Origin of the sequence: Maricaulis salignorans, from assembly GCF_900103475.1 — a bacterium.
Lineage (GTDB): Bacteria > Pseudomonadota > Alphaproteobacteria > Caulobacterales > Maricaulaceae > Maricaulis > Maricaulis salignorans.
Genome location: NZ_FNHG01000002.1, coordinates 165,516 through 222,054 on the forward strand (window position 1 = coordinate 165,516; position 56,539 = coordinate 222,054).

A 56,539-nucleotide genomic window follows, 5' to 3' on the forward strand; every position below is an offset into this window, starting at 1 on the left:
GAAATAGCGTCCCGAATGTTATTGCGAATGATTCTGACTTGCAATACCGAAACTGTCGCGGCACAAGAGACTCAGTTGCAAATCGTTCGCAGAAAGGCGCGTCATGAAATCCGCATTCCTCCTCGGTGCTGCCAGCATCGCCCTCGCCAGCCCCGCACTCGGACAAACGGTGGCCGGAGTGGCCAGTGCCGACGTCGAAGTGATCGTCGTTGAGGCGACACACACCAAGCTGAACGCCTTTGAATATCCGGGCATGACTTCGACGATCTCGGCTGAAACCCTGGATCTGAACCGGCCAGCTGATCTGGACGATTTGCTGCGCCAACTGCCCGGCATGGAGATCGCCGGCGGGCCACGGCGCACCGGGCAAAGCCCCTCGCTACGGGGTCAGGGCCGCGAGAACACGACCCTCCTGCTCGACGGCGCCCGGCAGAATTTCGGATCGGCCCATGATGGTGCCCTCTTCGTCGATCCATCCCTTCTGGTTGGCGTCGAAAGCGTGCGCGGCTCGGCCTCGGCGCTTTACGGCTCGGGCGCTTCAGGCGGCGTGATCTCCCTGAGCACGGCCAATGCCCGTGACCTTCTGGCCGATGATGAAAGCTGGGGCTTCAACCTCGGAGCCGGCACACGAACCGTCGATGAGGAAGTGCGCGGCTCGGCGAGTTTCTATACCCAATCCGACCGGTTCGACCTGCTCGCCTCAGTCTCACGCCGCCAGTCCGGCGATATCGCACTGGGATCCGGCGATGATCTGCCGGCCGATGACGCTGCGACCTCCGGCCTGGTCAAGTTCGGCATGGAAGCTGCCGACGGTGTCCGCCTTGAAATGAGTTGGCAGGGTTTCGACAGCAATGTCATCGAGCCCAACAATGCCCAGGGCATGGCCGGGGTGGATTCGCTCAATGCATTGGTCGAGAAGACTGTCTCCAGCGACAATCTGGCCTTCAATCTGAACGCCTCGCCGGCCGGACTGAGCTGGATGGACCTCGACCTGACCGTCTATCGCAATACCACCGGTGTTGATGAAGCCGAGCTCGTCTCGGGACGTTTTTTGCAACGCGACCTGGAAACCACGGGGATCCGCGCCGATCAGCGCTTTGCCTTCCAGCTCGGTCAGTTTGATGCCGGCCTGACGATCGGCGGCGAATATTACGAGGATACCCAGGACGGGTTCGACAGTGCCGAACCCGGCGGCATTCGCGGCGGTGCCCCGGACGCATCAAGCCAGTTCACAGCGGGCTATACCCAGCTGGAACTGGACGGCCCGGCCCCGTTCGGCCTCCCCGGCCGGATTATCCTGCTGCCCGGCATCCGCTATGATTCCTTCGAGACCAGCTCCAGCCTCGCGGCCGACACATCCTCCAATGCGACCTCCAGCCGGTTTGCCGCAACCTATGCCCCGTCGGAGACTTTCAATGTCTTCGCCAGCTGGGGCGAAGGCTTCCGGGCGCCATCCATCAATGAGCTCTACCTGGACGGCACGCATTTCTCGCTACCCCACATCATCCTGGGCGCGCCGGTCTTCATCTCCAACCGTTTCATTGCCAATCCCGACCTTCTGCCCGAGCAGACCGAAACGATTGAAGCCGGTTTCAGCCTCGACCTCGCCGACCGTTTCGCGGGCGTCGATCGGCTGGAAATACGCGCGGCCTGGTTTGAAACCAAGGCCACGGACCTGATCGATCTGAGTGTGGATTTTGCCTTCGACGCGACCTGTTTCGCACCGCCCTTCTTCCTGCCCTGTTCGGCAGGCACGACTCAGAGCAGCAATGTCAGCTCGGCGGAATTGTCGGGCTTTGAAGCCGAGCTCAAATTCCAGAGCGGTGCCTTCGCGCTCGATGCCAGCCTCTCGGACGTAGATGGCGAGGACACCGCCAGCGGCGAACCGATCGGCGCATCAACCCCGACCCGGCTGTATCTCGACGGGCGCTGGACGCTCGAGCCACAGCGCCTGACCCTCGGCGCGCGGGCCGAACTGGCTGGCGATTTCGATGAAGCGAGTGATCCGGCCGGCTTCCGCGACGGCTATAGCGTGCTCGACCTCTATACCCGCTGGCAGCCCTTCGCCGGGCGCGGACTGTCACTCAATGCCGGCGTCGAGAATCTATTCGACACCGATTATGAGCGCGTCTTCGCTGGCGTCAGCGAGCCGGGCCGTTCGCTGCGGCTCGATGTCACCTGGTCACAGAATTTCTGAACCGATCAGTTTGGCCGGCGGTGACGGATCTGGGCAATTTCGTCCAGTTCGTCCTGCTCGGCAGCGCGCAGGGCGCGTTCGATATGAGCCAGGCGGCGTTCTTCCAGAACTTCAAACTTCTTGAGTTCCTGGAAGGCGTCGCCGAGCCGGTCACGCAGCGCGTCCGCTTGGACCTCGACCTCATCAAGCGATGAGCGGATATTCTCTTTTCGCTTGATGACAGCCTGGGCGTAGGACCCATAGGCCAGATAGCCATCACGCGATTGCGTGGCGACCGCCTGCTCCTCCGGTACCGAAGCCTCGAGCCGCTCGATCTGGCTGATCAGCGCGCCCTTGGAACGATCCAGTTCGGCCATCTGCTTCTGCAATTCCTCGACTTTGAACCGGGCCAGCCGGATCAAGGGTTCGTGTGAGCGTGTCATGAGGGTATTCCTTCACCATCCAAAATCCCGGCCAGGGTCGCGAATGTCGACGGAATATCCGCCGCTTCGTCTTTTCCCTGGCCCAGGAATGCTTCCAACGGATCGTTGAGAGCAATTGCCCGGTCTAGCGCCGGGTTCGATCCGTGGGAGTAGGCCCCCAGGCGGATCAATTCTTCCATATCGGCATAGGCCGACAACATTTTGCGCGCCTCGGCGACCAAGGGCCGCTCGGCAGGTGCGAAGACTTCAGGTGCCGTCCGGCTGACCGATTTGAGAACATCGATCGCCGGGAAGCGGCCGCGTTCGGCAATCGCCCGGCTCATCACCACATGGCCATCGAGGATACCGCGCACGGCATCGGCGATCGGCTCATTATGATCATCACCATCGACCAGCACGGTGAACAGGCCGGAGATCGTGCCGGTCTTGCGCCCGTCGCGGCGCTCAACACCTGGGCCGGCGCGCTCGAGCAGGCGCGGCAATTCGGCGAAGACGGAAGGCGTATAGCCCCGTGTCGTCGGCGGTTCGCCGGCAGCCAGACCGATCTCACGCTGGGCGAGAGCAAAACGCGTCACACTATCCATCAGGCACAACACGTCCTTGCGCTGGTCGCGGAAATATTCCGCAACGGTCAGGGTCAGGTGCGCGGCCTGGCGGCGGGCCAGCGCCGGTGCGTCGGAGGTTTCAGTGATCACGACCGAGCGTGCGCGGCCTTCCGGCCCGAGCACATCGTCGACAAATTCGCGTGCCTCACGGCCCCGTTCGCCAATCAGGCCAATGACAATCACATCGGCATCGCAGGCGCGTGCCAGCATCGACATCAAGACCGATTTGCCCACGCCGGAACCGGCGAAGATACCGAGCCGCTGACCGCGGCGCATGGGTGCAAAGGCGTTAAGGACGCGCACGCCCATATCCATCCGTTCGCCAAGCCGGGCACGGCCATGCGCCATCGGTGGATCGCCCTTGAGCGGGTAGGCATGAGGGCCTTCGCTGAGCGCCGGCCCGCCGTCGAGCGGGCGGGCGAAACCGTCCACGACCCGGCCCAGCCAGCTCAGGCAAGGACGAACCCGCGCCGAATCCGGTTGCAGGACGACCTTGGCGCCAGGGCGGATGCCCTCAAGCGGCCCGAAGGGCATCATCAGGGCCGTCTGGCCCCGAAAGCCAACGATCTCGCATTCCGCTGTACCCCGGCCGGTGACGATGGTTGCATGTGCCCCCAGGCTGAGACCGGAAACGGGACCCTCGGCTTCCACCAACAGACCATTGAGCGCCGTGACGCGTCCTTCCAGGACACGCGCATCAAGCCCGTCAATTCGATCCGTCAGGGTCTGCATCATCGAAACGTCTTGCCTTTCAGGCGGGGCATATTTGCCGATTCGAACTCACTCTACGCCAACGCGGTTGCTTTCACGTAAACGCGGCAGTGCAAATGCGAGGCATGCTGTGTGGCGCGGTCAGGCAGGGCCGCGATGATTGGAGGACGTGCATCTTCCCCCCACCCCACGCCACCCCCGCGGATCACAAAAAAATCAATCAAACGCCGGGCGAGGCTTTTTTGGGGGCCTATGTCGGGCCAGACAGCGTAGATGCCGAGCGGGGGCAGAGTCCATTGCGGCAGAACGCGGACGAACTCGCCACCAGCGAGTTCAGCTTCGACCTCGCCGAGCGGCAGGTGTTGCACGCCGAGGCCAGCGAGGATGACGGATTTGGCGGCGGCGATGGTGTCAACTTCGATCCGCAAGTTTTCCGGCTCCAAACTCCTCGAACCGCCCTTGTGCTCCGGAATCACCGGCCACACCCCTCTGCACCCTCAAACGGGGTGCATGCCCGGGGACCACTGGGACAGACACGACTATCTCATCCGCCGAGGTCTGACGGCACTAATTTCAGCCCCAGTTTGAGGGATCAAGCTGGAACAGGCTTGCCAATTGCTGATAGACGCCGGCCTCCTCGCGCTGCAGCTCAGCTGGCCGTTCGAAGAAGGTCTCAACCGCTACCGCGAAGAATTCTTCCGGCCTGGTGGCGCCATACGGGTCAAAAACGGACCAGTGGCCGGCTTCGACCTTTCGGCAGTGGGTCTTGAACGCCGTGACGAAGACGCGCTCCCATTCGGCGAAGTCCTGGCCCTTGCCCAGGACGGGAATTCCGTCGGTGTGACCGGACAGGTCGTCGAGCTGGTGGGCGAATTCATGAAAGACGACATTGTGGCCATCCGTCTCGTCCAGCGCGCCCTGCCGGGCGTCAGCCCAGGAAAGGATCACCGGGCCGCGGGCCCAGCTTTCGCCCGTGCGCACGGTTTCGCGTTCCGTCACGACATAACCATTATGCTCCGCCCTTCGCGATTTGAAAGCGCCCGGATAGATGAGAACGGTGCGGAGGTTGACGTACCAGTTCGAGGTGTTGACGACGAGAAGGCAGGCCTGCGCCGCGATGGACAGTCTCATCTCCTCGGTCACGTCCAGCCCGTTGCACCCGATAAATTCGATCTGGTGCAGAAACAGGGCGATCTTGCCTTCAAGGGCCCGCCGCAAGCTCGCCGGGAGCTTTCGAATGAGCGGCACCGAAGCTTTGACGATGGCGCGTTGGTGAGCCGAGAGCTCGGACACCAGCAGCTTCTTGCGCAGGCGCCGCTTCGACCAGTGATGAGCACCAAGGGCAACGGCGCCGAGGAGCAAGAGTGAGAGAAGGATCGACATGGAGCCTTGCAATGCGGGTTGGTCGGGGCGGGAAAGTGGAGTGCTCGAACTACATGGTGGCATGCCCCGGCTTCCGCAAGCCAAGCATCGATAAGATCGATAGAATTCCCAATCCAGCCTGGCCGCAGGCGGAGATCGGTTTCAGCGCGGCGCCGCGCGGTGCCTGCCCGTCTCACAGGTCATCGAAGAGGGATGTGTATCTCTGATGCGCATCCCCGGGGCAAAGGGGGTGTCTTCTGTGGGGGCAGGCACCGGAGGCACCGGTCCTTCGCAGCTGCGAAGAAATGCGCAACCAGGCGAGCGGGCCGAATTTCGGTATTGGCCTGGCTTGCGGCCACACCCATGCCCGGTCCTTCCTCTTGCCCCTTCCTCCTGGCCCTTCCTCCTGGTGTGTCCGTTTGGTGTGCCCGTCGCGCGCCGCTGGGTGACAATTGCGCGTCTTCGGCCGTTTGCCCTGTCGATCCTGGTACCGGAGACAAGCCAGCTCCACTGGCTGGCGGACTCGAAACCGGGTTTCGCACCAGAGGGCAGTAAAAATCGTCTGTGGATAAGAATTTGGACCGGATTTCCCCTCTGCTGCGGGAATATTCTTAAGCCTGGCAGGGAAATCCGTCACGCAGCAGCGCATACTTTATGCGTGACAATAATCGCAGTAGTTCAATTTTTTCAGACTCATGGCCGCGTAGCGCCCGCGCTAACCCCCTATTCGTTAACGCTAATTGCGAATCAAGCTCAGCCCTGGGAGAATCGCCGAGCGGACGATTCTTGTACCCGGTCAAGCGGCAGTTAACTTTCGTTAAGGGTTTCCTCGTAGCGTCAGAATAAGGTTAATCAGACTACACACCGAACGGGATTGATTCGTTCGGGTACCAGACCGGAGGCGAACCATGCGGGTTCTTCTAATTGAGGACGACCGGGCGACCGCGCAGTCCATCGAATTGATGCTGAAGTCAGACGGCTTCAATATCTACACGACGGATCTTGGCGAGGAAGGGGTCGATCTCGGCAAGCTGTATGATTACGACATCATCCTGCTTGATCTGAATCTGCCGGACATGACGGGCTTTGATGTCCTCAAAACCCTTCGCGTCTCCAAGATCGATACACCGATCCTGATCCTGACCGGCAATGCCGACATCGACAACAAGGTCCGCGGCCTTGGATGCGGTGCCGATGACTATATGACGAAGCCTTTCCACAAGGATGAGATGATTGCGCGTATCCACGCCATCGTCCGCCGGTCGAAAGGGCATTCGCAATCGATCATCAAGACCGGTTCGATCGCCGTCAATCTCGACGCCAAGACCGTTGAAGTGGACAGCCAGCGCGTCCATCTGACCGGCAAGGAATACCAGATGCTCGAGCTGCTCTCGCTGCGCAAGGGCACGACGCTGACCAAGGAGATGTTCCTCAATCATCTCTATGGCGGCATGGACGAGCCTGAATTGAAGATCATCGACGTGTTCATCTGCAAACTTCGCAAGAAGCTGGCAGCCGCCACACAAGGCGAGCATCACATCGAGACCGTCTGGGGCCGTGGCTATGTGCTGCGTGATCCGATGGAAGAAAAAGTCGCCGTCTGATCTCACGGCCGATGCAGGATTGAAGAGCCCGGTCCCCGCGACCGGGCTTTTTCTTGTCTGCCTCCCCTGTTCAGGGGCTTTTCGCCGCTTGGCGCCCCGCTAGTCTGGCTGACCAACAGCGAGGCGCCCGATGAAACACCACCGATTGAGCCTGACCGCACTGGCAGTCGCAATTCTGACAGCCGGGCACGCCCTGGCACTCCAGAAAGCCTCCGGCGAGCCGGCATCGCCGCGCCCGCACATTGCGGAAATGGAGCGCTTCACAGCATCCGAGCTGATGGCAGAGCTCACCCGGCTTGCGGCTACAACGGACGGGCGCGTGGCATTCCGTGACCGCGACGGGCTGCTCGAGCGTATTCAAGGGAGGCTTGACCGGCTGACCACCCTCGCAGATGCGCAGGGCGGCCGGTGGGGGACGGGCTTCGACATATTTCTCTCGACCAATGACCCCGCCCCCCGTCCCTGCGACGATCATACCCCGGTCATGGTCATTTCCCGCCAGGGCACCGAATTGACGGGGACAGCTTGCCGCCTCCATACGATTCAGGACGGGGTCCCGATCGTGACCCTTGATCAGCTGCTGGACGCGCCTTTCGAGGGTCAGACCATCCATATTCACGTCGTCACCAACATGGCCGCCGAACGGGACAGCCTGCTCGCGTCAGGCAATGAAGTCCTGTCAGCGATGGCCACCGATATTTTGCGCGCCCTCGTCCTGGCGAATCCTCGCAGCAGCGGGGAAGACTGGTTGCTGTGGCGGGATGCCCTGCAGACCCTGACGGATCGCGCCGACGGCTTCATCCACTTCAACGCACCGGACACACTGGCCCAGGCGTTCGCGGCTGCGGTGACCGGCATTCTGGAGGCGACAGACGTGGAGGAGACCGACTGGGGCTTCACCTTCGGGGTCGATGGCGCGCAATCCTTCTCGGATGGCGGCCTGTTTGACACCGACAGGCTTGCCACTGCGAGCCGCCCGGAAACCGCCGCATGGTGCCTGCCCGACGTGAGTTTCATGGCAACCGGCCCGACCGGGATTGATCACACCTGGCATCAATGCGCCGGTACCCCGCCGGACGAGAATCCCGACACCCTCATCGTCCGTAAAATCTGGACCGAGGAGCGCTCAAGCCGTGTCTATCGCTGGCTCGAACTCACCCTGTTCGGCTCAACCGAGACGCCGGACGAACTCCCGTCGGTGGACAGGTTGACCCGCGAGTTACTGGCACTGATGGCGAACGACGTCATCATCGCGCCCCGCGCGCCGGCCGGCAGTGGTTAATAGGCGCACGGCGCCGCGCCATGCTGCACCCGAGAGAGCCCCGCCACCGACACCCGGGAGCTTCTTGTTTCCTCCCCTGTTCAGGGGCTTTTCGGCGGCTGCAGGGACCCTATGATCGCTCCAGAAACACGGAGAGACCGTATGAAACATCCCCGAATGATGCTCGCAGCACTCGCGTCGGCGATCCTGACGGCCGGACAGGCCGTGGCAGCCCAGGACGTGGCCTCGCCATCCCCGGACAGCGCGGTGGACTGGCCCGGCGTGCTTCAGGACCTCAGCGACCCCGAAGCCGGTCTGATCCGCATCGAGGCGCCGGACGCGCTGGCCCGCGAGCTGGAGACCCTGCACACAGACACGCTGGCAGTGGTGGACAATTTGCGCTGGGGAATCAGCATCGGCATTGATGGCGCCCAGGCCCTTTCGCGCAATGGTGCGTATGATTTCGACCGGATCGATGAGATCGCCCGCCCGGCAACGCCGGAGTGGTGCAGCCGCGATGCGCCCTATGTCGCGATTGATGCGGCCGGGGTCCGGCGGATCTGGCAACAATGCACCGGCGCGCCTGCCGGGGAGGATCCAGACACCATATCGGTGCGAAGATTCTGGATAGAGGACACCGTGGCCGGCGATTATCGCTGGCTGGAATTCGTCGCCGTCAGCGCCACCGATAGCGGGAACGAGCTGGCCACACTCGACGCTTTCTCCCGCGAAGCACTCGGCGCCATTGCCCGCAGCATCATTATCTTCCCGGCGCCCGCCGAGTAGGCAGGCCCCGGCCGCCATGAAAAACCCCGGACCAATCTGGTTCCGGGGTTCTTCATTATGATTGGCAGGCATAAACGCCGGTATCAGGCTGCGGCGGTCTTGAGCGCCGCATTGCCGACCTGGGTGTAAAGGCCACGACGGCCCTCCACCGGTACATAATCGCTCGACAGGCCGACCACCGTCTCGGCGGCACCCATCACAAGATAGCCATCCGAGGCGGTTTGCTGCGACAGGCGCGACAGGACTTTCTTCTTCGATTCCGCATCGAAATAGATCAGCACATTGCGGCAGAAGATGACGTCAAACTTGCCCATCGAGGCGAAATTCTCGAGCAGGTTCTGTTTTTGAAAGTTCACCATCTGGCGGATATTCGGCTTGATGCGCCATTGATCACCGGTCTGGTCGAAATGCGTCACCAGGCGCTGGATCGCGAGGCCACGCTGGACTTCAAACTGGCTGTAGAGACCGGCCTTGGCCTTTTCCAGCACCCGCGGTGCCATATCCGTTGCCACGATCTCGACGCGAAGGCCGCCGAGGCGGGCGCGCTCTTCTTCCAGCAACATGGCCAGCGAATAGGGTTCCTGGCCCGATGAACAGGCCGCACACCAGATCCGCAGCACGCCGGCATTGCCCCGGGCACGCGACAGGACGGGAAGGATGTCCTGCTTGAACAGGTCGAAGGGGGTGTTGTCGCGAAAGAAGAAGGTCTCGTGTGTCGCCAGCGCTTCAGTGATGGCCCAGAGGAGGCGATCGCTGCCTTCGCGCCGCGCCGCTGAAATCAGGGCTTCGATCGAGGCATAGCCTTCGGCACGCGCCAGCGGTGCGAGGCGGCTTTCCAGCAGATAGCCCTTGTCGGCCGACAGCACGAGGCCCGAGCGCTTGTACGCTTCGGCCGCCACGTAGAGAATTTCCTGTTTTTCCAGCATAGGCCTACATTCCACCCTTGGCGCGCCGGACGATGTCCGACCCGATTTCCGATAGCGGCAGTATCTGATCTGCCAGTCCGGCCTCGGCGACAGCGCCAGGCATGCCCCAGACGATGCTGCTCGCTTCGTCCTGGACGATTATGGTTCCACCCGTCGCGCGCAGGGCGCGCACACCTTCACGCCCGTCATGCCCCATCCCGGTGAGGATGACGCCAAGCGCACTCCCGCCCGTCGCTTCGGCGACAGAGGTGAAGAGCGGATCGACGGCAGGACGGCAGAAATTGATCGGCGGGCTCTGGTCAAGCGCGGCGTAATAGCCGCCGGCATCGCGCCGCACCGTAAAGTGAAAATCGCCGGGCGCGACATAGACATGTCCCGCCTGCAGCCGCTCGCCATGCTCGACCTCCTTGCAGGGCAGATTACTGGCCTTGGCCAGGTGCTCGGCGAGGATTTTGGTGAACAGGGCCGGCATGTGCTGGGCGATGACAATCGGGGCCGCAAGCCCGGCCGAGAATTTGCTGATCACAGTGCGCAGCGCTTCCGGACCACCGGTGCTGGACCCGATTGCAATAATCGAGGGCCGGCCGGTCGAACGCGGCGTTGTCCCGCGCGAAATCGGTGCGGAGGCTACGGGGCTGAAGGCGCGCTTGGCCAATGGCGGCGGCGCCGCACCGGGCGTGCTGCGCGCGGCTGGCGCTGCTGTACCGGGAGCCGGGCTCGCCGGTCGCGACACTTTGGGCCGCGGGGCCAGCGCCTTGAGCTTGGCAAGGAGATCACGGCGGAACTCCTCGGCCCCGGCCAGACGGCCTGCCTGGGGTTTCGGCGCGTAGTCTGCCGCTCCCATGGACAAGGCGCGGATCGTCACCTCACCGCCGCGGCGGGTCAGGGTCGAGGCCATCACGATGCGGCAATTGGGAACGGTCTTCAGCAGAATGGGCAAGGCCGCGAGGCCATCCATCTTGGGCATTTCGACGTCAAGAATGATGAGGTCGGGGCGCAGCTCTTCAGCTTTGCGGATTCCCTGCTCGCCATCCGTGGCCGAGCCCACGAGGACAAGATCGGGATCTTCCTCGATCCAGCGTGTCATGAGACCGCGGGCGACCGCGGAGTCGTCAATAACGAGGACACGTGCCATGCCGTGGTCAGCAGCCATTTTGGGGGCGAGCTCTGTCATCAGCCTCCCCTATGACGCTCGCAACAGGCCGGTTTGCTGGAATTTGGAGGCGATGATGTCGCCATCGAACGGCTTCATGACATACTCGTCGGCACCGGCGCGCAGTGCCTCGGTGATGTGAGCCATATCATTCTCGGTCGTGCAGAAGACCACGATCGGACGATCGCCCGTTTCCTCGCGGCGCAGCGCCTTGACGAAGTCCAGCCCGTTCATGATGGGCATATTCCAGTCCAGAAGGATCGCATCGGGCATTTGTTCCCGGCACTTTTCCAGTGCTTCCGCACCGTCGCCGGCTTCAACACACGCAAATTCAAGTTCTTCCAGAATTCGGCGGGCGACTTTCCGGATCACGCGCGAATCGTCGACGACGAGACAGGTCTTCATACGCTTGCCCTTCCCTAGGCGGCTTCGCTTTTGACCGTTGTGCCGATAACGGCCGACACATCGAGAACCGCGAGCAATTCTTTTTCGAGGCGGTGAACCCCCTTCACCATCGAACGCCAACGGGCGTCGACATGCGCGGGAACGGGCTCCAGTTCTGCACGCGGTCGCCGCAGAACTTCACCGACAGAATCCACAATAAGTCCAAAGATTTCGCTACCGCGTTCCACGCCAAGCGCCATCCCCGCATCATCGGCATCACGCGGCGGCAAACCGAGGCGACGGCGGGCGTCAATCGCGGTCACGATGCGGCCGCGCAGATTGAGCAGACCGGCCACTTCAAGCGGCGCCAGCGGTACGGCGGTGACCGATTGTGGCGCGAAGACCTCGCGGATTGAATTGACCGGCGCGCCAAACAGCTGGTCGCCAATGCGCACCGAGACGTATTCAATCATGGCGTCAGCAGCCAGTTCCGATGATTCGTCGTAATGGTCGGTCATGCCACCTTCTCCTCATGGGACGCTTCATCCAGCGCCGCAATCAACGCCCCCCGGTCCGAACGCGGCAGCACCATGGTGAGGCCTTCGGCTTTGGTATCTTCAGGCCAGTCGGTGACGGCGAGCGCCGGCAGATTGGCCCACATGCCCTGGGCCCGGATTTTCTCGAGCGCGGCGGGATCGCCGACCAGGGCGTCGAATTGTTCTCCGGCCTCCGCAATCGCGAGAACCTCATGCATGCCGCCCGTCGGAGTGACGTCATAACCGGCTGCGGCGAGCAGAGGTGCGATCATGCGGCGCGCAAAGGCGTCAGCGTCGACGAGCAGGACCCGGCGGCGGCGCTTCGAGCTGCGGCGCTGGATATTGCCGGCCTGGGCCTGTTCGAGATGCCAGGCGATGTCGACCACATCGGTCGCCTTGCCCTTGATAATGGCGGAACCGATGATGCCCGGCTTGTCGGAGCGCATTTGCAGATCGACACGTTCCTCGACGACATCGACAATCTGGTCGACGGCGAGACCGATGGCGCCATGGCCCTCAGAAAAGACCAGAACCGGCTGACGCTGACCCTGCATGGCGCCGATCTGGCCGCCCAGCGGCACGATCGGCATCAGGCGCCCGCGATATTGCACCACGAGCCGTCCATTGGTGGTCTCGATTGCATCCGGCTGGAATTCCTCGAGCCGGGTGACCAGTGCCAGCGGCACCGCCTTCGGCTCGGCGCCACCGGCGCGAACCAGCAGCAGGCGCTGCGTATTCTGTGTCTCGGCAGCGGCGGCCGCGCTGGCGTCGTAATGGGCTTCATCTTCCATGCTCGACACGATTTCTCCGGCCAGGCCGTTGGGATCGAGGATCATGATGACGGTGCCGTCGCCCAGAATTGTGGCGCCGGAATAGGCACCGACGCTGCGCAGCGAATCCGACAGGGGTTTGACGACGATTTCTTCGGTATCCAGCACATTGTCGACGATCAGGCCGACATTGCGACCGCCCGCATCGAGCACGACGACGAAGCCGGTATCAACCTTGCCTTCGGGCTTCGCCTCGCCGGCAGCCTGGCTGACACCGAGGACTTCCTGCAGGTCGACCAGCGGCATGAGCCGGTCGCGCAGGCGCATCACACGGGCGCCGCTGAGGGATTCGATGGCGTGTTCGGAACCGGCGCCGACACGGACCAGCTCACGAACGGCCAGTTGCGGGATGGCAAAGCGCTGTTTGTGGCTGCCGATGATCAGGGCCGAGACAATCGCCAGGGTCAGCGGGATCTTGATCTTGAAATGGCTGCCCTTGCCGGTGGTCGAAGTGACATCGACGACGCCGCCAATCTGTTCGATATTATTGCGGACCACATCCATGCCGACACCGCGGCCGGACAAATTGGTCACTTTCGCGGCCGTGGAGAATCCTGGCGCGAAGATGAAGCGATGGATCTGCTGCTCGGTCATCGCGGCGAGCTCTTCATGGGTGGTGAGACCCTTTTCGAGCGCCTTTTCACCAATGCGAGCCGTGTTCAGTCCCATGCCATCATCGGCGATGGAGATGATGATATGGCCACCTTCATGGAAGGCTTTAAGCGTAATGGTGCCCTTCTCCGACTTGCCGGCCTTGATCCGGTCAGCCGGCATTTCCAGGCCGTGATCAGCGGAATTGCGCACCATATGGGTGAGCGGATCCTTGATCAGTTCCAGCACCTGGCGGTCGAGCTCGGTATCGCTGCCATCCATCACCAGCTCGATCTTCTTGCCGAGATCAGTGGAGACGTCGCGAATAATACGCGGCAGTTTGCGCCAGGCATCGCCGATCGGCTGCATCCGGGTCTTCATGACCCCGTCCTGCAACTCGCCGGTGACGGCGGACAGGCGCTGTAGCGGCACTTTGAGGTCTTCGTCCTCAAGACCGCGAATGGTCTGCATCAACTGGTTCCGCGTCAGAACCAGTTCGGACACCGTCGTCATCAAGGCATCGAGGACATCGACGCCGACCCGCACGGTCTGTTGCATGCGCGGCGCGCCATCGCCGCCCATAATGTGATCATCAGCACCCTTGAGCTCTGCGACGGCGGTCTGCAGGGCTTCGGTCGTGCTCATATCCGGGGTAATCGCGGCCGGCGCCATGCCGGCTGCCGGCTCGGCGGAATTGAATGCGGCCTCAAGTTCGGCCACGGATACCTCGCCGGGGCGTAGTTCGCGGCCCAGTTCCGGATCGAAATCGCCAACGCCGAGATGCTCGGCAGCGGGCTCGTCATCAACTTGCGGGACGTCGACTTCAGCGTCGGTATTCAGAAAGGCCGCTTCGAGATCAGCAAGGGAGACTTCGCCCGGGCGCAATTCGCGGCCGAGATCGGCGTCCCAGCCCTCAGGCACGGTTTCGGCCGGCGCGTCAGGCTCGACGGCTTCGACGACACGGCCCTGGGAGGCGTCTTCAAGACGGCCGATCAGTTCGCTGTCTTCGCCAGCGGGTTCATTGCCCGTCTCTTCGATATTGTGAAGGATGACCTTGATCTGATCGATCGATTCCAGGACCAGGGTGACCATCGGCGGCGAAACAGCCAGATCGCCATCCCGGAATTTTCCGAGCAGGGTTTCACCGGCATGCGCGACAGCCTCAAGGCGCGGCAGACCGAGGAAGCCACACGTCCCCTTCACCGTGTGCAGGAGCCGGAAAATATTGTCGAGAATAGCCCGGTCTTCCGGATTGTTTTCGAAACGGACCAGCTCCGCATCAATGACATCAAGGCTTTCGCCAGTCTCCGTCAGGAATTCACTGATCAGATCGTCCATTGCCAACCTCTTGCCGTCGATATGCCTGTCAGGGCGTGATTTGACGGTAAGTTGACACGAGCTTGGTTAACGGACTGTTGGTACAGGTCCGTGGAAATCCAGTCTTCACTTCATAGCTTATTACCAGCTTTTACAGCTGGTCAGCCGAGCGTTGAGGGGTGCGGCTGGATCAGGGCGACGAACTCGACCCGTTCCTCGCTGGCATGGGCGCTGACACGTCCGCCGGCATTGCGCGCAATCAGGCCCGCAAAATAGGGCTGGATCGAGCGGCCATCATAGCCGGTTTCGGGGGCCTGTCCCTCGAGCGCCACGACAGCGTCGGCATTGAGCCGTGCCCGTGGGCCTTCCGCGACGATGCGGATGCGGGCACCGCCACCGGTTTCAGTGGCCTCGACGGTCACCTTGCCGCCGCGCGGTACAGATTCAACTGCGAGGATGCAGAGATTCATCAACAGGCGTGAGGGTGTCTTCTCGAGTCCTGGCGTTTCGACCTTCCAGACGATTTCCGGCTTGGACGCCGAAAACATCGCCTCTGTAAGGCGCTGCAGCTCGCGCGTGTCGAGTGTTGCCGGTGCCGAACCGCCCGCGCCATAGGCGAGGCGGGCAAATTCCAGCTTGGCCTGGGCCTGGCGCGAACTGTCGCGCACCAGGTCCATTGCATCTTCATGCATGTCGGCGGAGCTTTCATCGTCGAGCACGCTGAGTGCCGCGCCGAGTGCGGACACCGGGCTGACTAGATCATGACAAAGCCGCGCGCAGAGCAGTGCGGCTAATTGGTCGGCGGCCATTTCGGCGGGGCGTTGTTCTTGCATCGGGCAATCGATACACGATTCTCTCGCTCGCCGACCCGGTTTCGCAGCACAAATCCAATCGAGGCGTGGAAAGGACTTGGCAACCGAATGCGTCCAAGACATGATTCGGGCGGGTTATGGGGCCCGGGCGAGAAGTGCGGATGCACTTTGCACCGGTGCAAGACTTGCTTGAGATGACGCGTGATGGAACGAAGCTTCGGAGTGTCCACATAACCATGCCCGGATTTGATGTAACCCAAGCCGATGAACGCCGTGCCCGCGGCCTGGTCGTATGCGCCAGCCTGGTGCTCTCGGCCGGCCTGCTCGCCGCCCTGATGACGTCGAAGGACACGCGCAGCGACGCCGCCGGCCTGGCCGCGCCCGCCGCTGCTGTGGCTGTGCTGGACGTCAATGCCGCCGCCCTTGAAATCGACGCCGTGACGGACACAACCGTGCTGCGCGCCGACAGGACGACGCCGGCGGTGCCACTTCACCCGGCCCTGCTCGATACCAATGCCTTTACCTCCTGCACCCGCTGCCCGGTCCATCTCCAGGTCGAGCGCGTTGTGCCCCGTGGTGGCACACTGGCTGGCCTGCTCGACGATGCCGGGGTCGATCCCACTGACGCCGTCAAGGCAATCCGCGCGCTGAACCAGGTCTATGACCTGCGCTATCTGCGCGCTGGCCAGAGCCTCAACCTCTATCTCGAGACCGAACCGGATGCGGCGATCGAAGCCGATGAGGAGACCCAGAGCCGTCTGCGGCTGAGCGGCATCTCTTTCCGCCCGGATGTCGAACGCTCCATCACAGTGGCGCGTGTCAGCGGCGATGAATACCGCACACGTGAGACCATTGCCGAGTTTGAACGCCAGATCGTGCGCTCCTCCGGCTCCATCACCTCCTCGCTCTATGTCGACGCGCTCAATGCCGGTGCCACCGACCGCATCGTGGTCGAGCTGGCTGGCGTGCTCGCCTATGCGATCGACTTCCAGCGCTCGATCCAGCCCGGCGACGGTTTCGACATATTGTTCGAGCGCTTCGTCAATGAAGAGGGCCAGACCGCCCGCACCGGCGATATCCTCTATGCCCGCTATGAGGGCCGCGGCGACCCGAAGGAATTCTTCCGCTTCGAGACGTCCGATGGCGGCATTGGCTATTACAGTGCCGAAGGTGCGAGCGCCCAGCGCCTGCTGATGCTGACCCCGATCAATGGTGCCCGCCTCTCCTCCTCCTTCGGTCGCCGGCGTCACCCGATCCTGGGCTATACCCGCGCCCATAACGGCACCGATTTCGCCGCCCCGACCGGCACGCCGATCTTCGCCGCCGGCAATGGCGTCGTCGAACGCGCCAACCGCTTCGGCAGCTTTGGCAATTACGTCCGGATCCGCCACGCCAATGGCTTCGAAACCGCCTATGCCCATCTCAACGGCTTTGCCCGCGGCCTCCGCGCCGGCAGCCGGGTCACCCAGGGCCAGGTCATCGCCTATGTCGGCACCACGGGCCGCTCCACCGGGCCGCACCTGCATTACGAGGTTCATCAGAACGGCCGTCCGGTCAATCCGATGACGCTCGACCTGCCGACCGGCCGCCAGCTAACCGATGCTGACATGCCGGCCTTCATCGCCGAGCGCGACCGTATCATCGCGATCCGCAACGACGCCCGGCCGGCCAATGCAACTGAAACGCCCTTGATGGCGGATTCCAGTAGCGGCGCGCGCTAACCCGTCTCTTGACTTGATCCCCGTGGCGCGGCAAAAGCCGCGCCACGGGTCTGGAGATGCCCGCCGCTCGCAGGCGCAAGCCGTGGTGAAATCTCCGATATGACCTCATCCGTCGACCCAGTGTCATGCGATGTGATGGCAATGCGAGCCCCGTCCGAAATACGCATGCAGTCACTGAGACAGGCGACGACATGTCCATTATCCAGACCCTCCCCGCGCTTGAGGTCCTCAAGGCCCAGGCCAAACGCTTGCGCCAGAGCCTGACGGCCGAGGGCAATTTCATCTCCCACAGCGAAGCGCTCGAATTGCTGGCCCACCAGCATGGCTATCGCGACTGGAACACGCTCCACGCAGCCGCCGGCAATCGCCCGGCCAGCCCGCTGACGCTCGGGGCCCATATCACCGGCCGCTATCTCGGCCAGCCCTTCAAGGGCGAGATCATCGCCCTGGCCCAGCTCAATCACGGAAGCCATTACCGGCTCACCGTGGAGTTCGACGAACCGGTCGATGTGGTCACGTTCGACAGCTTCTCGGCTTTCCGAAAACGCGTGAATTGCACCGTGGGCGCCGATGGCCGCTCGCCGGCGCTGACTGGAGATGGCGAGCCGCAGATGGCGATTGCGGTTTAGGGGGGCCTTCCAAACCCACCACACACAAGCTTCCCCGGAGGCGCGCAGCGAATTCCGGGGAAGTAAATTATTGTATTTGCTGGATCATAGGCCCTGCGCGCGGCCACAGCCCCCACGCGCCATTGCCGCGAATTGACTCAATACCAACTAGTTGGTATGTTCGGCGAAACCGGAAAGGGCGAGATGTCAAAACCAGCGACAAAACAGGATGCCAGGGCGAAATTGCTTGATGCGGCGCTGTCGGTGATCCGGACCAGGGGCTATTCGGCGACCACGGTCGATGCACTCTGTGCGGCCGCCGGCGTCACCAAGGGCGCCTTCTTCCACCATTTCAAGAGCAAGGACGAACTCGCCATCGCGGCGGCGGAGCATTGGTCACAGATCACCGGCACCCTGTTTGCCGATGCGGCCTATCACGACCCTGCCGACCCGCTGGACCGCGTCCTCGCCTATCTCGAGTTTCGCAAGGCCCTCCTGCAAGGCGATCTGCCTGATTTCACCTGTCTGGTCGGCACCATGGTGCAGGAAACCTATCAGACCGCGCCCGCCATCCGCGAGGCCTGCGAGCGCAGCATCGCCGGCCACGCCGAGACACTGGAAGCCGATATCGAGGCGGCCAGAGTCGAGCGCGGCATGAAACCCGAATGGACAGCGAAATCGCTCGCCCTGCACACCCAGGCCGTCATCCAGGGCGGCTTCATCCTCGCAAAAGCCACTGGGGCAGCAGCGATCGCTGCCGACAGTATCGACCATCTGCGCCGCTACATCGAAATGCTGTTCAGCGCCCCAGCAAGGCAATCACCCCGGTAGCCGGGAAAGGAGACAGACTGTGAGACACATTAAAATCATCGAGCACATCTCGCTCGACGGCGTGATCCAGGCACCTGGTGGGCCGGGCGAAGATTACGAAGGCGGGTTCGAACATGGCGGCTGGGCCTTCCCGCATTTCGATCCGGCCATTGGCGAGGCGATCGACGCGGCGCAGGGCGGGGGCTTCGACCTTCTGCTCGGCCGGCGCACCTATGATATTTTCGCAAACTACTGGCCAAACCAGACCGGCCCGATGGCCGACACGCTCAATGGCGCCAGGAAGTTCGTCGCCACGCACAGGCCAGACAGCCTCGACTGGGGACCGGCCAAAGCGCTCGGCGCGGATATCATTGAAGGCATTGCACGCGTCAAGGCAGCGTCCGGCCCCGATCTGATCGTCTGGGGCAGTTCGACCCTGACACCGCTCCTGATCGAACAGGGGCTGGCGGACGAGGTCCTGCTCCTCGTCTTTCCTGTCCTGCTTGGAACGGGCAAGCGCTTGTTCTCGGACAGGGTCGCACCGAGCGAGCTCGGCCTGGTCGATACGAAGACAGCAGCGTCCGGCGTGATCATCAGCACTTACAAACCAGCTGGTGCCCTGCGGACGGGGAGCTTCGCCGATGCTGCGGATTGAGTCCGTTTTTGATCAAGCTTCGCGAGCACCGGAGGCGATGCTCGCCAATTGAGGGAGACTTGAAATGAGCTATATCGACGGATTCGTGATCGCCGTGCCGACCACGAACAAGCAGAAATTCATTGATCATGCCAATTTCGCCAACGGCGTCTTCATGGAACTTGGTGCCCTGCGGGTGATGGAATGCTGGGGCGATGATACGCCAGACGGGAAGGTCACCGATTTCCGCAAGGCCGTGCAGGCGAAGCCGGACGAGACCGTCGTCTTCTCCTGGATCGAATGGCCCGACAAGACGACACGCGATGCCGGCATGGCGAAAATGATGGAGTGGATGGAGAATCCCGAAACCGGCGACCCGCGCATGGATCCGGTGCGCAATCCGATGCCCTTCGACGGCAAGCGGATGGTTTTTGGCGGGTTTTCGCCGGTGGTGGAGCTGCCAAGCCGCGACAAAGGCTGATCCGACCGGGCGCCGGTGGAAGCCGCCTCTCCCTCGCAGCCAAACCAAACCGTTGTCATTCCGGACGAATGCCCGGACGCGGCTACGATCCGGGCGCAGATTCGGGATGACAACGTTATTGTTTTTATGGAGATTTGCGGGCGCACGCGCGGGCACACCCCGCCAGAGAACCTACGCGGACAAAAAAGCGGCCGGAAAGCACATCGCTCTCCGGCCGTTCTCTATTCAAGTCTCCGCAGAGCCGTTAATTCACCACAGCCTTCAATGGCCGCTTCTCACCAATGGCGATGCCATTGATGGTCAGCACGCCGGCTTCGCTGGAGACCACGATATTCTCGCCGTCCTTGATTGTGCCTTCCAGCAGCATACGGGCGAGCGGGTCTTGCAGGTCTTTCTGGATCACGCGCTTCAAGGGGCGGGCCCCGTAGGCGGGGTCATAGCCCTTGGCGGCAATCCAGTCGCGGGCTGACGCGTCGAGATCGATCGTCATGCGGCGATCGGCCAGGAGTTTTTCCAGACGCTTCATCTGGATATCGACAATGGCGCCCATATCCTCGCGAGCGAGCTTGTTGAACAGGACGATCTCATCGACCCGGTTGAGGAATTCCGGACGGAAATGCAGGCGCACGGCCTCCATCACCATTTCGCGGGCATCCTCGGAATTCTCGACGGCCTGCAGATGTTCGGCCCCGAGATTGGAGGTCATGATGATGATCGTATTGCGGAAATCGACCGTGCGGCCCTGCCCGTCGGTGAGACGGCCATCATCGAGAACTTGCAGCAGCACGTTGAAGACATCCGGGTGCGCCTTCTCGATCTCATCGAGCAGGATCACCTGATAGGGCCGGCGGCGCACGGCTTCGGTGAGCGCACCGCCCTCCTCATAACCGACATAGCCCGGAGGCGCGCCGATCATGCGGGAGACGGAGTGCTTCTCCATATATTCCGACATATCCATGCGGGTGACCGCGTGTTCATCGTCGAACAGGAAGGCGGCCAGCGCCTTGGTCAGCTCGGTCTTGCCAACACCCGTGGGCCCGAGGAACATGAAGGAGCCGATCGGACGGGCTGGATCCTTCAAGCCCGCGCGCGCGCGGCGCACCGCATCGGAGACCGCTTCCAGCGCCGTTTCCTGGCCGACGACGCGGCCATGCAGGGCTTCTTCCATGCGCAGCAGCTTGTCGCGCTCGCCTTCGAGCATTTTGTCGACCGGCACACCGGTCCAGCGTGAGACGATCTGGGCGATCTGCTCGTCATCGACGACTTCCTGCATGGTCTGCTCACCGTCATCACTGCTGGTCTCGGCAAGGGCCAGACGGCTCTCAAGATCAGGCAATTGGCCGTATTTGATCTCCGAAGCCCGGCCAAGATCACCGCGCCGTTCGGCATCGGCCAGCTCGGCACGGGCGTGCTCGATCGATTCCTTGAGCGTCGTCGCACCGGCCAGTTTCGCCTTCTCGGCGCGCCAGGTCGCGGTCAGCTCGGCCGAGCGCGATTCCAGCTCCGCCACTTCCTTGGTGATCGCGGCCAGGCGTTCCTTGGAGGCCTCGTCGGACTCCTTTTTCATCGCTTCGGCTTCGATCTTGAGCTGGATCGCCCGGCGATCAATCTCGTCGAGCTCTTCCGGCTTGCTGTCGATCTGCATGCGCAGACGGGCCGAGGCCTCGTCCATCAGATCGATCGCCTTGTCGGGCAAAAAGCGGTTGGTGATGTAGCGATTGGACAGGTTGGCGGCAGCGACAATGGCGCTGTCGGCAATGCGCACGCCATGGTGCACCTCGTATTTTTCCTTCAACCCGCGCAGGATGGAGACCGTGTCTTCCACGGTCGGCTCCTCGACCATGACCGGCTGGAAACGCCGCGCCAGGGCCGCGTCCTTTTCGACATGCTTGCGGTATTCGTCCAGCGTCGTCGCGCCGATACAGTGCAGTTCACCGCGTGCCAGGGCAGGCTTCAGGAGATTGGACGCATCCATGGCGCCATCGCCCTTGCCGGCACCGACCAGTGTGTGCATCTCGTCGATGAAGAGAATGATCTGGCCATTGGCGGCCGTGACTTCATTGAGCACGGATTTGAGGCGTTCCTCAAACTCGCCGCGGAATTTCGCACCGGCAATCAGGCCGCCCATATCGAGCGCCAGCAGGCGTTTTTCCTTGAGGCTTTCAGGCACATCGCCATTGACGATGCGCAGGGCCAGGCCCTCGGCGATGGCCGTCTTGCCGACGCCGGGCTCACCGATCAGGACCGGGTTATTCTTGGTCCGGCGCGACAAGACCTGGATGGCACGGCGAATTTCCTCGTCGCGACCGATCACCGGGTCGAGCTTGCCTTCGCGCGCCACCTCCGTGAGGTCGCGGGCGTATTTCTTCAACGCTTCATAGGTGTCTTCCGACGACGCGCTGTCAGCGGTGCGGCCCTGGCGCAGATCATTGATCGCGGTGTTCAGGCCCTGCGGCGTAACACCGGCAGCTTTGAGAATATCGAAGGCCTTGGTGCCGGTTTGCAGGCTGAGCGCCTGAAGCAGGCGCTCGGCGGTGACGTATTCATCGCCGGCCTTGGTCGCCGCCGTCTGCGCCGCATCAAACAGCTTGGCTGTGGGTGGGGCCATATAGAGCTTGCCCTCGCCGCCCTCGACCTTGGGCAGGGCGCCCAGAGCCTGGGTGACACCATCGATCACCTGATGCGCGCTGCCGCCAGCAGATTTGATGAGATTGGTCGCCAGGCCAGCCGTATCGTCAAGCAGCGCCTTGAGCACGTGCTCGGGCGTAAATTGCTGATGGCCGGCCTTGATGGCCAATGTCTGGGCGCCCTGAACGATGGTCTTGGCGCGGTCTGTGTATTTGTCGAATTCCATGTCGATCCCCCGGGAAAGGCGAGATAGGGTGCGCTCCGACGCCTTAAGAAAGCGCGTCGAAATCGCGGCTTGATCGGCATGTAGGTGTTGCACATGCGTCACACAAGAGGCCCAGCCGCGACAGATTGACCATGCTTCCGTGAGGGTTTCTTTCGACCATGCCGCAGCTTACCGCACTTACCCGCTTTCCGGTCAAAGGATTCGGGCCCGACCGCCTCGACCGCGCCGACCTGAAACCCGGCCACACGCTGCCTTTCGACCGCGCCTGGGCGATCGAGAATGGACCGGGCGATTTCGATCCGGCCCATCCGGCGCATGTGAAGAAGAAGCATTTCCTGATGCTGGCCGGCCAGACCGATCTGGCGCAGCTGCAAACCCGTTGCGACACGGCCGGGCGCGGCTTCACCACACGCTGGCCCGATGGCGAGTCGATCACCGTCGCGCTGGACGATGCCGCCAGCCATGGCCCGCTGTTTGCCCGGCTTGAAACCCTGCTCGGCGAACAGGTGCGCGGTGCGCTCAGATTCGCCCATATCCCCGGCCAGGCCCTGACCGATATTCCATATCCGCATGTCTCGCTCATCAATGCCGCCTCCGTGCGCGACCTTGAGACGCGCACCGGCCACGCCATCGACCCCATACGCTTTCGCGGCAATCTCCTGATCGACGGCGTGGAGCCCTGGGCCGAGTTCGACTGGCTTGGACGCGATATCCGGATCGGCGATGTCAAATTGCGCGGCCAAAGCCGGATCCGCCGCTGCGTCGCCACCAGCATCAATCCCGACACAGCCCGGCGCGACATAGATCTGCCGGCGGCGCTGATGGCGCATTACGGGCATGCCGATTGCGGGATCTACATGAGTGTCGAGACAAGTGGTGCCGTCACGATCGGGGATGGCGTCGAGCTGCCGGGGCCTGGGCAAGCTTGACGCCCTGCGCCCGGCGCAGTATCCAGCGCGCCGGTCCCCGGTTGCCCGCCGCTCGCAGACTTCGGTCGTGGTGAATTTCCGGACGTTGATTTTTCTCCTCCCGGCGCAATCGCTGCGGTGGCAATGCGAGCCCCATCCTCCAAGCTTCGCGCCCTGGAGTTGATGACATGAGCAATACCTATACCCACGGCCCGCTTGGGCCGCTTTTTGTGCGCACGGCACTTCCAATCATTTTCCTGATGGCGATGAATGGTCTGCTGACCGTTGTCGATGCGATCTTTCTCGGCGTCTTTGTCGGCGCCGATGCGCTCAGCGCAGTGACGCTGATGTTCCCGCTCTTCATGCTGATAGTGGCCCTCTCCACTCTGGTCGCCAACGGCATGGCCTCGGTGCTGGCCCGGCATCTCGGCGCCGGTGCGATCAAGCGAGCGCGCGCCGAATTCGTCGGCGCCCACGGGCTTTCACTGATCGCCTGCCTGGTCCTGGTCGTGCTGTTTCTTGCCGGCGCCCGACCGCTGACCCTGGCGGCGGCAAACGGCTCGGAGACACTGGCCCGGATGGGGTATGTCTATCTGAGCATCGCCGTCTTCAGCTCGCCGATCGCCTTTGCACTGGCCGTGCAATCCACCGCACTGCGGGTCGAGGGCAAGGTCGGACTGATGGCGATGGCCGGGCTGCTGGTGACGCTGGCCAATCTGGCGCTCAATTATGTGCTGATCGCCGTAATGGGACTCGGTGTGGCGGGTTCGGCGCTGGGAACGGCCATCGCCCAGGCCATCGCCCTGCTGGTGATCCTGGGATTCCGCATGGGCAAGACCTCGCCCCTGCGCCTCGCCGGCCTCGACTGGTCCCGCCTCGGCACCGGCTGGCCGGGATTTCTGGCGCTGGGTGCACCGCAAAGCCTGTCATTTGTCGGCCTGTCGCTCGGATCCGGCGCCGTGATCCTCATGTTGCAAACTGTCGACACCGGTCACTACGACACCACCGTCGCGGCTTATGGCATCGTGATGCGGATTCTCTCCTTCGCCTTCCTGGTTCTGATGGGACTGAGCCAGGCCCTGCAAGCGATCGTCGGCAATAATTACGGTGCAGGCCTGTGGCAGCGCTCGGACCGGATTCTGGTGATCGCCCTGGTGTGTGGCCTGATCTACACCGCCGGAGCCGAGGTGGTACTGATCAGCCTGCGCGATCAATGGGGCGGGATGTTCGTCAATGACCCGGCGGTGGCCGCGGACGTGGCGCGCATCCTGCCAATGATGGTCGCGCTCTACGCGCTCGCCGGCCCGCAAACCATGATCTCGACCTATTTCCAGGCGGTCGGGGATGCGCCGCGCGCCGCGATTCTCGGGCTGGGGCGGACCTATCTCTTCGTCCTGCCCCTGACGCTGACCCTGCCGCTGGTATTCGGCGAGACAGGTATCTGGATGGTCAATGCGACAGCGGAATGCCTGATGCTCGGTGTGACCGCTGCGGTCCTGTATCGCAATGCAAGCCAGACCGGCGCCAGCTGGGGCCTGTTCCACGGTCACAAGCAGGCACCGCAACCCGTCAGCCCGGCCGCATAGAAAACCGGCCGAATAGAAAAAGGGACCCGCTGCTGCAAGCAACGGGCCCCTCATTTCATTCGATCACGTCGCGATCAGGCCGCGTCGCTCTCCGAGCCACCGCCATCAGACGGGTCGCTCTTTGGCTTGGCGCGAGAGGCCCGAGGCGCGCGGGGCGCCTTGGCCGGCTTGGCCTCTTCGGCGGCCGGCGCTGCCGGTGCGGCACCGGTTTCACCCTCATCGCTGCGCGGACGGCGTGGACGACGGGCGCGCCGTGGCGGTTCGTCATCGCTTGCAGCGTCCGGCGCGGCTGGCGCGGCGCTCGACGGTGTGACCGGCGCGTGGATTGGATGATGATTGCTCGCGGGCGGCTGGGCCTGCGGTTGCGACTGAGCTTGTGGCTGGGCTTCACCTTCCGGCGTCACAACATTGAGCGGATCGCTCTGCGGCTGCTCATGCCGTGGCTGGCGCGGCTGACGCCCCCGGCGAGGCTCACGATTGCGGTTCTGGTTGCCGTCGCGATTCTGGTCACGATTGCCATCGCGATTGCCGTCCCGGTTCCCGTTATTCTGGTCGCGATTATTATTGTTGTCGCGCTCTTCAACCCGGTCACTGAAACGCTCATAGCCGTCATCAGCCACATCATCATCGTCATTCTCGACCTGGTCGTCAGGCCCGGAATCACGGCGTGGCTGGTTGGCCTGGATGAGGCGGAAATAATGCTCGGCGTGCTGGTAGAGATTCTCGGCTCGCACGCGGTCGCCCGCCAGCATCGCATCGCGCGCCAGTTGAACGTATTTGTCAAAAATCTGGGGAGCATTGCCACGGATTTTGACTTCCGGACCATTGCTCTCATAGCTGCGATTGGAAGGATTGCTCGGCTTCCGCCCACGGCCGCGTTGGCGCTTATTATCGCCCGCCCCTGTTTTCCAGCGATTCATATCTGACAATGTGACCTTGTTGTTCAGTTGCAGGGGCGTGATCTTGCACCCTGATGAAACGATTGATCTTGATTGGCCGGAGCAAAACAGGCGGTGGATCCGACCGCGCTAGGCCCCAAAAAGTGGCACGCCCCGCCTGTTGTCGTAAAACCTAGCCTGCGGCGAAACGCTTTCCAAGCGATTTTAACCGTTATGCAAAACGGCCCGCCCGAGCACAACACGATCATGCCCCGACAGGTCAGGCAGGCATTCCAGCGCCGTCAGACCGGCCGCTCCGGCCAATCCCAGAACCGGTTCGGCCTGATCGAAGCCGATCTCCAGGGCAAAACAGCCACCGGGCCTGAGCAGGCGCGGCAGATCGGCAATGATGGCGCGATAGGCATCGAGACCGTCCGCGCCGCCATCAAGCGCCAGGGCGGGTTCATGATCGCGCACTTCGGGCTCGAGCCCGGCCAGCACCTCGCGCACGATATAGGGCGGATTCGACACGACCAGATCAAAGCTGTGACCGCGCAGGCTCTCGCCCCAGCGCCCCCGGGCCAGTTGCGCCCGCGCCGTCAGCGCGCACGCATCGATATTGTGTTGCGCCACGGCCAGGGCCGCCGGCGACAGATCAACCCCCTGCCCCGTCCAGGCCGGGCGTTCGCTGAGCAGGGCCGCCAGGATCGCGCCGGAACCGGTGCCGAGATCAAGCATATGCAGAGGCTCGTCCGCGCAACGCGCCAACACCGCCTCGACCAGCGCTTCGGTATCGGCGCGCGGCGTCAGGACATCGCCGGTGACCTTCAGGTCCAGCGTCCAGAAAGGCTTGCTTCCGAGGACCTGTGACAGCGGCACGCGCTGCAGACGCAAGGCGGCCAGATCAGCCAGGCGGGTCGCATTCTGCCAGGACCACAAGGCCGCATCGGCCAACGCCTGGGCGAGGCTGACGGGTTCCAGGACATGAGCGATCAGGAAGCGGGCATCATCATCGGCCTCGTCGATCCCGGCTGCACGCAAGGCCGCAATGAGGTGACGGCGAATCCCGGCCAGATCCATCCCCTGCCAGGCCTGAACCAGTGCAAAGCCGGGCCGGCTGGCCTGGTCGGCCGCGTGGGATTGCACCGCCGCTTCGAAGGCGGCCCCGGAAGCCGGGTCCTTGGTCACGGCTCTTGCACCACCGGTTCAGGAAGACGGGCATCGCCATAGGGGCCTTCAAGCCGGCCATTGCGGGCCCAGTCGCCCAGCAGCCGGAAATAGCCCTCCGCATAGCGCGTCGATTCCCGGCCCGCCCCGGTTTCAACGAATTCGAGAATACCGTGACCGGTATTTGCGAACTCGACCAGGTCGATGTTCCGGCCTTCAGCGATCAGCTGGTGCAGGATATCGCGCGTCGCATCTGGCGGCGCCTCGCGGTCCTGCCCGGCGAGCACCCACAAGACCGGCACCTCGACCTGGTTCATCACCGCTGTGGAATCATGTCCCCAGCTGGTGCCGGCATCGAAGAAGTTGCGATAGACAAATTTGAAGGCGGTCACACCGGCATCCAGCATCTGACCGGAATATTCGCCCTCAATGGCCCGGAACCAGTCTTCATCACCCCATTGCTGTTTCAGCCGGACAAAATCCTCTCGCCCGTCAGTAAAGCCCGAGGCCATCAGGCGTCCGGTGACATCGGTAACCTGTGCGGCCCTTGCCAGCACCTCATCATCATAGCCGGCCGCGCGCAGTTCGAGCTGGACTTCCGAGGCGTCCTCATCGGTCGGGGCCACCATCATGCCGAAACTGACCATGACGAAGTCGGCATCACTCATTGTCGCCGCGAGGGGGGCAACCCAGCCACCCTGGCTGCCGCCAAACAGGCCGACACGGCCGGCGCGCGGCCCCGCCAGTTCGCGGGCGCGCTGCAAGGCCATGGCGGCATCGCCGGCCAGTGCCTGGAAATCCTGCGAGTATTCGCCCCCGGAGGCGCCGGTGCCGCGCTTGTCATAGACAAAAATGCCCACGCCCTGCGCCGGCATGATGCGCTGGGCATAGGCCCAATCGAGGGCCGAATCGCGCTCCGATCCATGCACCCAGACCGCGATCGGGACCGGCTGCGTGCCTTGCGGCAGGACCAGGCGCCCGGCGAGCGTCAGCCCGTCGCTTTCAAATTCGGTGTCGATAATGTCCAGCGGGATGCGTTCGGCGACGCCGTCATAGCCGTCGAGGCCTTCAATGGTGAGACTTGTCGTGCCGCATTCACCGAGGTCGAAACGGGCCGGATCGGCCTGATCGGTCCAGCCGGTGGTGCCTGACCAGAGACCATCCTCGCCCGCAGAAATACGGCCGACCTGACCATCGAGGGCGCGCCAGCGCAAATCCGCGCCAGCCACCGGGGCGATATCAATGATCGAACCGGATGCGGTCTGATAGACGCCGACATGGCAGATCGCTGCCGGATCCAGCGCCTCATTGCCGGAACAGGCCGTGAGCAGCCCCGCAACGCCAAGCGCCAAAACAAAACCGGACTTCAACATGGGCATCTCCAACCTTGCCGGATCTGAAAGGCCCGGGACATCACAGGAGCGTGGCCTCGCGACCCCGTCAACCGGGACGCGGCGCGCCTCAATCCTCCAGGGCCGCCAGACGGGCGGCCTGGTCTTCGGCGATCAGGGCGGAGACGACTTCATCAAGCCCGTCGCCCGCAACGATCTCGTCGAGCTTGTAGAGGGTGAGATTGATGCGGTGATCGGAGACCCGGCCCTGCGGGTAATTATAAGTGCGGATCCGCTCGGAGCGATCGCCGGACCCGATCTGGCCCTTGCGCTCGGCGGCGCGCTCGGCATTCGCGGCCTCCCGCTGCATGTCATAGAGCTTGGCTTTGAGCAATTCGATCGCCTTGGCCCGGTTCTGGTGCTGTGACTTCTCCTGGCAGACCACCGCGATACCGGTTGGCAAATGCGTCATGCGCACGGCTGAATCGGTCTTGTTGACGTGCTGGCCGCCCGCGCCCGAGGCGCGCATCGTATCGACGCGGATCTCGGACATATTAAGCTCGATATCGATATCTTCCGGCTGCGGCATGATCGCCACCGTCGCAGCGGATGTGTGGATCCGACCCTGGCTTTCCGTCGCCGGCACGCGCTGGACCCGGTGCACGCCGCTCTCGAATTTCAACCGTCCGAACACGCCATTGCCCGAGATCGAGGCGATGACTTCCTTATAGCCGCCATGATCGCCTTCCGAGGCCGAAGCCAGCTCCCAGCTCCAGCCCTGAAGCTGGGCATAGCGCTCATACATGCGATAGAGATCGCCCGCGAACAGGGCCGCCTCATCGCCGCCCGTGCCGGCGCGGATTTCGATCAGCGCATTGGCCGCGTCATCCTTGTCCTTGGGCAGGAGCGCCAGGCTCATCTCGAGCTCGAGCGCGGGAAGGGTTTCCTTCAGCTCGTAAAATTCCTCACGCGCCAGGTCCGCCATCTCCGCATCACCGCTCTCCATCATCTCGGCAAGTTCGTCGAGCTCGGTGCGGGCGGCGCGCAGGGCCTTGGCCTTTTCCGCGACCGGCCGCAACTCGGCATGCTCCTTCGAGAGTTTGACGATTTCGGTTGAGTCGGAGGCAGCGCCGAGCCGCGCCTCGACCTGGTCGAAGCGATCAATGACTTGCGCGAGTCTGGAAGCGGGAGTGTGCATGCCGCTCGGTTAGCACCTGACGCTGTTCTTGCAAATGCCGCGCGGCTGTTTGCCGCCGCTAGAAGAGCGCCAGCACGGCCCTCACCGCCATAACGATCAGCACGAGGGTCGAGCTGATAAAGACGAAGAAGCGCACAGGGATGAAGTTCCACAAGGCCTGGATCAGACTGTGCAGAACGCGCAGCGCGACATAGCCCCAGGCGAGCCCGATCATCAAGGGATCGGCCAGACCGACCAGGTGGCAATAGACCACCAGGGCGTAGAAAATCGTCGGCTGTTCATGCAGGTGATTATAGTTGTCGGCGATGCGGCGGACCTCGATCGGGAGGACATCCATCTCGCTTTTCGACTTCATCCTGGCGGCATTGATGCCCGCCTTCTGCATGGCCGGAATGCGGGTGGCATACATCCACAGCCACATGACAAAGGTCCAGACGATCATCGCCAGCACAGGCGTCAGAATAGTCTCATACATCTTGATATCCTCAGATTGTTCGCGGTGAGACTAGACCGGTTACAATCCGTGATGCGACAGCTTTCTTGTCCTGCATAGCTTTCATACACTCATGACTGGCGGCGCTGTCAGGTCTGGAGCGTCTTCAGCCGGATATCCCCCGGCGGCGCCTCATAGCCACGAAAGGCCTCGAGCAGATCGTCGATCCGGTCGGCGACCATCAGGGAGGCGCGGTGATCGGGGGCGAGGAAATTCTGGTCGGCCATCTTGTCGAGGAAGGCCACAAGATCATCATAATAGCCATGAACATTGAGGAGGCCGACAGGTTTGCGGTGCTGACCCAATTGGCCCCAGGTCCATATCTCGAACAATTCCTCCATCGTGCCAATGCCTCCCGGCAGGGCGATGAAGGCGTCCGACAAATGCGCCATTTTTGCCTTGCGGGCATGCATGGACTGCACGACGTAGAGCTCGGTCAAATCCAGATGTGCAATTTCCTTGAGGGCGAGGAATTCGGGGATGACGCCGATCACCCGACCACCGGCTTCGAGGGCGGCATCGGCGACTTCGCCCATCAGCCCGACCTGGCCACCGCCATAAACGATATCGAGCCCGGCCGCCGCCAGGCGTGTTCCGACTGCGCGGGCTGCTGTCACAAACTCAGGATCCCGGCCCGGATTGGAGCCGCAATACACGCAAATCGATTTCATCGGCTGCATTCCCCCTTGGCGGCACCGGTGACCCGGGTAAATTGTCCGGCAGGTTCGGAGTTTTGGTGTGTCGATCCATCACGCATTGCTGGCCATCGCAAGTTTCCTGAGCATTGGCAGCGCCGCAAGCGCCGCCGACCCGGTTGTCATACCCACCGTCATCTGCCGCGGCTATTTTCTGATACCGATCACGCTCGCGCCGCGCGAGGGCTATCCGGCCGACCGCACACTCTGGTTCCTGCACGATACCGGCGCGTCTTCCTCCTATGTCGACCCTGACAGTATCGAGCGCGTCAGCGGCATCCGGCTCGGCGCGCGCGATCGCGCCAATATCCGCGACGCCCAGGCCGGCCCGGTCGCGATCAATCGCCTGCAGGCCCGCGTCGGGCAGCTCGACCACCTCGCCCGCGCCCTGGGACATCCGATCGACGGCATCCTCTCCTTCGGAGCGTTCAGCGATTACCTGCTGACCCTCGATTACGAGAATGGCGAGATGCGACTGGAGGAAGGACGGTTGCCTCAGCCCGATGGCGAAACCGTGTTCAACGCGGACGGTCCTGACTATCGCCCATGGATGGTGGTGGAGTTTCCGGATCGCCGCCGCCGGATGCTGATTGATAGTGGCGCCGCCATGACCAGTCTCGCTGTACGCCGGATCGATCTCTACGACACCTTCGAGCCGCCGCGTCCGACCGGCGCCTCGATGCGCCTGCGCGAGGTTGAGGAGCGATCCGGCGCCCGCTCGCGCCTGAATGCCCGCATCGGTCGAAACCAGCTGATCACACCAACCCTGCAATCCACGCCCGGGACCGAATTGATCGGCGGCGAGGTAATGCGCCATTTCACCTGGACGTTCGACCAGGCGACCGAACGGGTGCGCATGGTGCGCCATCACCCCGAAACCCCGATCACCTTCGAGCCGGACTATGATCATGGCATGGTGTTCGAACCGCACCCGCTGGGTTATCGGGTCGGATCAGTGATTGCCGACACGCCCGCCAGTCGCGGCGGGATACAGGCGGGCGATATCGTCACCGGCTTCAATGGAGATTCGCTCGATGTGCGCGGCTGCGACGGACCGCCGCCGGACAATACGCTCGTGGTCAGCCTGATCCGCAATGGCCAGGCGATGACCCTCACTCTGGTTTTGTTTGCCCTGGTCGAATAGCGGCGGCGACATGGCCGGCGAGCACCGTGACGGCATCAACCAGCCGCGCATCGGGCAGGCCCAGCAGGTATTCACCGGCCGTGATTTCCAGCGCGCAGACCGGCGCGTCCTCCAGATCCCAGAAGCGATTGCCGAGCCAGACGCCAGTTTGCCGCGCCGCGTCGTCGCGAGCCCGTTCCGCCGTTGACGCGTCACACGGCAGGCGAAGATGGAACATATTTACCTGCGGCGGGTCCGGCGTGACGGTCACGCCCTCAATCCCGGTCAGGGCCGCAGCCAGATTACGGGCCCGCTTGACCAGAGCCGGCATCAGCTCAAGGCGCCGGTCGAGCAGACGCAGCGCGTCAGGCACCATGGGCGCCGGTGAAATGATCCGTCCGCCGAACCGCGCCAGCCAGAGCCGCGCCTCGGCGATGAAATCGGCATCGCCGGCGAGAACCGCGCCGCCCGCCGCGCCGATATCCTTGTAGAGCGAGACATAAACCGAGGCGAAGCCCTCGCAGATTTCGCCATAGCTGCGGTCATCATAGAAAGGCCGGGTCGACCAAATTCGGGCACCATCAAGGTGCATCGGCAGATTTAGCGCCTGGCCGCGCACCTTGATCGCGTCCAGCGCACCCCACACTGGCAGGGCGCCGCCATTATGGCGCTGCGGCAACTCGATGAAAGCGCAGGCGGCACCGGGCTGAAGGTCATCAGCGGCGAGCGGTGACGACCACTCACCGATCAGCGTCGCGTCGAGCCCATGGGCAAAATGATAACCCTGCTCCTCATGCAATTCGAGATGCGAGGTCGGGTGAAGCTGGATCCTGTTCCGGCCGGTGCGAGCGGCGTGGATGCGCGCGGCGATTCCCTGGGCCATGGTTCCGGTGGGGCACCACATCGCTGCCGGCTTGCCGAGCAGACCGGCGATTTTCGCTTCCAGCGCGGCAACCATCGGGCCGCCGAGATACATCTCGGTCGCAAACCCTTCGCGATCCATGTAATCGGCGACGGCGCGCAGATGATCCGCAGCCGTTTCGGCACCATGATGCGGGAAACCCAGGCTGATATCGCAGCCGGCCCGGAGCCCGGCATCAATCACGCTGCTGCGCCCAACACCGCCGCGCGCACGGCCGCGCTCCAGCCCACATACAATTCATCACCGCTTTCGATCACAGGCCGTTTGACCAGGGTCGGGTTGGCGATCAACAGGGCGGCCGGCTCGGCATCGGCGAGTTGCTGCTCCTGCAGCGAGAGGCCGCGCCAGGTGGTCGAGCGGGTATTGAGCAGCGCCTTGGCACCGGCCAGCTTCACCCAGAGCGGCACCCGCGTCATCAAATCGGCGTCGCCGCGAATATCGACGAAGCGGTGCTCAAGCCCGGCGGCCGAGATTTCCCTCAGCGCCAGCTTGCAGGTGTCGCAGTTTTTCAGGCCATAGAGCGTGATCATTGCGCCGCCGTCTCCGCCGCTTCGCGTTCGGCCCGCAGGAGCTCGGCCCGCGCCTCGACCAGATCAACGATGTGCTCGACCATGTCTTCATTGGACGTGTTGTGATCCGGCTTGCCGGAGACATACATCTTGCCGCGGCCGGCACCGCCGCCGGTGAAGCCGAGATCGGTCATCAACGCTTCGCCCGGCCCGTTGACGACACAGCCGATGATGGAGAGCGAAATCGGTTCGGAGACATGCGCCAGCCGTGCCTCCAGGGTTTCCACTGTGCGGATGACATCGAAGCCCTGCCGCGCGCAGGACGGGCAGGCAATGATATTGACGCCGCGCGTGCGCAGCCCCAGCGATTTGAGAATATCGAAACCGACGCGCACCTCTTCCTCGGGCTCGGCCGAGAGCGAGACGCGGATGGTGTCACCAATGCCGGCCCAGAGCAGCGAGCCGATCCCGATCGAGGACTTCACCGTACCAATCCGGGTACCGCCCGCTTCAGTGACGCCGAGATGCAAGGGCGCATCGGTGGCTTCGGAGAGTTGCTGATAGGCCGCGACCGTCATGAAGGTGTCAGAGGATTTGACCGAAATCTTGTAGTCGTGGAAATCGAGATCATCGAGGATGCGGGCATGCTCGAGTGCGCTTTCGACCATCGCATCGGGGCAGGGCTCGCCGTATTTTTCCAGAAGATGCTTTTCAAGCGAGCCGGCATTGACGCCGATCCGGATGGCACAGCCATGATCGCGTGCCGCCTGAACGACATCGCGCACCCGGTCCATCGAACCGATATTACCCGGATTGATACGCAGGCAGGCCGCGCCGGCCTTGGCCGCCTCGATCCCGCGCTTGTAGTGAAAATGGATGTCCGCGATCAGCGGCACACTGGACGCCTGGACAATGGTCTTGAGCGCCGCGGTCGAGGCTTCGTCGGGACAGGAAACCCGCACGATATCGACCCCGGCCTCCTCGCAGCGCCGGATCTGGCCAATCGTGGCGTTGGCATCCGAGGTCAGCGTATTGGTCATGGTCTGGACGCTGATCGGGGCATCGCCACCGATCTCCAGTTTTCCAACCCGGATCGTGCGGCTCTTGCGCCGGTCGATCATGCGCCAGGGGCGCACGGAACGGGGATCGTGGGCACGTTCAGGGATGATGACAGACATGGCGGGCTCCGATAACGCGAGGCGCGTCAGCATGAGCTCCTGATATAGCGGCATTGCGGCAGGCTTGCGAGCCAGTGCCGGGAATTATTCAGGATCGACTACAGCGGTCTCGGCCTGGGCCAGGGCGATATTCTCAACGGGAATCCCCGCCGCGCCCAGTGTGCCGAGTTCGACGCCACCGCGTTCCAGCTGAATCGCACCGGCATCGGACGCCGAGAAGGTCAGCCCGTCTTCGCGCGCCTGATAGACATCACCGGCTGCCAGCGTGCGCGAATACAGGATCCGGCCCGAGGCGTCCTGGATTTCCAGCGTCGTCGGCGCCGTGGCACGCAGCGTCAGTCGGTCCGTTTCAGCGGCATCGCCAAGGGGAACACCGGTCCAGATCGTCCCGACATCGGCCGGACGCCGGGCGGGCTGAAAATCAGCGCGGGCCCATTCCGGAGCCGCATCAGGCGGCGAAGGCATATTGGCAATCACCCCGAATGACGGCGATTGCTCGGCATACCACCAGGCGACCGACGCGACGCAAACCAGAATAAGCACGGCGCCGAAGGCACCGCGCGGCAATTTGATCGGGTCGCGCGTCTTGGCCGAGGCAGAGGGCACGGCACGGCCGGTCTCGGTATCAACTTCACGCTTGAACTGCTCGACAATGCCGACCGGCTCAATGGCCAGGAAACTGGCATAGGTCCGCAGATAGCCAATCGCATAGGCGCGGGCTGGCAGGCCGCGTGTGTCCATGGTTTCAAGAGCTTCAAGGTAGTCACGGCGAATACGGGTACGGGCAGCCGCCAGATCGAGCGTCAGCCCCGCCTTGGTGCGCGCCTCGCGCAGCCGGTCACCCGCTGAATGCTGCACATAACTCGCGCCACTCTCCGAAAACACCGCATCTACTGGCACAAAACCCGCCATTCCTGTTTGACTCGACATACCCTTAACCCCTCCCCCGACCGGGGCAGAATGCTCACTCAGGGCAAGTGATCGGGGCTTCCCCACACCACTCTTAACCATAAGATCAAATTCTGCGCCCGTTTTCAACAGCCTCGCCAGGTAATCCGGCTTCGGCACCGGCGTTCAGCAAGAGCGGTCTCAAGCTATCGGCCGGGCTATCCATACGGCTAGCAAGCCAGGTGCCAAGCTTGTCGGCGTCGAGACCGGAGATGAGTTTCTTGATCGGGCCGAGATTGGCAGCGGCCATGGAAAGACTTCGGTAACCAAGCCCTATCAGGACCGCAGCCTCCAGGGGCTTGGAGGCAATTTCACCGCACACGGACACAGGAACATCATGTTTGGCGCACGCATTGCGGATTTGCCGGAACAAACCGAGCGCTGCCGGAGAGAGCACATCGTACCGATCCGAGACACGCGCATTTTGCCGGTCGGCGGCGAAGAAATACTGCATCAGGTCATTGGCGCCGACCGAAACGAAATCGACAGCATCGATCACATGCTCGATGGCCCAGGCAATACCGGGCGTTTCCAGCATCAGGCCGATCTTGACCTCCGAGGGAAGCGGATGCCGGTTGTGTTCGGCATGCTGCAATTCGCGCTCGAGCATGGCACGGGCCGCGCGCATTTCCCACGGCGCGGAAATCATCGGAAACATTACATGCAGGGGCCGGCCGGCGGCAGCCTGGATCAGGGCACGCAACTGGTAGCGCAGCAGGCCCGGCCGATCGAGGCCCATTCGGATCGCGCGCCAGCCCAGCGCCGGATTGGGTTCGACCATTGAGGGCGCGAACGGCGCCACCTTGTCACCACCCAGATCGAGGGTGCGAAACACGACCGGCTTGCCATTGGCCGCGTCGAGCACGCTGCCATAGACGGCAGCCTGGGCGTCAAGTCTGGGCAGGGTGTCGGCGACCATGAACTGGAATTCGGTGCGGAAGAGTCCGACACCATCGGCGCCCGTCTGTTCGAGATGGCTCAGTTCGACCAGCAGGCCGGCATTGATGTGCAGGCCGACCCGTTGGCCATCCAGCGTCACCGAGGGACCGCGCATCTCGGCATATGAGAGACGCCGGATCGAGAGGACCTGCAAACGCTCATCATAGGCTTCGATCACATCGACAGGCGGGCGGATATGCAGCACGCCAAATTCCGCGTCGAGGATCACCGGATCGCCATTCTCGGCACGATCAAGTGCCCCCTCAAGGCGGCCGATCAGCGGGATACCCAGCGCCTTGGCGACGATCGCCGCATGGGAAGAGGCCGACCCCTCTTCCAATGCCACGCCGAGCAATTTGGTCCGGTCGAAATCGAGCAGTTCGGCGGGGCCAATATTGCGGGCAATCAGGATCGCGTTATCGGGAAGATTGATCTGGGGGGCCGCATTGCCATCGAGGTGCCGCAACAGGCGATTGGCCAGGTCTTCCAGGTCGTGCAGGCGTTCTCGGAAGGTCAGATCAGCGGCCTTCATCAAACGCGCCCGGTTTTCATTCCGCACGCGTTCGATCGCCGCTTCCGCCGTCAGACCGAGCCGAACAGCCTCGCGCAGACGTTCCAGCCAGCCGCGATCATGGGCAAACATGCGATACGCCTGCAGCACATCGCGCGTCGGGCCACCGAAGGGTACCCGCCCGCTTTCGAGCATGTCGTCAATCGAGGAGCGCAAACCGTCAATCGCCGTGTCGAGCCGGGCTTCTTCGCCCGCAGCATCTTCCGAAATCAGGCGGTCAGAGCCGACATGCGGCTCGAACAACACCGCGACGCCCTTGACCAACCCGCCGGAAAACGCGCCGCCCTGCAGCCGCTCTGGCTTGGACTGGCGCACATCGAGACCGGCCATTTCCTCGGCATCGACGATGTCTCCGGAGGCCACGATCTCGGCCAGCACCATGGCGACGGTCTGCAGCGAGTCGATCTCGTCTTCGCCGACCTGGCGTTCCACCGTCGACTGTGCCGTCAACACGCCGACCAGGCGGCCTCCGCGCAAGATTGGCACACCGACAAAAGTGTTGAAGGGTTCCTCGCCGGTCTCGGGCCGGTAGGAGAAAGCGGGGTGCGAACGGGCATCAAATGTCGCAAACGGGCGCGCCCGCCGCGCCACCAGACCAACCAGGCCTTCACCGGGTTGCAGACGGGTATGGTGAACAGCTTCAGCCTTCAATCCGTGGGTGGCGCATAATTCGAGCGCGCTGGAGCGCCGGGCCAGATAGATCGAACACACATCCCAACCGGCCTCGTCGGCGATCAGCGTGGTGAGGTGGTCGAGCCGATCCTGGGCATTCTCGCGCGTCGCCATCAGCTCGCGCATGCGCCTTAGCAGGCGGCGAGGGTCACGGGTATTGGGCGTTTTCGCTTCCATCAATTCCCCATTCGATCCAGGCCATAGGCCGCGTGCAGCGCGCGTACGGCGCGCTCAACCGCGTCATTATCAATCAGCGCCGAGATCTTGATCTCGGACGTCGCCAACACCTTTACCGCAATTCCGCTTTCACCGAGCACACCAAACAATGATCGGGCGACATCGGCGCGCTGACGCAGACCGGCGCCAACGACCGACACCTTCGCCAGACCGGTTTCCGAACCGATCCGCAGCCCCGGCAATCCCTGCTCCAGTGCCGATTGGGCACGATCAAGGTCACGGTGCGCAACTGAAAATTCCAGATTGACGGTATCCGGCTCACGCCCATGCGCCTGCACGATCATGTCGACGCCGATCCCGGCATTGGCGAGAATGGCAAAGGTCTCGCTGGCGAAACGCGATTGCGGCGCTCCGCCCAGAACCGCGATGCGGGCCTGGTCACGGGCATAGGCCACGCCGGAGACGACGCGCCGTTCGGCAATATCACGATCGGCCACGATATCGGTGCCGCGGCTCTGGCCGGCAGCCAGGAAGCTCGACAGAACCCGCATCGGCACATGACGCGATTTGGCAAACTCGACCGAACGCGCCTGCAGGACCTTGGCCCCCTGTGCCGCCAGCTCGAGCATTTCATCATGGCTGATCGCATCGAGCCGGCGCGCTGCCGGTTCAATGCGGGGGTCGGTCGTGTAGACGCCATCGACATCGGTGTAGATATCGCAGCGCGCCCCCAGCGCGGCAGCCAGCGCCGCTGCGGAAAGGTCCGTACCGCCACGGCCGAGCGTCCGCAGACAGCCGTCCTCGGCAATACCCTGATAGCCGGCCAGGACCGGTACGATGCCGGCGGCCATGGCCGCTTCAAAGGCCGAGGCCTCCATGCCTGCGATGCGGGCCGCGCCGGGTGGTCCGTCCGTAAAGACCGGTGCCTGCCAACCCAGGAAAGAGCGCGACTGCAAACCGCGTTCACGCAGCGCCAGCGCCATCAGCGCCGCCGCGACCTGCTCGCCGGCCGCCAGGGCCACATCGGTTTCTGCATCACCCAGCCCGGCGCCGAACTCGCCGGCCAGGCCAAGCAGGCGATCCGTCTCTCCCGCCATGGCCGAAACGACGACAGCGTGCGTTTCGCCGCGCGCGACCGCTTCGGCCACAAGGCCGGCGGCATGGCGAATACGCTCGATCGTGCCGACCGAACTTCCGCCAAATTTCGCAACGACGCGTATCATTCCAGCTGTCCCTCGCTCAGTCTCGAAGCCACGACGGTTCAAAACGTCGCACCCGTCTCGATAAGCCCGTCCGGCAGGGCCATAATGTGGCTGTCAGGATATCGCGGATTGATCCCGCAATGTTATCGCGGTTTCCTACTTGGACGAAGCCTTGTACGCAACGCTCGAACGCAATATTGCGGGATTACGCGCCTCAGGAGAACAGGCATGGCCAGCACTGCCGCACCGGAAACCCTCTCCCGCCCTTCGGTCGACCCGGAGGAAGTCGAGAAATTCTCGCGCATTGCCGCAGACTGGTGGGATCCGGACTCCAAGTTCAAGCCCCTGCACAAGTTCAACCCGATCCGGCTGGCCTTCATCCGCGACACGATTTGCAGCCATTTCAGTCTCGCCGGGACACGCCCGTTCGAAGGTCTGCGCGTGCTCGATATCGGGTGCGGCGGCGGGCTGGCGTCTGAGCCCATGGCCCGTCTCGGCGCGACCGTCACCGGCGTCGACGCGGCCGAAGCCAATGTGAAGACCGCCGCGGTGCACGCTGCCGAGCAAGGGCTCGAGATCGATTACCGCCACGGCGTTGCCGAGCAATTGATCGAGGCCGGCGAGCCGCCCTTCGATGTCGTGCTCAATCTGGAAGTGATGGAGCATGTCGCCAATCCCCACACCTTCCTCGTCGACTGTTCAGCGCTGGTCAAACCGGGCGGGCTGATGATCTGCGCCACGATCAACCGGACCTCCAAGGCCTTCGCACTCGCTATTGTCGGCGCGGAATGGGTGATGGGCTGGCTGCCGCGCGGCACGCATCGCTTCCACAAGCTGGTCCAGCCCCGTGAGCTCACCGCCGCCCTGCATGAAGGCCGTATGGAGACCGATGACGCAGTCGGCGTCAGCTATAACCCGCTCAATGACCAATGGACACTGGGCGACGATACCAGCGTGAACTACATGGTGGTGGCGCGCAAACCGCAGGCTTGATGCCGGCCCTGGCCGGTCAATTCGCCTTCTTCGGCGGCGTCGGTGCCAGCGCGTCCGGCAGGGGCGCCACCGGAACCCCCTCTTCGCGCAAGGCCTCGCCCTCCTCGGGCGTGGTCTCGCCATAGATCAGGCGGTCCGGCTTGTCGCCGGCATGAATCGCGCGCGCCTCGGACGCAAAATCCTCACCGACATAGTCGAAATTATTGCGGATATGCGCCTTCACCTGCGATGCCATCGCCTTGAGTTTCGCCTCCGGCGTCGCGTCGCGTTTGCGCGAGGTTGAGACCGCCGGCGACATCACCGCCTTGCGCACTGTCACCGAGCCGCATTGCGGGCACTCGACCAAGCCTCGATCATTTTGATCGTCAAAGGCGGAAGAGTTCGAAAACCAGGCTTCGAACCCGTGCTCCTGATCACAAAGGAGCGCATAGCGGATCATCTCAGGATCATCTCGTCCGGGCCGCCCAGCTCGCGGTCATGTAGCAGCGCCGGGATGCGCGAACGGGCATCAGCGACCCTGTCCATTTTCAGCTCGGCCAGCAGGATTCCCGGCTCATCATGATCAAGCATGGCTGTTACAGCGCCCCACGGGTCGACAATCATGGAATGCCCCCAGGTGCGGCGGCCATCCACGTGCAGGCCAGCCTGGGCCGGCGCGATCACCCAGGAACCGGTCTCGATCGCCCGCGCGCGCAACAGGACTTCCCAATGCGCCCGTCCGGTTGGCCGGGTAAAGGCAGCCGGCACGGCGAGAATTTGCGCCCCGGCCTGGGCCAGACGGCGATAGAGATAAGCAAAGCGCACATCATAGCAGATCGACAGCCCGAGCCGCGCCGGACCGATATCGGCCAGGACAAGCCGGTCGCCAGCGCGATAATTTGCGGATTCACGGTAGGTTTCGCCCTGCCCCAGACCGACATCGAACATGTGCGCCTTGTCGTAACTGGCGAGCAATTGCCCGTCCGGCGCAAACAGGAAAGACCGGTTCGCGGCGCGGCGATCCCCCAGCTTGACGGCCAGCGAGCCAATCAGCAGCGTGATACCGAGCTCTTTGGCCAGCGCCGCAAACGCCGGAATAGCCGGATCGTCTTGCGGCGTCCGCATCACGGCGAAGGCCTGGTCCGCATCCTTTTGCACCAGATGCGTGGTTTCCGGTGTCGCAATCAGGGTTGCGCCCTGCGCTGCGGCCTGCCGGATCAGATCGCAGGCCATCGCCAGATTGGCGGCCGGATCGATACCGGACCGCATCTGGATCAGGGCTGTTGCGATCACGCTCATTACAGACCCAGCATCCCGTCCAGCTTGCCCGCACGATCCAGCGCCATGAGCTGATCACAACCGCCGACATGCTCCTTGCCGATAAAGATCTGCGGGAAAGTGCGGCCGCCGCGGGAGCGTTGCACCATTTCCTCGCGTTTCTTCTGGTCGAAACCGGCATCGATCTCCTCGAAGGCGACTTTCTTCGATTTCAGCAGCGAGATCGCGCGGGCGCAATAGCCGCACATGGGTCGGGTATAGATGGTCACATTGGCCATTGGGGCACTCCTTTACCCTTTTACATAGTGGGATCGCTGGCGCGTACAACACGACAGAGCGTCACAACAGTCACAACGTCAGCTCCGGCGCGCCGTAACTGGCGCGCACAGGCCGAAGCCGTTGCTCCGGTCGTGAAGACATCATCGACCAGAACAATATGGCTGCCGTCAAGCCGGTGACCGGGCGCGATGCGGAAGGCGCCGGCCATATTGCGCCGCCGCGACAACACGCTCTTGCCCGCCTGGCTCGGTGTCGCCCGCGTTCGCAACAGCCAGCCGGCCTGCATCGGCACCCCCGTCTGGCGCGACAGGGCCTGGCCAAGCAGGGCGGACTGATTGTAGCGCCGCGCCAGCAGGCGGCGCCAGTGCAGCGGTACCGGCAGGATATAATCAGCGCCGTCCAGGCAGGCTGCGCCGGCCTGGGCCATCCAGCGGCCGAACTGGTCGATCATTTCGCGCCGGCCGCCATTCTTGAAGCCCAGCACGAGTTGCCGTGAAACATCGCCATAGGCGAGTGGCGCCCGGGCGCGGTCGAATTTGGGCGGGCGGGCCATGCAGGTCGCGCATAACATGCCTGTGTCGGTGCCAATTCCCGACGCGTAGGGGAAAGGTGCGCCACAGCAATCGCACCAGGGCGCAGCGAGAAAATCCAGCCCCTGCCAGGCGCTCGCATCCAGTCGGCCGCTGGCATCGACCGGCACACTGTGCACCGGACAGACCGGCGGCCAGATCGCATCGGCAATTGCTGTCAGAACGCGTTTGCTCACACCGCCCCCTTCCCTTGGCGCGCCGCAAAAGGCATATCGGCTGCATGTCGCCCGACCTGCCCCCGCTTTTGTTCGATCGAGGCCTGCTGCGTCAGCGCCGCAACCGCGCCGCGCGCAGCATACAATCATACAATTTTCTCGTGCAACGGGCGTTCGACGATATTTGTGACCGGGTCGAAGGCGTCATGCGCGACTTTGACCACGGCGTGATCCTCGGCGGCGGCCCCGGTCTGCAAGCAGAATTTCGCCACCGCCATGCCGGTAGCAAGACCGGTTGGGTCGCGCAGAGCGATCTGGCACCGGCCGTTGCAGGCCGGCTTGAAAGCCCTGCCCTGGCACTCGATGAGGAGCGCCTGCCCTTCGCCGATTCCAGTCTGGATCTGATCATGGCCCCGCTCGGCCTGCACTGGACCAATGATCTGCCCGGCGTGCTGGTGCAATTGCGCCGGGCGCTGAAGCCGGACGGTTTTCTGGCGGCCGCGCTGCTGGGCGGCAATAGCCTCACCGAATTGCGCCAATGCCTGGCAACAGCCGAGAGCGAGCTGAGCGGCGGCGCCCATGCGCGCGTCTCGCCGCTGGCCGGCACCTTCGATATTGCAGCCCTGCTGCAACGCGCCGGTTTCACCATGCCGGTTGCCGATATCGACCGTGTCACGGTGCGCTATGACAATGCCTTCGCCCTGATGGCCGATCTGCGCGGCATGGGTGAAACCAGTATTCTCGCGGACCGGCCCCGGAGACCGGCGACACGGGCCCTCTTCGTGCGTATGGCCGAAATCTATGCGCAGCGTTTCTCTGACCCTGACGGGCGTATCCGCGCCACATTCGAGATCGTCCACGCCGCCGGATGGGCCCCGCATCCCGATCAGCCGGTCGCCAAGCGTCCAGGCTCGGCGACGGTGAGGCTGGCCGATGCGCTGGGTGTGACGGAAGAATCTGCGGGCGAGAAGGCCGGGCGCTAGATCGCGCCTGCGACGTCGTTATAGAGCCGGGCCACGGCCGGACCAAAACTTGCCCAGAGGCCTAGGATCACCGTCGCCATTGCCGCCGCGATCATGCCGTACTCGATCGCCGTGGCACCGCTTTCATCGCGGATGAATCGTTTCAGCATGGACATCACAGGCGATCCCTCAACTCGGCAGCCAGCGGGAGATCCGCGGCCGGCATGCGATACTCACGCAGCTTTTCCTTGCGCACCCAGGCGAGTTCCTGACCCTCATTGGGCTGGGGGAAACCATCCCAGGTCCGGCACAGGAAGAAGGGCATCACAATGTGGAAGTCCGGATAGGCGTGCGAAACGAAGGCAAAGGGATGCAGGCACCGCTCACACGGTTCGACACTCAGCTCTTCACGCAATTCGCGAACCACAGCCTGCTCCGGTGTCTCACCCGGCTCGATCTTGCCGCCGGGAAATTCCCAAAGGCCCGCCATCGGCTTTCCCTCGGGGCGCCTGGCGATCAGGATACGGCCATCCGCATCCAGCAAAGCACAGGCGGCAACATAGAGGACCGGTTTGGGGCCACGAGCATCCATTATGAACAAACTCCGTTAAGGGCAGGTGCAGGAAGGCGGTTAAGCGGGTCTTAGCCGGGATCGGCGACCGAATCACCTGCTTCGACCTCAACGCCCTCGACGATGGGTTCGCCAGCGTCCGCGGGCCCGATATCGCCCTCATCCTCAAGCATGATATCCGGTTCCGGCAAGGCCGCCCGCTCAATCACCGCCTGCTGCCGCAAACCCTCAATCAGCCCCTCCAGCTGATCGAAGGTGTAGAAGCGCACAATATTCGGCCTCAACGTCTCCAGGCTCGGAGGTGGTTCGCGGCGACGGTCGATCACGTGCAGGATATGCCAGCCAAACTCGGTCTCGAACGCTTCGGAGGTTTCGCCCGCTCCAGTCCGAAAGGCGACAGCCCCGAAAGCCGGCAATACGCCCTCACGCGTGAAATACCCCAGATCGCCGCCCTGCAGCCGTGTCGCCTGGTCCTGGCTCATGCGCACAGCCAGCGAGGCGAAATCCTGCCCGGCATCCACCAGCGCCCGGATCGCCTCGGCCTCTTCGCGGGTATCGACGAGGATATGGCGCGCACGCACCTCCTCGCCGAGCGGGATGAGTCGAACCTGTTCCTGGTAAATCCGCTCGATCGTCGCTTCATTGACGGCGTCGGCGAGCGCCGTTTCAACCAGCACATTCCCGAGAATGCGTTCCTCGGCGAGCGCCAGCCGCCGCTGTGCCTCCTCCGCCTGGTCGAGGCCGCGGCGCCGCGCTTCCATCGCCAATAGACGCTGATCGATCAATTCGTCGAGAATCGCCGCGAATGCCTCGCTTCCCGGCGCGACCGGCGGAGATTCGCCGCCCTCCGCCTGGCTTGCCGCTTCGCGCTCGACATCGGAACGGCGGATCAATGTGCCATCGACCCGCGCCATGACCGGATCGCGCTCATCCAATGACAGCGCGGAACCGGACGGTCCGAAATCCGCGGCTGTACGGCGCGGCTCAGGCCCGCATCCGGCAAGTACGACAAGCGCCAAGCTTGCTGCAAAAAGACGTTTCATCGACACCAACTTCACCTCGCCGGGCCATGCGGACGCATACTGTGCCGCGCGGCTTGATTGACACTGATTGTCCCCATCCTTAAGTCAGCCAGACGTTTCAAAGCAATGCCAGCGCCTGCGCCGGTCCATTGATCTGGCCCCTGACGCATTTGCTAGCCCAACCGTTGTTCGCAAAGCCAGACACCATGCTCTCACTTGCCCGCAAGATCTTCGGAACTGAAACTGGCCGCAAATTGCGCCGCATGAAGCCGATTGTCGACAAAATCAATGCACTCGAGGCCGATTTCAAGGCGCTCTCCGACGAAGCCCTCAAGGGCAAGACCGCCGAATTCCGGGCGCGCCTGGAACAGGGTGCCAAGCTCAACGACCTGTTGCCGGAAGCTTTCGCCGCCGTTCGCGAAGCTGCCGACCGGGCGATTGGCCTTCGTCCCTACGATGTGCAGCTGATGGGCGGCATCGTCCTCAATGACAGCTCGATCGCCGAGATGAAGACCGGCGAAGGCAAGACCCTCGTCGCCACCCTGCCCTGCTATCTCAATGCCCTGCCGGGGACCGGCGTCCATGTCGTGACGGTCAATGACTATCTCGCCACGCGCGATTCCGAGTGGATGGGCAAGGTGTTCGCGCAACTGGGTATGACCACGGGCGTGATCTCGCACGGCAAGTCCGACCAGGAACGCCGCGAGGCCTATGCCTGCGATATCACCTACGCGACCAATAATGAGCTCGGCTTCGATTATCTTCGCGACAATATGAAGTACTCGATCGAGGAAATGGTCCAGCGCGGCCATGCCTACGCCCTCGTCGACGAAGTTGATTCGATCCTGATCGATGAGGCGCGCACGCCGCTGATCATTTCCGGCCGCACCGAGGATCGTACCGAATTTTACAAGACGATCGACGCCCTGATCCCGCAGTTGGGTGACGACACTTATGAGATCGACGAAAAGGCCCGCTCCGTCCTGCTGACGGAAGAGGGCAATGAAGAGATCGAACGCCTGCTGCGCGAGAATGACCTGCTCAAGGAAGGCGATCTGTACGACATCGAGAATGTCTCCATCGTCCACCACGTCAACCAGGCACTGAAGGCCCACAAGATCTTCCAGATCGACAAGGACTATATCGTCAAGGGCGAAGAGGTCCTGCTGATCGATGAGTTCACGGGCCGCATGATGCAGGGGCGCCGCCTGTCTGACGGCTTGCACCAGGCAATCGAGGCCAAGGAAGGCGCGAAGATCCAGCCGGAGAACCAGACGCTGGCCTCCGTCACCTTCCAGAATTATTTCCGCCTCTACAAAAAGCTCGCCGGCATGACCGGCACGGCCGCGACCGAGGCCGACGAATTTCATTCGATCTACGAGCTGGAAGTCGTCGAAATTCCGACCAACCGGCCCATCGCGCGGATCGATAATGAAGACGAGGTCTTCCGGACCCTGGTCGACAAATATGCGGCCATCGTGGACGACCTGGTCGATTGCCAGGAGCGCGGCCAGCCCGTGCTCGTCGGTACGGTTTCGATCGAGAAGTCCGAGCAATTATCGAAACTGCTCAGCGACAAGAAGACCTTCCGCGATACGCTCGGCCATCTCTATCCCAAGGATGATGCCGAGATCGAGGCGTTCAAGAAGTCCGGCCGCCCCGACGCCCGTCCGCTCAAGGACATGCTCAAGCTGATCCCGCTCGAGCATAATGTGCTCAATGCGCGCTATCACGAACAGGAAGCCCTGATCGTCGCCCAGGCCGGTGTGCCCGGGGCTATCACGATCGCCACCAATATGGCGGGCCGCGGGACCGATATTCAGCTCGGCGGCAATGCCGATATGCGCATGATGCAGTGGAAGGCCGAACAGGCTGAAAAAGGCGTTGAGCCCGATGAGGCTGCCATCGCGGCCCAGAAAACAGTGATCGCCGCCGATATCGCCGCCAAGCGCGAAATCGCGCTCGCTGCGGGCGGGCTCTATGTCCTCGGCACCGAGCGTCATGAAAGCCGCCGCATCGATAACCAGCTGCGTGGCCGTACCGGCCGCCAGGGTGATCCGGGCCGGTCGAAATTCTACATTTCCGTACAGGACGACCTGCTGCGCATTTTCGCGCCGGAACGCCTGGACGGGATCATGAAAACGCTTGGCCTGAAAGAGGGCGAGGCGATCACGCATCCGTGGATGTCCAAGGCATTGGAGACCTCGCAGCGCAAGGTCGAGCAGCGCAATTTCGACATTCGCAAGAACGTCCTCAAATATGATGATGTCATGAATGATCAGCGCAAGGCCGTGTTCGAGCAGCGCATTGATTTCATGACCGCTCCCGATGTTGCCGACGTCATCAAGGACATGCGCCACCAGACCGCCGAAGATCTCGTCACCGAGCACATCCCGCCCAAAGTCTATGCGGACCAGTGGGATGTCGAGGGCCTGGCAACGGAATTGCGCGAAGTCTTCGGACTCGACCTGCCAGTCCAGGACTGGGCCAAGGAAGAGGGCATTGCCGACGAGGAAATCCTCGAACGCGTCACTGAAGCTGCCGACCGGGCCTTCGCCGAGAAGGCCGCCAATGGCGGTCCTGATTTGATGCGCCGGATCGAGAAATCCTTCCTGCTTCAGGCCATCGACCAGAACTGGCGCGAGCATCTGCAAAATCTCGACGCGATGCGCTCGATGATCGGCCTGCGCAGCTATGCCCAACGCGATCCGCTCAATGAGTTCAAGACCGAGGCCTTCGCGCTGTTCGAAAAAATGATGGACAGCCTGCGCGTCGAAGTGACCAAGCAACTGATGCTGATCCGCTTTGAGCGCGCACCGGCGGCGCCCGAAGTGCCGCAGGACATCACCGCGACCCATATCGATCCGCGTACCGGTCGCAATGCGATGGGTGCGCCCGATGCGGGGCCTGTCGCCTCACGCGTATCGCCAACCCAGCGCCGGACCTCCGAGCCAGCCGATCCGACCAAGCCGGAAACCTGGGGACGCGTAGCACGCAATGCCGCCTGTCCTTGCGGGTCGGGCAAGAAATACAAGCAATGTCATGGCGCCATTGGCAGCCGCGACACCGAAACCTGATATTCGCCTGCGCCCTGCCCGACCGGGCGAGGCGCAGGCATTATCGGCCCTGTGCCTGCGCTCAAAGGCGTATTGGGGCTATGATGCGGCCTTCATGGCCGCAGTTGAGCCCTATCTCAAGGTCACTGACGAGGCGATCCGCGCGGGCCATGTCACCGTCGCCCAGAGCGCCGACGGCAATCCGGTCGGCGTCTGCCAGATCGACCCGAACGGCCATGGCGGCTCACTCGATTTGCTGTTCATTGAACCGGATATCATCGGCACGGGTGCCGGCCGCGCGCTGTTTGAACGCGCCAAGGCGCAATTGAAGTCCCTGGGCTTGCCGGTGATGACGATCCTGTCGGATCCGTATGCCGAGCCCGCCTATCTGCACATGGGCGCTCGCCGCGTCGAGATGCGCAGCTCAGACGTCTTCCCTGGACGGGAATTGCCCTGGCTGGAAGTGGCACTGTGATAAAACTGCGAAAGCGTCGCAGCCAGGCCTAGAAGGCGCCGCCGCCGGCCCGGCCGATGGCCAGGAAGCGTTCACGGCGTTTCTGGCGCAATTCCTTGTCCGACAGACCGTCGAGCTTGGCCAGATGGGCCTCAATGGCATTGCCGACTGAGCGCATGGTCTCGACCGGGTGGCGATGCGCCCCGCCGATCGGCTCGGGAATGATCTCGTCGATGATCTTGAAGCCGAGCAGATCCGGTGCGGTGACCTTCATCGCGACGGCGGCGTCCTTGGCCTTGGCCTGATCCTTCCACAGGATCGAGGCACAGCCCTCCGGCGAGATCACCGAATAGATGGAATGCTCCAGCATCATCACGACATTGGCGCTGGCCAGGGCCACCGCGCCGCCGGATCCGCCTTCACCCGTGATCACCGAGATCAGCGGCGTGCCCAGCGTCAGGCAGCGTTCGGTCGAGCGCGCAATCGCTTCGGCCTGGCCGCGCTCTTCAGCACCAAGACCAGGATAAGCACCGGCGGTGTCGACAAAGGTCAGGACGGGCAGGCCGAATTTCTCGGCCAGATCCATGATGCGGATCGCCTTGCGATAGCCCTCGGGCCGAGCCATGCCAAAATTATGGTGCAGGCGGCTCTCGGTATCATGGCCCTTCTCATGGCCGATCACGACCACGGAACGGCCCCGGAATCGGCCAAGCCCACCGACGATGGCTGCATCTTCGGAGAAGCGCCGATCGCCGCACAACTCTTCGAAATCCTCGATCAGCGCCTTGCGGTAATCACGGAAATGCGGCCGCTCCGGGTGACGCGCGACCTGGGTCTTGCGCCAGGGGTCGAGCTTGCCATAGAGGGTCGCAAGCTGTTCCGACGCCTTCTGACGCAGCTTCGCTGTCTCTTCGGCCATATCTGGCGCATCGCCGCCGCCTGCACCGGAGAGCGTTTCAAGCTCTTCGATCTTGGCTTCCAGCTCGGCCAGCGGCCGTTCGAAATCGAGATAGGTACGCGTAGGATCGGACATGCCCGTTTAACGCCTGTGGACGTTCAAGATGGGGTCGAACCTAACCAGCCGCGCCGAGCGTCACAAGTGCGCAATACTGTCGGTGAACAGAAGTGCGTTGGAACGGGGTTCAGGTGTTGCGAGCCAGCGGATGCGCGCTCTCGACCAGGGATTTCAGCCGTTCGTCCAGGACATGGGTATAAATCTGCGTCGTCGAGACGTCGGCATGGCCCAGCAGGAGCTGGACGGAGCGCAGATCGGCCCCGCGCGCGAGCAGATGCGTGGCGAAGGCATGGCGCAGCACATGAGGGGAGACGCGGGCCGGGTCGAGACCTGCCGCCAGGGCGAGTTCCTGCAGGATCTGGGCGAAGCGCTCACGGGTGAGATGTCCGGTTTTCGCCGTGCGGGAAGGAAACAGGAAGCGATGGGCCTTCTGCTGGCCTGATCTGAGCGGCGGCAAATGTGCCGCTCGCACGTCACGATAGGCGGCCATCGCCTCCAGCGCCGAGGCCGTCAGCGGCACCAGGCGCTCGCGCCCGCCCTTGCCGGTGACAAATATGCAGCGTTCGGTCTGGATAAAGGCGCTGAGCGGCAGGGAGACCAGCTCGGTAACCCGCAGCCCGCCCGCATAGAGAATTTCCAGCAAGGCCCGCGTCCGCAGCCCCGAAGCCCCCGGCAGGTCCGCGGCGGCCGCAAACAGGGCGTCGACATCGGCTTCGCTGAGGATTTTCGGCAGGCTGCGCCCCTGTTTGGGCCCGCGCAGCGGCGTGCACGGATCATCACTGCGCCGGCCCTCCGAGAGCAGGAAGCGATAGAAGCGCTTCATCGCCGACAATCGACGCGCCGCAGTGGCCGCCGACAGGCCGTCGGATTCGATCCCGGCCAGGACTTGTTCGAGATCGGTCGTCGCCGCGCTGGCCAGCTCGACGCCGCGCGCGCCCAGCCGGGCCGAAACATCGGTCAGGTCGCGGGCATAGGCATCCAGTGTATTGCGGGCCGCGCCGCGTTCGGCGGCCATCATGTCGAGGAAGAGGTCGATCTCCGGACCTGAGCTCACACCGCCCTCGCGACCAGCCGTTCCAGCAACAGGTCGAGCGCAGCACGGCGCAGACCGAGTTGATCGAGCACGACAATTGAACGGCTCAGGGTCTCGGCATTGAGCGGCGACCCTGCCAGGACGGCAATGGCCAACATCGCGGCCTCAGCGCCGGCGCCGGAGCGGGCGGCAGCTTCCATCGCCAGGACTTCCGGGCCGACCGTCGCCGGCGCGGACAGCAGCAAGGCCGGACGCAATCCCGCCACCTCGCCGGCGCCGAGCCGGTTGAAGGCCAGCATGTCGGGCAGCGCCGACGGGCCATAGGCTTCAAAATGCGCGCCCAGCAGCGCAGCGGTCTGGTCGCCCGACAGCCGGTCGCGGGCAAGGGCGATCGCCAGGTCGAGATTGACCATGCGGCGCGGCGAAGGCGGCACCCAGGCCGGCGGAACTTCGACCATCATCGCGTCATCCAGCGGATCGATCGGCTTTCCGGTCTCGTCGAAGGCCGTGATCGGCTGTGGTTGCGGCGGGCCATCCATCAAGGCGTCGCGCCATTGCGAAGCCGTTCGCAAGTCACCGCTCAACAAGGCAGCGAGGGCGAAACGATAGCCATCCCCCAGCGTGTCGCGCGTCACCGGTATGGTGTGAACCTCGCGGCCATAGCGCCGGGCCGCAACGGTAAAACGATCGCCGGCGACGGCGTCGTCGAGCAGGCCGGAAAGCGCGCCCGCGGCGATGGAGCGGTCAACGCCCTGGACCAGCACGGTTTCAAGCCCCGCCGTCCGGCCAGGACCGGAGAGCGCAAGGGCTGCGGCCAGCGCCTGCGCCGGTTCGCTGGCCGGCACCGGTGCGGGCATGGCGCGGCCGTGTACGAAACGCTGCAGCCAGCCGGGCGCCGCGCTGACCTCAAGCGTGTCCAGATCAGTCTCGCTATCAAGCTGGAAGGCCATGGAGAGTTTCAGGCCGGAATCGATCAGCGGCAGCGCTTGCGGCGGACTACCGTCGAGCGTCAGCGCGTACAGCATGGTGTCATAACCGGCGTCTTCGCTGGAATTGCGGGCCAGCTCGGCAGTCAGTTCGGCGGCACTGTCCTGGCCATCAAGCGCCAGGCAGACGGCCCGGGCCCGGAGCCAGTAGGCCTGTTCACGACCGCGCAGCAGCGCATCGGCCGAATGGCAGGCGCTGCGCGTATTGCCTGTCGCGAAGGCGAGTTCGGCATGCAGGCGCGAGAGCGCTTCATTCTGGTTCAGATTGGGCGTACGCTCGAGCAAATCATAGGCTTCGAAGACGCCCCCTGCCGCCAGCAAACGGTCCGCCCGCAGCACCGGCAGTCCCGGATTGCCGCGTCCGCCCGCGGGCGGATAGCCACCGGAGCTCAGCACCGAGCGCGCCAGATCGGCCAGCGCCGGCGAGGCATAGCCCTCACGGCTCGCCTCGGGCAGCAGGGCGAGAACCCGGCTGGCCATATCGGCATCGCTGCCATCCCAAAGCGAAATACCCAGCGCAGCGTCCGGCAGACCCACTTCGAGCGGATCGAGCGCGTCGAGGCTTTGAACCTCGATCGGCCCCTGGGCGAGGGCCGTACTGCCCAAAACCAGGGCCAGGCCGCTAGCGCGGAAAATTATCGTCCAGCTCGACACGTACTTCCTCCTGCGACGGCTCAAGACCGTTCGCGATAACAATCAGCGTACCGAAGCCCGCCGCGATAATGCCGGCGACAACCACCAGACCGACCAGAAAACCCCGCATGAATTCACCTTCCACATGTGCAATTGGCGCGCCACCAGAATGGCAAACATCCGCGCGACAAGGGTAACCCCGATTGCGGCGATTTCCAGACGCTTTATACCGATGTGATGACCCGCACTGCTTTACATGATCACACAATCGTTCTGATCGGCCTGATGGGCGCTGGCAAGACCACGGTCGGACGCCGTCTCGCCGCTGCCATGGACCGCCCATTTGCCGATGCTGACCATGAAATCGAGCGCGCCGCCGGCCGTTCGGTCAGTGAGATATTCGAGGATTTCGGCGAGGCGGCCTTCCGCGATGGCGAACGCCGCGTGATCGCACGCCTGCTCGACCAACCGCCCATGGTGCTGGCCCTGGGCGGCGGCGCCTTTGTCGACCCGGATACCCGGACGCTGATCGCAAACAAGGCCATATCCATCTGGCTGCAGGCCGATGTCGAGACCCTGGCGACGCGGGTTGCCCGGCGCGATACCCGCCCCTTGCTGCGGGACGGCAATCCGGTGGAAATCCTTGAGCGTCTGCTCGAGACACGGCAGCCTGCCTATGCGGAGGCCGATATCCATATCGATGCGTCAGCGGGAACCCACCAGGCGACGGCCGACGCGATCATCGCCGCGCTGAAAGACCGGGAGACGCAAAAGTGAATTCAGTCCTGACAGTACCGGTTGGTCTCGGGGATCGCAGCTATGATGTGATGATCGGCGATGGCGCGCTCGAGGCGGCCGCCCCGCGCCTGCCCGGCATATTCCCGCGCCAACGCGCCATTATCGTGACGGACCGTCATATTGCGCCCCTGCACCTGGAACGCGTCACAGCGGTATTGGCCGGTGCCGGCATTGCCTGCGACCCGATTGTGATGGAGCCGGGTGAGGCCACCAAGAGCTTTGCCGGTCTGGAACAGCTGGTCGACGCCTTGCTGGAGCGCAATATCGAACGCTCCGAAGCAGTGATCGCCCTGGGCGGCGGGGTGATCGGCGATTTGACCGGTTTTGCGGCTGCGGTGACCAAGCGCGGCGTCGGCTTCGTCCAGATCCCGACCACATTGCTGGCCCAGGTCGACAGTTCGGTCGGCGGCAAGACCGGGATCAATACCCGCCAGGGCAAGAATTTCGCCGGCGCCTTTCACCAGCCGCGCCTGGTCATTGCCGACACCGCCTTCATCACCACCTTGCCCGAGCGCGAACGCCGCGCCGGCTATGCAGAAATCATCAAGGCGGCGCTGATCGGCGATGCAACGATGTTTGACCGGCTCGATGCCGCCGGCGCCAACGTGCTGCACGGTGCCCCGCTGGCCCGGGCCATCGCCGATGCGGTTGCCTTCAAGGCTCACATTGTTGCCCAGGACGAGCTGGAGCATGGCCGACGTGCCCTGCTCAATCTCGGCCACACCTTCGCCCACGCCTTCGAGGCCGAAGCGCCCCGCGATGCGATCCGCCATGGCGAAGCCGTCGCGGCGGGGATCGCACTGGCCTTTCGTTATTCGGTCGCGCGCGGCGAATGCCCCGCCAGCGACGCAGACCGGGTCGAGACACATTTGCGCACGATCGGCCTGCCCTGGAGCGCCGCAACACTGGCGCACAAGGACTGGGATGCCGGCCGCCTTGTAGCCCGCATGCGTGATGACAAGAAAAACCAGGCCGGGGAAATCACCTTGATTCTCGCCCGCGGTATTGGCAAAGCGTGGATAGACCCTAGGATTGACGCGGCACACCTTGTCGCATTTTTGGAGACTTCGCTCTCATGAGCCTCGACTGGAGCCTGATTGGCCCCGCCCTGATGATTATTGGCCTGCTTATGCTGTCGGCCTTTTTCTCCGGTTCGGAAACCTCGCTGACTGCGACCTCTCGGGCGCGCATCCTTCAGCTTGAGCGCGACAAGAATCCCGACGCGGCACGGGTGAATTTGCTGATCAGCGATGGCGAAGGCCTGCTGGGCTCGCTGCTGCTCGGCAATAATCTGGTCAATATCGCCGCCTCCATGCTGACCGGACAGTTATTTGCCCGCATGCTGGGCGGAGAGCACAGCGTCTGGATCGCCACGGCGGTGATGACGGCGCTGGTCCTGGTCTTCGCCGAAGTGATGCCGAAGACCTACGCGCTGTCCAATCCTGAACGTTTCGCGCTCTTCGTGTCGCGCCCCGTCCTGGTCATCGTGCGCGTCTTCGCGCCGATTGTCGGTGCAGTGCAGGCGATCGTGCGTGGCGTGTTGCGCCTGCTCGGCGCCCGGGTCGAAGGTCCGGTCCTTTCAGCCCACGACGAATTGCGCGGTACAATCGCGCTGCATCACGAGGATGGCGGCGTGGTCAAGAATGACCGCGACATGCTCGGCGGCGTGCTCGATCTGCGCGAATTGACCGTTGACGACATCATGGTCCACCGCAAATCCATCCACATGATCGATGTCGAACGCCCTGCCGCCGAAATCGCCCAGGAAGCGCTGCACAGCCCCCATACCCGCCTGCCGCTGTATCAGGGCGAGCCGGATAACATCATCGGCGTGCTGCATGCCCGCGACCTGGCGCGTGCCATGCACGATAATGACGGCGACCCGTCCACGATCGATATCCGTGCCATCGTGCGCGAACCCTGGTTCGTGCCGGAAACCACCGAAGTGCTCGATCAGCTCAATGCCTTCCGCGAGAAACGCGAGCATTTCGCCCTCGTGGTCGATGAATACGGCGCGCTGATGGGCCTGGTGACGCTGGAGGATATTCTCGAGGAAATCGTCGGCGCGATCGAGGACGAGCATGATATCGCCGTTGAAGGCATCAAGCCGGAGGCGGAAAGCACCTGGCTGGTCGATGGCGTGGTGCCAATCCGTGACCTCAATCGGGCGCTGGACTGGCATTTGCCGGATGAAGAAGCGGTCACCGTCGCTGGCCTGGTGATTCACGAGGCCCGCACCATTCCCGAGCGCGGTCAGGTTTTCCATTTCCACGGCGTGCGCTTCGAAGTCGTGGAACGCCGCCGCAACCAGATCACGCAATTACGCGTCAGCGCCAGCCCCGACTAGGGACTGGCGGGCGCTTCGGCGTCCCCGGCCGTCGCGGCAGCGAACATTGCACTGCACACGCCGCGCTCGGTCTCGGACCGTGCGCCATCAACGGAATCGCGTGCACTGACGATGAGGTCGCCGAAACTGTCTGCAAAGACCTGCGCCAGATCATAGCCATCGCCGATCTCGGAGAAGCCTCCACTGGAGACGAGGTGATTGCGCGAGGACCAGGCCAGCGCCGCAATCTGGGTGTCGGTGGCATCAAGCATTTCGCCCTCGACCGCCAGGGCCCCGATCCCGATCGGGATACGCGGGCTGAGCGGTCCCGGGATCGCAAACCCGATCAGGCGCGACGCGCCGGCGCTGACCCGGTTGGTGGTCTCAAATCCGGTAACGGTCATGCGCAGCTCGTGGCTCGCCATTTCCGGATCGGCGGTGACCTGAAACCCGCTCCGCGCCAGCCGGCGGCACATGGTCTGGTTCAACTTGCCCACGATGCGATTGAAACGGGCCGGATCGACACCACTGTCCTCGACAACGCCCGGCACAATGCCGGCCTGGGGAATATAGACCGCCTCGACGGCGCGCAGCGCCTGCGGATCAACCCATTCGCGAACCTGCAGCAAGCGGCGGTCACTGGTCTGCAGGTTTCGATAATCGCTCAGCGTCTCGGCCTGTTGCAGTCCGTTGGCGGCACAGCCCGTCGCGAGCAGGGCGAGGACGGGTATCAGGCAGAGGGAAGGATTGAAATTGGGCATGGCGGCTCCGGAAATCCACTGGGGTTGTGAGGGTCTACGCCCGCCATGGGCGATTGGACCACCGGCCCGGGCGGATCATGCCTCGCCCGGCGCCCGCGCCTTGATCGCCAGCGCATGGATTGGACCCTTGAGCTGTGCGGCGAGCGCCTCATTGACCAGGCGGTGGCGGGCCAGCCGGGTCAGGCCTTCAAAGCGGCTGGAGACGATATCAACGCTGAAATGGCTCTGCCCGCCTTCGCGTGCACCTGCGTGTCCCGCGTGCAAATGACTGTCATCGCTGACATGCAAGGCCACAGGAACCAACGCCTCGCGCAGGCGGGTTTCAATCTCATCTCTCACTGTCATGATTAATTTCACCTCTTTTGACACTCGTTTCATTGCTGCTTTACCCGAGCATGAGCATAATCGGACGCTATGACAGACGCATTCGAATATACGCCGCGGTTCAAAGACATCCGCATCAAGCCGCCCAAGGACAAACCTTCGGCCGAGGAACGCGTGTGTGAATGGCCCGGTTGCCGCAGCCATGGCAATAGCCGCGCACCG

56 protein-coding genes (1 of these 56 running past the window's edge) are annotated in these 56,539 nt (G+C 63.3%); 20 read left to right on the plus strand and 36 right to left on the minus strand.

From position 1 onward, the window contains the following. The first annotated feature begins 103 nt into the window (after window positions 1-103). Window positions 104-2,197, plus strand: coding sequence for a TonB-dependent receptor domain-containing protein (locus BLT42_RS02625; protein WP_091766357.1), 2,094 nt, complete (start codon window positions 104-106; stop codon window positions 2,195-2,197). A gap of 5 nt (window positions 2,198-2,202) precedes the next feature. On the opposite strand, the gene fliJ is transcribed toward BLT42_RS02625, so the two are convergent. The 4 genes from fliJ to BLT42_RS02645 all read right to left on the minus strand — a co-directional run bounded on the left by fliJ (window position 2,203) and on the right by BLT42_RS02645 (window position 5,318). Beyond that, entirely contained in the window at window positions 2,203-2,619 is a 417-nt protein-coding gene (gene fliJ, locus BLT42_RS02630; RefSeq protein WP_091766360.1) for a flagellar export protein FliJ, read from the minus strand. After that, window positions 2,616-3,956, minus strand: a complete 1,341-nt coding sequence (gene fliI, locus BLT42_RS02635) for a flagellar protein export ATPase FliI (protein ID WP_091766882.1) — start codon at window positions 3,954-3,956, stop codon at window positions 2,616-2,618. Before fliI ends, fliJ begins: the two co-directional genes overlap by 4 nt. A gap of 53 nt (window positions 3,957-4,009) precedes the next feature. Further along, entirely contained in the window at window positions 4,010-4,411 is a 402-nt protein-coding gene (locus BLT42_RS02640) for a LysR substrate-binding domain-containing protein (protein WP_233342272.1), read from the minus strand. A 97-nt stretch (window positions 4,412-4,508) separates the two neighbouring features. After that, the gene (locus BLT42_RS02645) at window positions 4,509-5,318 is read right to left on the minus strand and encodes a M90 family metallopeptidase (RefSeq protein WP_091766367.1); all 810 of its coding nucleotides are present in this window, start codon (window positions 5,316-5,318) and stop codon (window positions 4,509-4,511) included. A gap of 887 nt (window positions 5,319-6,205) precedes the next feature. Here BLT42_RS02645 and ctrA point away from each other — a divergent pair. From ctrA to BLT42_RS02660, 3 genes are all read left to right on the plus strand, one after another. Further along, a complete protein-coding gene (gene ctrA / locus BLT42_RS02650; RefSeq protein WP_091766370.1) occupies window positions 6,206-6,901 on the plus strand; it encodes a response regulator transcription factor CtrA in 696 nt (231 codons plus the stop codon). 130 nt (window positions 6,902-7,031) lie between these two features. Beyond that, entirely contained in the window at window positions 7,032-8,183 is a 1,152-nt protein-coding gene (locus BLT42_RS02655) for a hypothetical protein (protein WP_143024021.1), read from the plus strand. Window positions 8,184-8,324: 141 nt separating this feature from the next. After that, window positions 8,325-8,948, plus strand: a complete 624-nt coding sequence (locus BLT42_RS02660; RefSeq protein ID WP_143024022.1) for a hypothetical protein — start codon at window positions 8,325-8,327, stop codon at window positions 8,946-8,948. Window positions 8,949-9,031: 83 nt separating this feature from the next. On the opposite strand, the gene BLT42_RS02665 is transcribed toward BLT42_RS02660, so the two are convergent. The 6 genes from BLT42_RS02665 to chpT all read right to left on the minus strand — a co-directional run bounded on the left by BLT42_RS02665 (window position 9,032) and on the right by chpT (window position 15,518). Continuing rightward, complete coding sequence (locus BLT42_RS02665; protein ID WP_091766379.1) at window positions 9,032-9,874, minus strand: CheR family methyltransferase; 843 nt, start codon at window positions 9,872-9,874, stop codon at window positions 9,032-9,034. 4 nt (window positions 9,875-9,878) lie between these two features. Further along, window positions 9,879-11,048 (minus strand): protein-glutamate methylesterase/protein-glutamine glutaminase, encoded by a 1,170-nt coding sequence (locus tag BLT42_RS02670; RefSeq protein ID WP_091766382.1) that lies wholly within the window; start codon window positions 11,046-11,048, stop codon window positions 9,879-9,881. Between the two features lie 9 nt (window positions 11,049-11,057). Further along, a complete protein-coding gene (locus tag BLT42_RS02675) occupies window positions 11,058-11,432 on the minus strand; it encodes a response regulator (RefSeq protein ID WP_091766385.1) in 375 nt (124 codons plus the stop codon). 14 nt (window positions 11,433-11,446) lie between these two features. After that, a complete protein-coding gene (locus tag BLT42_RS02680) occupies window positions 11,447-11,929 on the minus strand; it encodes a chemotaxis protein CheW (RefSeq protein ID WP_091766388.1) in 483 nt (160 codons plus the stop codon). Further along, window positions 11,926-14,706 carry a hybrid sensor histidine kinase/response regulator gene (locus BLT42_RS02685; protein WP_091766390.1) on the minus strand — a complete coding sequence of 927 codons (2,781 nt, stop codon included), beginning with the start codon at window positions 14,704-14,706 and terminating at the stop codon, window positions 11,926-11,928. The genes BLT42_RS02680 and BLT42_RS02685 overlap by 4 nt, the downstream gene beginning before the upstream one ends. Before the next feature lie 140 nt (window positions 14,707-14,846). Further along, window positions 14,847-15,518: a histidine phosphotransferase ChpT gene (gene chpT, locus BLT42_RS02690; protein ID WP_176780219.1), complete on the minus strand. Its 672-nt coding sequence runs from the start codon at window positions 15,516-15,518 to the stop codon at window positions 14,847-14,849. Between the two features lie 215 nt (window positions 15,519-15,733). Here chpT and BLT42_RS02695 point away from each other — a divergent pair, with 215 nt between their 5' ends. From BLT42_RS02695 to BLT42_RS02715, 5 genes are all read left to right on the plus strand, one after another. After that, on the plus strand, window positions 15,734-17,218 hold the full coding sequence (locus BLT42_RS02695; RefSeq protein ID WP_091766393.1) for a M23 family metallopeptidase: 1,485 nt from the start codon (window positions 15,734-15,736) through the stop codon (window positions 17,216-17,218). Window positions 17,219-17,409: 191 nt separating this feature from the next. Continuing rightward, a complete protein-coding gene (locus BLT42_RS02700; RefSeq protein WP_091766888.1) occupies window positions 17,410-17,847 on the plus strand; it encodes a glyoxalase superfamily protein in 438 nt (145 codons plus the stop codon). A gap of 183 nt (window positions 17,848-18,030) precedes the next feature. Then, window positions 18,031-18,657, plus strand: coding sequence for a TetR/AcrR family transcriptional regulator (locus tag BLT42_RS02705; RefSeq protein ID WP_091766891.1), 627 nt, complete (start codon window positions 18,031-18,033; stop codon window positions 18,655-18,657). Between the two features lie 19 nt (window positions 18,658-18,676). Further along, entirely contained in the window at window positions 18,677-19,291 is a 615-nt protein-coding gene (locus tag BLT42_RS02710; protein ID WP_091766396.1) for a dihydrofolate reductase family protein, read from the plus strand. Window positions 19,292-19,355: 64 nt separating this feature from the next. Further along, window positions 19,356-19,751 (plus strand): DUF1428 domain-containing protein, encoded by a 396-nt coding sequence (locus BLT42_RS02715; protein WP_091766399.1) that lies wholly within the window; start codon window positions 19,356-19,358, stop codon window positions 19,749-19,751. A 244-nt stretch (window positions 19,752-19,995) separates the two neighbouring features. Here the strand turns inward: BLT42_RS02715 and clpB are convergent, their stop codons facing one another. Beyond that, window positions 19,996-22,605 (minus strand): ATP-dependent chaperone ClpB, encoded by a 2,610-nt coding sequence (clpB, locus tag BLT42_RS02720; RefSeq protein WP_091766401.1) that lies wholly within the window; start codon window positions 22,603-22,605, stop codon window positions 19,996-19,998. Between the two features lie 158 nt (window positions 22,606-22,763). Here clpB and BLT42_RS02725 point away from each other — a divergent pair, with 158 nt between their 5' ends. After that, on the plus strand, window positions 22,764-23,534 hold the full coding sequence (locus tag BLT42_RS02725; RefSeq protein WP_091766404.1) for an MOSC domain-containing protein: 771 nt from the start codon (window positions 22,764-22,766) through the stop codon (window positions 23,532-23,534). 167 nt (window positions 23,535-23,701) lie between these two features. Beyond that, window positions 23,702-25,099, plus strand: coding sequence for an MATE family efflux transporter (locus BLT42_RS02730; RefSeq protein ID WP_091766407.1), 1,398 nt, complete (start codon window positions 23,702-23,704; stop codon window positions 25,097-25,099). Between the two features lie 74 nt (window positions 25,100-25,173). On the opposite strand, the gene BLT42_RS02735 is transcribed toward BLT42_RS02730, so the two are convergent. From BLT42_RS02735 to BLT42_RS02760, 6 genes are all read right to left on the minus strand, one after another. Beyond that, window positions 25,174-26,019, minus strand: a complete 846-nt coding sequence (locus BLT42_RS02735) for a DUF4167 domain-containing protein (RefSeq protein ID WP_091766410.1) — start codon at window positions 26,017-26,019, stop codon at window positions 25,174-25,176. A gap of 183 nt (window positions 26,020-26,202) precedes the next feature. Then, complete coding sequence (gene prmC / locus BLT42_RS02740) at window positions 26,203-27,165, minus strand: peptide chain release factor N(5)-glutamine methyltransferase (protein ID WP_233342274.1); 963 nt, start codon at window positions 27,163-27,165, stop codon at window positions 26,203-26,205. Beyond that, window positions 27,162-28,517, minus strand: coding sequence for an alpha/beta hydrolase family protein (locus BLT42_RS02745; protein WP_176780220.1), 1,356 nt, complete (start codon window positions 28,515-28,517; stop codon window positions 27,162-27,164). Before BLT42_RS02745 ends, prmC begins: the two co-directional genes overlap by 4 nt. 88 nt (window positions 28,518-28,605) lie before the next feature. After that, the gene (gene prfA / locus BLT42_RS02750) at window positions 28,606-29,673 is read right to left on the minus strand and encodes a peptide chain release factor 1 (protein WP_091766417.1); all 1,068 of its coding nucleotides are present in this window, start codon (window positions 29,671-29,673) and stop codon (window positions 28,606-28,608) included. Window positions 29,674-29,731: 58 nt separating this feature from the next. Next, complete coding sequence (locus BLT42_RS02755) at window positions 29,732-30,148, minus strand: MAPEG family protein (protein WP_091766420.1); 417 nt, start codon at window positions 30,146-30,148, stop codon at window positions 29,732-29,734. 107 nt (window positions 30,149-30,255) lie between these two features. Continuing rightward, on the minus strand, window positions 30,256-30,837 hold the full coding sequence (locus BLT42_RS02760) for an LOG family protein (RefSeq protein WP_091766897.1): 582 nt from the start codon (window positions 30,835-30,837) through the stop codon (window positions 30,256-30,258). A gap of 67 nt (window positions 30,838-30,904) precedes the next feature. Between BLT42_RS02760 and BLT42_RS02765 the strand changes: the two genes are divergently transcribed. After that, complete coding sequence (locus tag BLT42_RS02765) at window positions 30,905-32,005, plus strand: PDZ domain-containing protein (protein ID WP_091766423.1); 1,101 nt, start codon at window positions 30,905-30,907, stop codon at window positions 32,003-32,005. Here BLT42_RS02765 and BLT42_RS02770 read toward each other — a convergent pair. The 6 genes from BLT42_RS02770 to BLT42_RS02795 all read right to left on the minus strand — a co-directional run bounded on the left by BLT42_RS02770 (window position 31,974) and on the right by BLT42_RS02795 (window position 39,123). Continuing rightward, complete coding sequence (locus BLT42_RS02770) at window positions 31,974-33,089, minus strand: threonine aldolase family protein (RefSeq protein WP_091766425.1); 1,116 nt, start codon at window positions 33,087-33,089, stop codon at window positions 31,974-31,976. The two genes, BLT42_RS02765 and BLT42_RS02770, sit on opposite strands and share 32 nt — an antisense overlap. After that, window positions 33,086-33,436 (minus strand): ArsC/Spx/MgsR family protein, encoded by a 351-nt coding sequence (locus BLT42_RS02775; RefSeq protein WP_091766428.1) that lies wholly within the window; start codon window positions 33,434-33,436, stop codon window positions 33,086-33,088. Before BLT42_RS02775 ends, BLT42_RS02770 begins: the two co-directional genes overlap by 4 nt. After that, on the minus strand, window positions 33,433-34,593 hold the full coding sequence (gene ispG, locus BLT42_RS02780) for a flavodoxin-dependent (E)-4-hydroxy-3-methylbut-2-enyl-diphosphate synthase (RefSeq protein WP_091766900.1): 1,161 nt from the start codon (window positions 34,591-34,593) through the stop codon (window positions 33,433-33,435). Before ispG ends, BLT42_RS02775 begins: the two co-directional genes overlap by 4 nt. Window positions 34,594-34,677: 84 nt before the next feature. Continuing rightward, window positions 34,678-35,523, minus strand: coding sequence for a helix-turn-helix domain-containing protein (locus tag BLT42_RS02785; protein ID WP_176780221.1), 846 nt, complete (start codon window positions 35,521-35,523; stop codon window positions 34,678-34,680). Between the two features lie 85 nt (window positions 35,524-35,608). After that, window positions 35,609-37,900: a phosphoenolpyruvate--protein phosphotransferase gene (gene ptsP, locus BLT42_RS02790; protein WP_176780222.1), complete on the minus strand. Its 2,292-nt coding sequence runs from the start codon at window positions 37,898-37,900 to the stop codon at window positions 35,609-35,611. Continuing rightward, the gene (locus BLT42_RS02795; RefSeq protein ID WP_091766437.1) at window positions 37,900-39,123 is read right to left on the minus strand and encodes an aspartate kinase; all 1,224 of its coding nucleotides are present in this window, start codon (window positions 39,121-39,123) and stop codon (window positions 37,900-37,902) included. The genes ptsP and BLT42_RS02795 overlap by 1 nt, the downstream gene beginning before the upstream one ends. A gap of 207 nt (window positions 39,124-39,330) precedes the next feature. Between BLT42_RS02795 and ubiG the strand changes: the two genes are divergently transcribed. Beyond that, window positions 39,331-40,095: a bifunctional 2-polyprenyl-6-hydroxyphenol methylase/3-demethylubiquinol 3-O-methyltransferase UbiG gene (ubiG, locus tag BLT42_RS02800; protein WP_091766440.1), complete on the plus strand. Its 765-nt coding sequence runs from the start codon at window positions 39,331-39,333 to the stop codon at window positions 40,093-40,095. Window positions 40,096-40,111: 16 nt separating this feature from the next. On the opposite strand, the gene BLT42_RS02805 is transcribed toward ubiG, so the two are convergent. From BLT42_RS02805 to BLT42_RS02820, 4 genes are read right to left on the minus strand one after another with little or no spacing between them, the layout of a single operon-like run. Further along, window positions 40,112-40,534 carry a DUF1178 family protein gene (locus tag BLT42_RS02805; protein WP_091766443.1) on the minus strand — a complete coding sequence of 141 codons (423 nt, stop codon included), beginning with the start codon at window positions 40,532-40,534 and terminating at the stop codon, window positions 40,112-40,114. Then, entirely contained in the window at window positions 40,531-41,373 is an 843-nt protein-coding gene (locus tag BLT42_RS02810) for a carbon-nitrogen hydrolase family protein (RefSeq protein ID WP_091766446.1), read from the minus strand. The genes BLT42_RS02805 and BLT42_RS02810 overlap by 4 nt, the downstream gene beginning before the upstream one ends. After that, entirely contained in the window at window positions 41,373-41,630 is a 258-nt protein-coding gene (gene grxC / locus BLT42_RS02815) for a glutaredoxin 3 (protein WP_091766449.1), read from the minus strand. The genes BLT42_RS02810 and grxC overlap by 1 nt, the downstream gene beginning before the upstream one ends. Before the next feature lie 20 nt (window positions 41,631-41,650). Then, the gene (locus BLT42_RS02820; RefSeq protein WP_091766452.1) at window positions 41,651-42,397 is read right to left on the minus strand and encodes a ComF family protein; all 747 of its coding nucleotides are present in this window, start codon (window positions 42,395-42,397) and stop codon (window positions 41,651-41,653) included. A 140-nt stretch (window positions 42,398-42,537) separates the two neighbouring features. Between BLT42_RS02820 and BLT42_RS02825 the strand changes: the two genes are divergently transcribed. Then, a complete protein-coding gene (locus BLT42_RS02825; RefSeq protein WP_233342275.1) occupies window positions 42,538-43,359 on the plus strand; it encodes a methyltransferase domain-containing protein in 822 nt (273 codons plus the stop codon). On the opposite strand, the gene BLT42_RS02830 is transcribed toward BLT42_RS02825, so the two are convergent. From BLT42_RS02830 to BLT42_RS02840, 3 genes are read right to left on the minus strand one after another with little or no spacing between them, the layout of a single operon-like run. Further along, window positions 43,356-43,514 (minus strand): Flp family type IVb pilin, encoded by a 159-nt coding sequence (locus BLT42_RS02830; protein WP_091766458.1) that lies wholly within the window; start codon window positions 43,512-43,514, stop codon window positions 43,356-43,358. The genes BLT42_RS02825 and BLT42_RS02830 overlap by 4 nt on opposite strands. Then, on the minus strand, window positions 43,514-43,930 hold the full coding sequence (mutT, locus tag BLT42_RS02835) for an 8-oxo-dGTP diphosphatase MutT (protein ID WP_091766461.1): 417 nt from the start codon (window positions 43,928-43,930) through the stop codon (window positions 43,514-43,516). Before mutT ends, BLT42_RS02830 begins: the two co-directional genes overlap by 1 nt. 50 nt (window positions 43,931-43,980) lie before the next feature. Then, window positions 43,981-44,844: a peptidylprolyl isomerase gene (locus tag BLT42_RS02840; RefSeq protein ID WP_233342276.1), complete on the minus strand. Its 864-nt coding sequence runs from the start codon at window positions 44,842-44,844 to the stop codon at window positions 43,981-43,983. 293 nt (window positions 44,845-45,137) lie between these two features. Here BLT42_RS02840 and secA point away from each other — a divergent pair, with 293 nt between their 5' ends. Together secA and BLT42_RS02850 are read left to right on the plus strand one after the other, a co-directional pair. After that, window positions 45,138-48,008 (plus strand): preprotein translocase subunit SecA, encoded by a 2,871-nt coding sequence (gene secA, locus BLT42_RS02845; RefSeq protein ID WP_091766467.1) that lies wholly within the window; start codon window positions 45,138-45,140, stop codon window positions 48,006-48,008. Next, window positions 47,974-48,462: a GNAT family N-acetyltransferase gene (locus BLT42_RS02850; protein ID WP_176780223.1), complete on the plus strand. Its 489-nt coding sequence runs from the start codon at window positions 47,974-47,976 to the stop codon at window positions 48,460-48,462. The genes secA and BLT42_RS02850 overlap by 35 nt, the downstream gene beginning before the upstream one ends. Window positions 48,463-48,490: 28 nt before the next feature. On the opposite strand, the gene BLT42_RS02855 is transcribed toward BLT42_RS02850, so the two are convergent. The 4 genes from BLT42_RS02855 to BLT42_RS15090 all read right to left on the minus strand — a co-directional run bounded on the left by BLT42_RS02855 (window position 48,491) and on the right by BLT42_RS15090 (window position 52,238). Then, on the minus strand, window positions 48,491-49,474 hold the full coding sequence (locus BLT42_RS02855) for an acetyl-CoA carboxylase carboxyltransferase subunit alpha (RefSeq protein ID WP_091766473.1): 984 nt from the start codon (window positions 49,472-49,474) through the stop codon (window positions 48,491-48,493). 109 nt (window positions 49,475-49,583) lie between these two features. Next, entirely contained in the window at window positions 49,584-50,510 is a 927-nt protein-coding gene (locus BLT42_RS02860; protein WP_091766477.1) for a site-specific tyrosine recombinase XerD, read from the minus strand. Beyond that, entirely contained in the window at window positions 50,507-52,129 is a 1,623-nt protein-coding gene (locus tag BLT42_RS02865) for a hypothetical protein (protein ID WP_143024024.1), read from the minus strand. Before BLT42_RS02865 ends, BLT42_RS02860 begins: the two co-directional genes overlap by 4 nt. Then, complete coding sequence (locus tag BLT42_RS15090) at window positions 52,098-52,238, minus strand: hypothetical protein (RefSeq protein ID WP_176780224.1); 141 nt, start codon at window positions 52,236-52,238, stop codon at window positions 52,098-52,100. Before BLT42_RS15090 ends, BLT42_RS02865 begins: the two co-directional genes overlap by 32 nt. Window positions 52,239-52,345: 107 nt before the next feature. Between BLT42_RS15090 and BLT42_RS02870 the strand changes: the two genes are divergently transcribed. The 3 genes from BLT42_RS02870 to BLT42_RS02880 are packed head-to-tail and all read left to right on the plus strand — an operon-like array spanning window position 52,346 to window position 55,253. Further along, complete coding sequence (locus BLT42_RS02870; protein WP_091766903.1) at window positions 52,346-52,885, plus strand: shikimate kinase; 540 nt, start codon at window positions 52,346-52,348, stop codon at window positions 52,883-52,885. Window positions 52,886-52,935: 50 nt separating this feature from the next. Next, the gene (gene aroB, locus BLT42_RS02875; protein WP_407657275.1) at window positions 52,936-53,985 is read left to right on the plus strand and encodes a 3-dehydroquinate synthase; all 1,050 of its coding nucleotides are present in this window, start codon (window positions 52,936-52,938) and stop codon (window positions 53,983-53,985) included. Continuing rightward, window positions 53,982-55,253 carry an HlyC/CorC family transporter gene (locus tag BLT42_RS02880; RefSeq protein WP_091766486.1) on the plus strand — a complete coding sequence of 424 codons (1,272 nt, stop codon included), beginning with the start codon at window positions 53,982-53,984 and terminating at the stop codon, window positions 55,251-55,253. The genes aroB and BLT42_RS02880 overlap by 4 nt, the downstream gene beginning before the upstream one ends. Here BLT42_RS02880 and BLT42_RS02885 read toward each other — a convergent pair. Then, on the minus strand, window positions 55,250-55,993 hold the full coding sequence (locus BLT42_RS02885; protein ID WP_091766489.1) for a DUF3313 family protein: 744 nt from the start codon (window positions 55,991-55,993) through the stop codon (window positions 55,250-55,252). The genes BLT42_RS02880 and BLT42_RS02885 overlap by 4 nt on opposite strands. A gap of 75 nt (window positions 55,994-56,068) precedes the next feature. Then, window positions 56,069-56,338: a BolA family protein gene (locus BLT42_RS02890; RefSeq protein WP_091766492.1), complete on the minus strand. Its 270-nt coding sequence runs from the start codon at window positions 56,336-56,338 to the stop codon at window positions 56,069-56,071. A 69-nt stretch (window positions 56,339-56,407) separates the two neighbouring features. Between BLT42_RS02890 and BLT42_RS02895 the strand changes: the two genes are divergently transcribed. After that, window positions 56,408-56,539, plus strand: the 5' end (the start) of a protein-coding gene (locus tag BLT42_RS02895; protein WP_091766495.1) for a J domain-containing protein. It continues 483 nt past the right edge of the window; only the first 132 of its 615 coding nucleotides appear in the window; it begins with the start codon at window positions 56,408-56,410; its stop codon lies off the right edge, out of view.

Excerpts from the sequence above, each read along its gene's own strand:
- BLT42_RS02625 (WP_091766357.1), top strand. The coding sequence starts at position 104 with ATGAAATCCGCATTCCTCCTCGGTGCTGCCAGCATCGCCCTCGCCAGC.
- fliJ (WP_091766360.1), bottom strand. The coding sequence starts at position 2,619 with ATGACACGCTCACACGAACCCTTGATCCGGCTGGCCCGGTTCAAAGTC.
- fliI (WP_091766882.1), bottom strand. The coding sequence starts at position 3,956 with ATGCAGACCCTGACGGATCGAATTGACGGGCTTGATGCGCGTGTCCTG.
- BLT42_RS02645 (WP_091766367.1), bottom strand. The coding sequence starts at position 5,318 with ATGTCGATCCTTCTCTCACTCTTGCTCCTCGGCGCCGTTGCCCTTGGT.
- ctrA (WP_091766370.1), top strand. The coding sequence starts at position 6,206 with ATGCGGGTTCTTCTAATTGAGGACGACCGGGCGACCGCGCAGTCCATC.
- BLT42_RS02655 (WP_143024021.1), top strand. The coding sequence starts at position 7,032 with ATGAAACACCACCGATTGAGCCTGACCGCACTGGCAGTCGCAATTCTG.
- BLT42_RS02660 (WP_143024022.1), top strand. The coding sequence starts at position 8,325 with ATGAAACATCCCCGAATGATGCTCGCAGCACTCGCGTCGGCGATCCTG.
- BLT42_RS02665 (WP_091766379.1), bottom strand. The coding sequence starts at position 9,874 with ATGCTGGAAAAACAGGAAATTCTCTACGTGGCGGCCGAAGCGTACAAG.
- BLT42_RS02670 (WP_091766382.1), bottom strand. The coding sequence starts at position 11,048 with ATGACAGAGCTCGCCCCCAAAATGGCTGCTGACCACGGCATGGCACGT.
- BLT42_RS02675 (WP_091766385.1), bottom strand. The coding sequence starts at position 11,432 with ATGAAGACCTGTCTCGTCGTCGACGATTCGCGCGTGATCCGGAAAGTC.
- BLT42_RS02680 (WP_091766388.1), bottom strand. The coding sequence starts at position 11,929 with ATGACCGACCATTACGACGAATCATCGGAACTGGCTGCTGACGCCATG.
- BLT42_RS02685 (WP_091766390.1), bottom strand. The coding sequence starts at position 14,706 with ATGGACGATCTGATCAGTGAATTCCTGACGGAGACTGGCGAAAGCCTT.
- chpT (WP_176780219.1), bottom strand. The coding sequence starts at position 15,518 with ATGCAAGAACAACGCCCCGCCGAAATGGCCGCCGACCAATTAGCCGCA.
- BLT42_RS02695 (WP_091766393.1), top strand. The coding sequence starts at position 15,734 with ATGCCCGGATTTGATGTAACCCAAGCCGATGAACGCCGTGCCCGCGGC.
- BLT42_RS02700 (WP_091766888.1), top strand. The coding sequence starts at position 17,410 with ATGTCCATTATCCAGACCCTCCCCGCGCTTGAGGTCCTCAAGGCCCAG.
- BLT42_RS02705 (WP_091766891.1), top strand. The coding sequence starts at position 18,031 with ATGTCAAAACCAGCGACAAAACAGGATGCCAGGGCGAAATTGCTTGAT.
- BLT42_RS02715 (WP_091766399.1), top strand. The coding sequence starts at position 19,356 with ATGAGCTATATCGACGGATTCGTGATCGCCGTGCCGACCACGAACAAG.
- clpB (WP_091766401.1), bottom strand. The coding sequence starts at position 22,605 with ATGGAATTCGACAAATACACAGACCGCGCCAAGACCATCGTTCAGGGC.
- BLT42_RS02725 (WP_091766404.1), top strand. The coding sequence starts at position 22,764 with ATGCCGCAGCTTACCGCACTTACCCGCTTTCCGGTCAAAGGATTCGGG.
- BLT42_RS02730 (WP_091766407.1), top strand. The coding sequence starts at position 23,702 with ATGAGCAATACCTATACCCACGGCCCGCTTGGGCCGCTTTTTGTGCGC.
- BLT42_RS02735 (WP_091766410.1), bottom strand. The coding sequence starts at position 26,019 with ATGAATCGCTGGAAAACAGGGGCGGGCGATAATAAGCGCCAACGCGGC.
- BLT42_RS02745 (WP_176780220.1), bottom strand. The coding sequence starts at position 28,517 with ATGTTGAAGTCCGGTTTTGTTTTGGCGCTTGGCGTTGCGGGGCTGCTC.
- prfA (WP_091766417.1), bottom strand. The coding sequence starts at position 29,673 with ATGCACACTCCCGCTTCCAGACTCGCGCAAGTCATTGATCGCTTCGAC.
- BLT42_RS02755 (WP_091766420.1), bottom strand. The coding sequence starts at position 30,148 with ATGTATGAGACTATTCTGACGCCTGTGCTGGCGATGATCGTCTGGACC.
- BLT42_RS02760 (WP_091766897.1), bottom strand. The coding sequence starts at position 30,837 with ATGAAATCGATTTGCGTGTATTGCGGCTCCAATCCGGGCCGGGATCCT.
- BLT42_RS02775 (WP_091766428.1), bottom strand. The coding sequence starts at position 33,436 with ATGATCACGCTCTATGGCCTGAAAAACTGCGACACCTGCAAGCTGGCG.
- ispG (WP_091766900.1), bottom strand. The coding sequence starts at position 34,593 with ATGTCTGTCATCATCCCTGAACGTGCCCACGATCCCCGTTCCGTGCGC.
- BLT42_RS02785 (WP_176780221.1), bottom strand. The coding sequence starts at position 35,523 with ATGTCGAGTCAAACAGGAATGGCGGGTTTTGTGCCAGTAGATGCGGTG.
- ptsP (WP_176780222.1), bottom strand. The coding sequence starts at position 37,900 with ATGGAAGCGAAAACGCCCAATACCCGTGACCCTCGCCGCCTGCTAAGG.
- BLT42_RS02795 (WP_091766437.1), bottom strand. The coding sequence starts at position 39,123 with ATGATACGCGTCGTTGCGAAATTTGGCGGAAGTTCGGTCGGCACGATC.
- ubiG (WP_091766440.1), top strand. The coding sequence starts at position 39,331 with ATGGCCAGCACTGCCGCACCGGAAACCCTCTCCCGCCCTTCGGTCGAC.
- BLT42_RS02805 (WP_091766443.1), bottom strand. The coding sequence starts at position 40,534 with ATGATCCGCTATGCGCTCCTTTGTGATCAGGAGCACGGGTTCGAAGCC.
- BLT42_RS02810 (WP_091766446.1), bottom strand. The coding sequence starts at position 41,373 with ATGAGCGTGATCGCAACAGCCCTGATCCAGATGCGGTCCGGTATCGAT.
- grxC (WP_091766449.1), bottom strand. The coding sequence starts at position 41,630 with ATGGCCAATGTGACCATCTATACCCGACCCATGTGCGGCTATTGCGCC.
- BLT42_RS02830 (WP_091766458.1), bottom strand. The coding sequence starts at position 43,514 with ATGTCCATGCTGAAACGATTCATCCGCGATGAAAGCGGTGCCACGGCG.
- mutT (WP_091766461.1), bottom strand. The coding sequence starts at position 43,930 with ATGGATGCTCGTGGCCCCAAACCGGTCCTCTATGTTGCCGCCTGTGCT.
- secA (WP_091766467.1), top strand. The coding sequence starts at position 45,138 with ATGCTCTCACTTGCCCGCAAGATCTTCGGAACTGAAACTGGCCGCAAA.
- BLT42_RS02850 (WP_176780223.1), top strand. The coding sequence starts at position 47,974 with ATGGCGCCATTGGCAGCCGCGACACCGAAACCTGATATTCGCCTGCGC.
- BLT42_RS02855 (WP_091766473.1), bottom strand. The coding sequence starts at position 49,474 with ATGTCCGATCCTACGCGTACCTATCTCGATTTCGAACGGCCGCTGGCC.
- BLT42_RS15090 (WP_176780224.1), bottom strand. The coding sequence starts at position 52,238 with ATGCGGGGTTTTCTGGTCGGTCTGGTGGTTGTCGCCGGCATTATCGCG.
- BLT42_RS02870 (WP_091766903.1), top strand. The coding sequence starts at position 52,346 with ATGACCCGCACTGCTTTACATGATCACACAATCGTTCTGATCGGCCTG.
- aroB (WP_407657275.1), top strand. The coding sequence starts at position 52,936 with ATGATCGGCGATGGCGCGCTCGAGGCGGCCGCCCCGCGCCTGCCCGGC.
- BLT42_RS02880 (WP_091766486.1), top strand. The coding sequence starts at position 53,982 with ATGAGCCTCGACTGGAGCCTGATTGGCCCCGCCCTGATGATTATTGGC.
- BLT42_RS02885 (WP_091766489.1), bottom strand. The coding sequence starts at position 55,993 with ATGCCCAATTTCAATCCTTCCCTCTGCCTGATACCCGTCCTCGCCCTG.
- BLT42_RS02890 (WP_091766492.1), bottom strand. The coding sequence starts at position 56,338 with ATGACAGTGAGAGATGAGATTGAAACCCGCCTGCGCGAGGCGTTGGTT.